Source organism: Micromonospora sp. NPDC023966 (assembly GCF_040639095.1).
Classification (GTDB): Bacteria; Actinomycetota; Actinomycetes; order Mycobacteriales; family Micromonosporaceae; genus Micromonospora.
In genome coordinates this window covers 1-55,485 of the sequence record NZ_JBEZZJ010000004.1, presented here as the reverse complement: position 1 = coordinate 55,485, position 55,485 = coordinate 1, and the positions used below count along the sequence as shown (strand labels likewise).

General features: G+C 73.0%; 52 protein-coding genes, 2 tRNA genes, 1 other RNA gene and 1 pseudogene (1 of these 56 only partly in view). 24 read left to right on the top strand and 32 right to left on the bottom strand.

The window, feature by feature from the left end; genetic code table 11:
* Nucleotides 1–839, bottom strand: the 5' portion of a protein-coding gene (locus tag AB0F68_RS08550; RefSeq protein WP_357333979.1) for an MFS transporter. The gene continues 328 nt to the left of window position 1, outside the view; the window shows 839 of its 1,167 coding nt (coding positions 1–839); it begins with the start codon at nt 837–839; its stop codon lies off the left edge, out of view.
* A 348-nt stretch (nt 840–1,187) separates the two neighbouring features.
* Here AB0F68_RS08550 and AB0F68_RS08545 point away from each other — a divergent pair.
* Nucleotides 1,188–1,661 (top strand): annotated as a pseudogene (locus AB0F68_RS08545) (ionic transporter y4hA); the annotation flags it as partial.
* A 16-nt stretch (nt 1,662–1,677) separates the two neighbouring features.
* Here the strand turns inward: AB0F68_RS08545 and AB0F68_RS08540 are convergent.
* Nucleotides 1,678–2,151 (bottom strand): hypothetical protein, encoded by a 474-nt coding sequence (locus tag AB0F68_RS08540; protein ID WP_357333977.1) that lies wholly within the window; start codon nt 2,149–2,151, stop codon nt 1,678–1,680.
* A 110-nt stretch (nt 2,152–2,261) separates the two neighbouring features.
* Between AB0F68_RS08540 and AB0F68_RS08535 the strand changes: the two genes are divergently transcribed.
* Nucleotides 2,262–3,542 carry an MFS transporter gene (locus AB0F68_RS08535; protein WP_357333975.1) on the top strand — a complete coding sequence of 427 codons (1,281 nt, stop codon included), beginning with the start codon at nt 2,262–2,264 and terminating at the stop codon, nt 3,540–3,542.
* Nucleotides 3,543–3,609: 67 nt separating this feature from the next.
* Here the strand turns inward: AB0F68_RS08535 and AB0F68_RS08530 are convergent, their stop codons facing one another.
* Nucleotides 3,610–5,352 (bottom strand): bifunctional metallophosphatase/5'-nucleotidase, encoded by a 1,743-nt coding sequence (locus AB0F68_RS08530; RefSeq protein WP_357333973.1) that lies wholly within the window; start codon nt 5,350–5,352, stop codon nt 3,610–3,612.
* 287 nt (nt 5,353–5,639) lie between these two features.
* Between AB0F68_RS08530 and AB0F68_RS08525 the strand changes: the two genes are divergently transcribed.
* Nucleotides 5,640–6,443 (top strand): alpha/beta hydrolase, encoded by an 804-nt coding sequence (locus AB0F68_RS08525; protein ID WP_357333971.1) that lies wholly within the window; start codon nt 5,640–5,642, stop codon nt 6,441–6,443.
* Between the two features lie 246 nt (nt 6,444–6,689).
* On the opposite strand, the gene AB0F68_RS08520 is transcribed toward AB0F68_RS08525, so the two are convergent.
* Complete coding sequence (locus AB0F68_RS08520) at nt 6,690–6,986, bottom strand: hypothetical protein (protein ID WP_357333969.1); 297 nt, start codon at nt 6,984–6,986, stop codon at nt 6,690–6,692.
* 3 nt (nt 6,987–6,989) lie between these two features.
* Nucleotides 6,990–7,769: a phosphodiesterase gene (locus AB0F68_RS08515; RefSeq protein ID WP_357333967.1), complete on the bottom strand. Its 780-nt coding sequence runs from the start codon at nt 7,767–7,769 to the stop codon at nt 6,990–6,992.
* A 178-nt stretch (nt 7,770–7,947) separates the two neighbouring features.
* Between AB0F68_RS08515 and AB0F68_RS08510 the strand changes: the two genes are divergently transcribed.
* Nucleotides 7,948–9,369: a diguanylate cyclase gene (locus AB0F68_RS08510; protein ID WP_357333965.1), complete on the top strand. Its 1,422-nt coding sequence runs from the start codon at nt 7,948–7,950 to the stop codon at nt 9,367–9,369.
* Nucleotides 9,370–9,480: 111 nt separating this feature from the next.
* Here the strand turns inward: AB0F68_RS08510 and AB0F68_RS08505 are convergent, their stop codons facing one another.
* Both AB0F68_RS08505 and AB0F68_RS08500 read right to left on the bottom strand, forming a co-directional pair.
* Nucleotides 9,481–10,539 carry an aspartate-semialdehyde dehydrogenase gene (locus AB0F68_RS08505; protein WP_357333962.1) on the bottom strand — a complete coding sequence of 353 codons (1,059 nt, stop codon included), beginning with the start codon at nt 10,537–10,539 and terminating at the stop codon, nt 9,481–9,483.
* A 5-nt stretch (nt 10,540–10,544) separates the two neighbouring features.
* A complete protein-coding gene (locus tag AB0F68_RS08500) occupies nt 10,545–11,810 on the bottom strand; it encodes an aspartate kinase (protein ID WP_357333960.1) in 1,266 nt (421 codons plus the stop codon).
* Nucleotides 11,811–12,049: 239 nt separating this feature from the next.
* Here AB0F68_RS08500 and AB0F68_RS08495 point away from each other — a divergent pair, with 239 nt between their 5' ends.
* Together AB0F68_RS08495 and AB0F68_RS08490 are read left to right on the top strand one after the other, a co-directional pair.
* A complete protein-coding gene (locus AB0F68_RS08495; protein ID WP_357333958.1) occupies nt 12,050–12,832 on the top strand; it encodes a hypothetical protein in 783 nt (260 codons plus the stop codon).
* 85 nt (nt 12,833–12,917) lie between these two features.
* The gene (locus AB0F68_RS08490) at nt 12,918–13,448 is read left to right on the top strand and encodes a nitroreductase family protein (RefSeq protein WP_357333956.1); all 531 of its coding nucleotides are present in this window, start codon (nt 12,918–12,920) and stop codon (nt 13,446–13,448) included.
* 19 nt (nt 13,449–13,467) lie between these two features.
* On the opposite strand, the gene AB0F68_RS08485 is transcribed toward AB0F68_RS08490, so the two are convergent.
* Entirely contained in the window at nt 13,468–14,454 is a 987-nt protein-coding gene (locus AB0F68_RS08485; protein ID WP_357333954.1) for an ArsR family transcriptional regulator, read from the bottom strand.
* Between the two features lie 78 nt (nt 14,455–14,532).
* Here AB0F68_RS08485 and AB0F68_RS08480 point away from each other — a divergent pair, with 78 nt between their 5' ends.
* Nucleotides 14,533–15,804: an MFS transporter gene (locus AB0F68_RS08480; RefSeq protein WP_357333952.1), complete on the top strand. Its 1,272-nt coding sequence runs from the start codon at nt 14,533–14,535 to the stop codon at nt 15,802–15,804.
* Between the two features lie 238 nt (nt 15,805–16,042).
* Complete coding sequence (leuA, locus tag AB0F68_RS08475) at nt 16,043–17,794, top strand: 2-isopropylmalate synthase (RefSeq protein WP_357333950.1); 1,752 nt, start codon at nt 16,043–16,045, stop codon at nt 17,792–17,794.
* A gap of 44 nt (nt 17,795–17,838) precedes the next feature.
* Here the strand turns inward: leuA and AB0F68_RS08470 are convergent, their stop codons facing one another.
* Together AB0F68_RS08470 and AB0F68_RS08465 are read right to left on the bottom strand one after the other, a co-directional pair.
* Nucleotides 17,839–18,051: a DUF1737 domain-containing protein gene (locus AB0F68_RS08470; protein WP_357333947.1), complete on the bottom strand. Its 213-nt coding sequence runs from the start codon at nt 18,049–18,051 to the stop codon at nt 17,839–17,841.
* Nucleotides 18,052–18,076: 25 nt separating this feature from the next.
* Nucleotides 18,077–19,558, bottom strand: coding sequence for an MFS transporter (locus AB0F68_RS08465; protein ID WP_357333945.1), 1,482 nt, complete (start codon nt 19,556–19,558; stop codon nt 18,077–18,079).
* A gap of 160 nt (nt 19,559–19,718) precedes the next feature.
* Here AB0F68_RS08465 and AB0F68_RS08460 point away from each other — a divergent pair, with 160 nt between their 5' ends.
* Nucleotides 19,719–20,324 carry an HNH endonuclease family protein gene (locus tag AB0F68_RS08460; protein ID WP_357334707.1) on the top strand — a complete coding sequence of 202 codons (606 nt, stop codon included), beginning with the start codon at nt 19,719–19,721 and terminating at the stop codon, nt 20,322–20,324.
* Entirely contained in the window at nt 20,306–20,785 is a 480-nt protein-coding gene (locus tag AB0F68_RS08455; RefSeq protein WP_357333943.1) for a hypothetical protein, read from the top strand. The genes AB0F68_RS08460 and AB0F68_RS08455 overlap by 19 nt, the downstream gene beginning before the upstream one ends.
* Nucleotides 20,786–20,844: 59 nt before the next feature.
* Here AB0F68_RS08455 and AB0F68_RS08450 read toward each other — a convergent pair whose 3' ends face one another.
* The 9 genes from AB0F68_RS08450 to ffs form a co-directional block, all read right to left on the bottom strand.
* Nucleotides 20,845–21,951 carry an oligopeptide/dipeptide ABC transporter ATP-binding protein gene (locus AB0F68_RS08450; protein ID WP_357333941.1) on the bottom strand — a complete coding sequence of 369 codons (1,107 nt, stop codon included), beginning with the start codon at nt 21,949–21,951 and terminating at the stop codon, nt 20,845–20,847.
* Nucleotides 21,948–22,934, bottom strand: a complete 987-nt coding sequence (locus tag AB0F68_RS08445; RefSeq protein ID WP_262282632.1) for an ABC transporter ATP-binding protein — start codon at nt 22,932–22,934, stop codon at nt 21,948–21,950. The genes AB0F68_RS08450 and AB0F68_RS08445 overlap by 4 nt, the downstream gene beginning before the upstream one ends.
* Before the next feature lie 43 nt (nt 22,935–22,977).
* Nucleotides 22,978–23,919, bottom strand: coding sequence for an ABC transporter permease (locus AB0F68_RS08440; RefSeq protein WP_357334704.1), 942 nt, complete (start codon nt 23,917–23,919; stop codon nt 22,978–22,980).
* Nucleotides 23,920–24,014: 95 nt separating this feature from the next.
* The gene (locus AB0F68_RS08435) at nt 24,015–25,022 is read right to left on the bottom strand and encodes an ABC transporter permease (protein WP_357333938.1); all 1,008 of its coding nucleotides are present in this window, start codon (nt 25,020–25,022) and stop codon (nt 24,015–24,017) included.
* A 102-nt stretch (nt 25,023–25,124) separates the two neighbouring features.
* Nucleotides 25,125–26,795 carry an ABC transporter substrate-binding protein gene (locus tag AB0F68_RS08430; RefSeq protein ID WP_357333936.1) on the bottom strand — a complete coding sequence of 557 codons (1,671 nt, stop codon included), beginning with the start codon at nt 26,793–26,795 and terminating at the stop codon, nt 25,125–25,127.
* A 332-nt stretch (nt 26,796–27,127) separates the two neighbouring features.
* A complete protein-coding gene (gene recR / locus AB0F68_RS08425) occupies nt 27,128–27,721 on the bottom strand; it encodes a recombination mediator RecR (protein ID WP_091316841.1) in 594 nt (197 codons plus the stop codon).
* An 8-nt stretch (nt 27,722–27,729) separates the two neighbouring features.
* Nucleotides 27,730–28,038 (bottom strand): YbaB/EbfC family nucleoid-associated protein, encoded by a 309-nt coding sequence (locus tag AB0F68_RS08420; protein ID WP_357333933.1) that lies wholly within the window; start codon nt 28,036–28,038, stop codon nt 27,730–27,732.
* A gap of 108 nt (nt 28,039–28,146) precedes the next feature.
* Nucleotides 28,147–30,981, bottom strand: a complete 2,835-nt coding sequence (locus AB0F68_RS08415) for a DNA polymerase III subunit gamma and tau (RefSeq protein WP_357333931.1) — start codon at nt 30,979–30,981, stop codon at nt 28,147–28,149.
* Nucleotides 30,982–31,088: 107 nt separating this feature from the next.
* Nucleotides 31,089–31,178, bottom strand: an RNA gene (gene ffs, locus AB0F68_RS08410) — signal recognition particle sRNA small type.
* A gap of 82 nt (nt 31,179–31,260) precedes the next feature.
* On the opposite strand from ffs, the gene AB0F68_RS08405 reads away from it, so the two are divergent.
* Nucleotides 31,261–31,345, top strand: a tRNA-Ser gene (locus AB0F68_RS08405).
* Nucleotides 31,346–31,477: 132 nt separating this feature from the next.
* Here AB0F68_RS08405 and AB0F68_RS08400 read toward each other — a convergent pair.
* Together AB0F68_RS08400 and AB0F68_RS08395 are read right to left on the bottom strand one after the other, a co-directional pair.
* Nucleotides 31,478–32,473, bottom strand: a complete 996-nt coding sequence (locus tag AB0F68_RS08400) for a hypothetical protein (RefSeq protein WP_357333929.1) — start codon at nt 32,471–32,473, stop codon at nt 31,478–31,480.
* 2 nt (nt 32,474–32,475) lie between these two features.
* Nucleotides 32,476–32,994: a SigE family RNA polymerase sigma factor gene (locus AB0F68_RS08395; protein WP_357333927.1), complete on the bottom strand. Its 519-nt coding sequence runs from the start codon at nt 32,992–32,994 to the stop codon at nt 32,476–32,478.
* Between the two features lie 204 nt (nt 32,995–33,198).
* On the opposite strand from AB0F68_RS08395, the gene AB0F68_RS08390 reads away from it, so the two are divergent.
* Complete coding sequence (locus AB0F68_RS08390; protein WP_357333924.1) at nt 33,199–33,942, top strand: 3-oxoacyl-ACP reductase family protein; 744 nt, start codon at nt 33,199–33,201, stop codon at nt 33,940–33,942.
* Here AB0F68_RS08390 and AB0F68_RS08385 read toward each other — a convergent pair.
* On the bottom strand, nt 33,914–35,290 hold the full coding sequence (locus tag AB0F68_RS08385) for an MFS transporter (protein ID WP_357333921.1): 1,377 nt from the start codon (nt 35,288–35,290) through the stop codon (nt 33,914–33,916). The genes AB0F68_RS08390 and AB0F68_RS08385 overlap by 29 nt on opposite strands.
* Before the next feature lie 96 nt (nt 35,291–35,386).
* On the opposite strand from AB0F68_RS08385, the gene AB0F68_RS08380 reads away from it, so the two are divergent.
* From AB0F68_RS08380 to AB0F68_RS08360, 5 genes are read left to right on the top strand one after another with little or no spacing between them, the layout of a single operon-like run.
* Nucleotides 35,387–35,908, top strand: coding sequence for a winged helix-turn-helix domain-containing protein (locus AB0F68_RS08380; protein ID WP_357333919.1), 522 nt, complete (start codon nt 35,387–35,389; stop codon nt 35,906–35,908).
* Between the two features lie 53 nt (nt 35,909–35,961).
* The gene (locus tag AB0F68_RS08375) at nt 35,962–36,576 is read left to right on the top strand and encodes a hypothetical protein (protein ID WP_357333917.1); all 615 of its coding nucleotides are present in this window, start codon (nt 35,962–35,964) and stop codon (nt 36,574–36,576) included.
* 32 nt (nt 36,577–36,608) lie between these two features.
* Nucleotides 36,609–37,103 (top strand): hypothetical protein, encoded by a 495-nt coding sequence (locus tag AB0F68_RS08370; RefSeq protein WP_357334700.1) that lies wholly within the window; start codon nt 36,609–36,611, stop codon nt 37,101–37,103.
* Nucleotides 37,104–37,150: 47 nt separating this feature from the next.
* A complete protein-coding gene (locus tag AB0F68_RS08365; protein WP_357333915.1) occupies nt 37,151–39,289 on the top strand; it encodes an NACHT domain-containing protein in 2,139 nt (712 codons plus the stop codon).
* Between the two features lie 30 nt (nt 39,290–39,319).
* Complete coding sequence (locus AB0F68_RS08360; RefSeq protein WP_357333913.1) at nt 39,320–39,922, top strand: HD domain-containing protein; 603 nt, start codon at nt 39,320–39,322, stop codon at nt 39,920–39,922.
* 72 nt (nt 39,923–39,994) lie between these two features.
* Here the strand turns inward: AB0F68_RS08360 and AB0F68_RS08355 are convergent.
* A tRNA-Ser gene (locus AB0F68_RS08355) sits at nt 39,995–40,081 on the bottom strand.
* 75 nt (nt 40,082–40,156) lie between these two features.
* On the opposite strand from AB0F68_RS08355, the gene deoD reads away from it, so the two are divergent.
* The 3 genes from deoD (at nt 40,157) to AB0F68_RS08340 (ending at nt 42,054) form a co-directional block, all read left to right on the top strand.
* Nucleotides 40,157–40,864 carry a purine-nucleoside phosphorylase gene (deoD, locus tag AB0F68_RS08350; protein ID WP_357333911.1) on the top strand — a complete coding sequence of 236 codons (708 nt, stop codon included), beginning with the start codon at nt 40,157–40,159 and terminating at the stop codon, nt 40,862–40,864.
* Nucleotides 40,865–40,975: 111 nt separating this feature from the next.
* Complete coding sequence (locus tag AB0F68_RS08345) at nt 40,976–41,614, top strand: TetR/AcrR family transcriptional regulator (RefSeq protein ID WP_357333908.1); 639 nt, start codon at nt 40,976–40,978, stop codon at nt 41,612–41,614.
* On the top strand, nt 41,611–42,054 hold the full coding sequence (locus AB0F68_RS08340) for a thioesterase family protein (protein WP_357333906.1): 444 nt from the start codon (nt 41,611–41,613) through the stop codon (nt 42,052–42,054). The genes AB0F68_RS08345 and AB0F68_RS08340 overlap by 4 nt, the downstream gene beginning before the upstream one ends.
* Nucleotides 42,055–42,067: 13 nt before the next feature.
* Here the strand turns inward: AB0F68_RS08340 and AB0F68_RS08335 are convergent, their stop codons facing one another.
* The 4 genes from AB0F68_RS08335 to AB0F68_RS08320 form a co-directional block, all read right to left on the bottom strand.
* Nucleotides 42,068–42,517 (bottom strand): nucleoside deaminase, encoded by a 450-nt coding sequence (locus AB0F68_RS08335; protein ID WP_357334698.1) that lies wholly within the window; start codon nt 42,515–42,517, stop codon nt 42,068–42,070.
* 178 nt (nt 42,518–42,695) lie between these two features.
* On the bottom strand, nt 42,696–43,223 hold the full coding sequence (locus AB0F68_RS08330) for a tRNA adenosine deaminase-associated protein (protein ID WP_357333904.1): 528 nt from the start codon (nt 43,221–43,223) through the stop codon (nt 42,696–42,698).
* A gap of 119 nt (nt 43,224–43,342) precedes the next feature.
* On the bottom strand, nt 43,343–43,513 hold the full coding sequence (locus tag AB0F68_RS08325; RefSeq protein ID WP_357333902.1) for a hypothetical protein: 171 nt from the start codon (nt 43,511–43,513) through the stop codon (nt 43,343–43,345).
* 72 nt (nt 43,514–43,585) lie between these two features.
* Nucleotides 43,586–43,882, bottom strand: a complete 297-nt coding sequence (locus tag AB0F68_RS08320) for a hypothetical protein (protein WP_357334696.1) — start codon at nt 43,880–43,882, stop codon at nt 43,586–43,588.
* Nucleotides 43,883–44,091: 209 nt separating this feature from the next.
* Here AB0F68_RS08320 and AB0F68_RS08315 point away from each other — a divergent pair, with 209 nt between their 5' ends.
* Nucleotides 44,092–44,850: a M23 family metallopeptidase gene (locus AB0F68_RS08315; RefSeq protein ID WP_357333900.1), complete on the top strand. Its 759-nt coding sequence runs from the start codon at nt 44,092–44,094 to the stop codon at nt 44,848–44,850.
* A gap of 70 nt (nt 44,851–44,920) precedes the next feature.
* Nucleotides 44,921–45,991 carry a PHP domain-containing protein gene (locus AB0F68_RS08310; RefSeq protein WP_357333898.1) on the top strand — a complete coding sequence of 357 codons (1,071 nt, stop codon included), beginning with the start codon at nt 44,921–44,923 and terminating at the stop codon, nt 45,989–45,991.
* A 4-nt stretch (nt 45,992–45,995) separates the two neighbouring features.
* On the opposite strand, the gene AB0F68_RS08305 is transcribed toward AB0F68_RS08310, so the two are convergent.
* On the bottom strand, nt 45,996–46,976 hold the full coding sequence (locus tag AB0F68_RS08305) for a DMT family transporter (protein WP_357333896.1): 981 nt from the start codon (nt 46,974–46,976) through the stop codon (nt 45,996–45,998).
* A gap of 148 nt (nt 46,977–47,124) precedes the next feature.
* Here AB0F68_RS08305 and AB0F68_RS08300 point away from each other — a divergent pair, with 148 nt between their 5' ends.
* Nucleotides 47,125–48,795, top strand: coding sequence for a DUF885 domain-containing protein (locus tag AB0F68_RS08300; protein WP_357333893.1), 1,671 nt, complete (start codon nt 47,125–47,127; stop codon nt 48,793–48,795).
* A 69-nt stretch (nt 48,796–48,864) separates the two neighbouring features.
* On the opposite strand, the gene AB0F68_RS08295 is transcribed toward AB0F68_RS08300, so the two are convergent.
* The 3 genes from AB0F68_RS08295 to nudC all read right to left on the bottom strand — a co-directional run bounded on the left by AB0F68_RS08295 (nt 48,865) and on the right by nudC (nt 52,476).
* Nucleotides 48,865–50,469 carry a DUF6114 domain-containing protein gene (locus AB0F68_RS08295; protein WP_357333891.1) on the bottom strand — a complete coding sequence of 535 codons (1,605 nt, stop codon included), beginning with the start codon at nt 50,467–50,469 and terminating at the stop codon, nt 48,865–48,867.
* Between the two features lie 80 nt (nt 50,470–50,549).
* Entirely contained in the window at nt 50,550–51,104 is a 555-nt protein-coding gene (locus tag AB0F68_RS08290; RefSeq protein WP_357334694.1) for a DUF6230 family protein, read from the bottom strand.
* Between the two features lie 448 nt (nt 51,105–51,552).
* Nucleotides 51,553–52,476: an NAD(+) diphosphatase gene (nudC, locus tag AB0F68_RS08285; RefSeq protein ID WP_357333889.1), complete on the bottom strand. Its 924-nt coding sequence runs from the start codon at nt 52,474–52,476 to the stop codon at nt 51,553–51,555.
* Between the two features lie 195 nt (nt 52,477–52,671).
* Between nudC and AB0F68_RS08280 the strand changes: the two genes are divergently transcribed.
* Complete coding sequence (locus tag AB0F68_RS08280; protein ID WP_357333887.1) at nt 52,672–54,489, top strand: VanW family protein; 1,818 nt, start codon at nt 52,672–52,674, stop codon at nt 54,487–54,489.
* A 73-nt stretch (nt 54,490–54,562) separates the two neighbouring features.
* Here the strand turns inward: AB0F68_RS08280 and AB0F68_RS08275 are convergent, their stop codons facing one another.
* Nucleotides 54,563–55,189, bottom strand: a complete 627-nt coding sequence (locus tag AB0F68_RS08275; RefSeq protein ID WP_357333885.1) for an NADPH-dependent F420 reductase — start codon at nt 55,187–55,189, stop codon at nt 54,563–54,565.
* Nucleotides 55,190–55,485 lie beyond the last annotated feature (296 nt).

Below are 55,485 nucleotides of genomic sequence, written 5' to 3'. Positions count from 1 at the left end.
GCCGCCGCGGCGATCGCGGCCATGCCGAGGAAGAACGCCACCCCGGAACGGCGCATGGCTTTCCCGGCGGTGACGCTGTCATCGACGCCTCGACTGGCCCTGACCTGGAGCAGTACCACCAGAGCGGTATTGACCAGTGCCGCTGCGCCAACCAGCCACCGGGGTGCGGTGGTGTATCCGATGATCCAGAGTGGCAGGGCGAAGAGCAGGACCTGGTGGTGAATCGACATGATGCCGTCGAGCACGGTGACGGCGACGTACCCCCGGTCCTTCAGCACCTCCCAGCGGTTGGCCCTCGGCGGCGCGGGCACGGGTGCCAGCGACGGCAGCATCGCGATGATCGCGGCACTGGCCACGAAGCTGAGCGCATTGGCCATCACCAGGGTCAGGTAGGCCGGGCGCGTGTCCAACTGCACGGCGAAGCCGGCTGCCACGGCGGCGCAACTCCCCGCGAGGTTGGCCACCGAGCGGAGGTATGCGCGGTATCTGGTGAGCTGGGCACCGCCGATTCCGCGGACCAACGGGCCACGCGCCGCTCCGCCAGCTGACCGGGCAAGTTCCCCGATGCACAGCGCCACCAGGACCAGCCAGAACGACTGGATCAGCACCAGGACCGCCATGGCCAGACCCTGAATGACGAGCATCCACAGGTAGATCTCTCGCGGGCCTCGCCGGTCAGCCAGATGCCCCATCGGCACGCCGGCGAAAAGGCCGACGCCGGCAGCGACGCCCAATCCCAGGCCGACCTGAGCCAACGGGAGCCCGACGACGCGGGTGAAGAAGAGCGCGGCGCTGACCATGAAGACGCCGCTGCCGATCATGTTGACGAACGTCGCCAACGCGAGAATCTGCTGAGGACGCGTCTCAGGAACCAGTCCGCGTCGGATCAACCTCGACCGTTCCCGCCCGTCGTCGTCGACCGCGTCCTGTCCGGAAGGCTGGCTGGTCCGTTGATTCTGTAGAGCCTGCAAAAGGTTGCGATCCTTCCCCTTGATGAGCTCGGCGAATCTAGCGAGACCGCCCCTGAGTTGTAATGCCCCTTTCGCCCGATACCGGTAATGATCATCAGATGCTAGATTTGTTTGCGTCGGCAGGAGGGCTGCGTGGCGCCGTAACGGCCCCCGGACGAAGATCAGCCGCAGCGTGCGGATGCGGCCGCGACCGCCGGTGGCCGGCCACGGACCGGGCACGCCGACCCGCCGTCCACGCGTACCGCCGTGGCCAGCCTGGCACTGCTCGTCGTCGCCCTGGTCGCGGTGGTCGGGGACGCGAAGTCCATCTCCCCGACGATCGAGGCGGGCGTCGAGGCGGCCAACCTGCCGCAGGCGTTCGTCGGCGTGATCATCGCGCTGCTGGTGCTGCTGCCGGAGACCCTCGCCGCCGCCCGGGCGGCCCGCCGGGACCGGGTGCAGATCAGCCTCAACCTGGCGCTCGGTTCGGCCATGGCCAGCATCGGCCTGACCATCCCGGCCATCGCGCTGGCCTCGATCTGGCTGGAGGGTCCGCTGCTGCTGGGCCTGGGCGGCACCCAGCTGGCGCTGCTCGCGCTCACCGCGGTGACCGGCGTGCTCACCGTCGTGCCGGGCCGGGCGACCGTGCTCCAGGGCGGGGTGCACCTGGTGCTGCTCGCCGCGTTCGTCTTCCTCGCCGCCAGCCCGTGACCGGCGCCGGAGGCGGTCAGTCCTGCAGTTCGGTGCGGGCGACCTCGGCGAAAGCCGCCGACAGGTAGTCGGCCAGGGGCCGCCCGGTCGCCGCGAGCAGGTCGGCCACGAGCAGCGGGGCGTGCCGGGCGATCGCGCCCGGATCCGGTGGCGCGTCGTCGTCGCCCGGGTCGTACACCCCGAGCGCGCTCGCCAACAGCACCAGCAGCACGTGCGGGTCGACGTCGGGCAGCCAGGTTGCGGTGGACCGGACGCAGCGCTCCAGCACCTGGCGGACGTCGTCGCCGGCCAGCCCGTCCGGGTGGCTCTCCTCCAGCAGCAACCGGACCACGCCGCCGAGCACCAGCCCGGCCCGGTCCGCGGCGGCGAGCCGCTCGACCGCGGGCTCGTACGCTCCCGCGTCCCGGCCCTGCGCGGCGCCGACGGCCTCCGTGGCGGCCTGCGCGATCTCGCGCGCCGGGGCGGGCAGGTGGCGCCAGGTGGTGGTCACCGCGCCAGCATGGCAGACGGGGTTAGCTTGCTCACCCGCCGGCTCTGCCGAGCGCGTAACCGGCGCTAATCCGGTCGCGGGTCGTCGTACCCACCGCCAAGAATGCAGCCATGCTGCGCCGCGCCCTACCCGCCCGTCCCGAAGCCCGCCGGATCATGATCGGCACCCTGCTGTCGGCCGTCGGGCGCGGCCTCACCCTGCCCTTCCTCTTCATCTATCTCACCGACGTACGCGGGTTGAGCGACGCCCGGGCCGGCCTGGTGATCGGCTGGTTCGGGGCGGTGACACTGGCGCTGTCGCCGCTGGGCGGCACGCTGATCGACAAGTTCGGCGCCCGTCGGGTGGTGCTGCCGTGCCTGATCGTCGAGGCGATCGGCACCGGCTCACTGGCACTGGTCGACTCGACCGCGTCGGCCTTCGGCGTGATGACGCTCATCGCGATCGGCAGCTCGGCGATCTGGGCCGGTCAGAACACGATCCTCGCCTCGCTCACCGACGACGGTGAGCGGCAGCGGGTGTTCGGGCTGAACTTCGCCCTGCTCAACCTGGGCATCGGCGTGGGCGGCCTGATCTCCGGCGCGGTGGTCGACGTGGCCCGCCCGGTCACCTTCCAGGCCATCTACGTGCTCGACGCGGTGAGCTACCTGATGCCGGGCCTCATCCTGCTCACCCTGCCGCACGTCGGGCACCGGCTGGCCGAGGCCCGAGCGGCGGACGCCGGACCGGGGGCCGGGGGCTACCTCGCCGTCCTGCGGGACCGGCCGTTCCGCCGGCTGGTCCTCTTCGGCCTGGTCCTGACCACCTGCGGCTACGCGCAGATCGAGGTGGGCTTCGCGGCGTACTCGGTGCGGGTGGTGGAGGTGTCGCCCCGGGTGGTGGCCTGGGCGCTGGCCGGCAACACCGTGATGATCGTGCTCTCCCAGCTGCTGGTGATCCGCCGGATGGAGGGGCGCAGCCGCACCGGCGCGCTCGCCGCGGTGGGCGCGGTCTTCGCGACCGCCTGGCTGGTCCTCGGCGCCGCCGGCGTGGTGGGCACGGGCAACGCGCTGCTCGCGGCGCTCGGCGTGGTGGCCTGCTCGGCGATCTTCGGGTTCGGCGAGACGATGCTGTCGCCGGTGATGCCGGCGCTCACCAACGCGCTCGCCACCGACGAACTGCGCGGCCGGTACAACGCCATGAGCTCGATGATCTTCGGGATCAGCGGGGTGATCGGCCCGGTCACCGCGGGCCCGCTGATCGGCGCGGCACACGGCCGGCTCTGGGTGGCGGTCGTGGTGGGCGGCTGCCTGACCGCCTCGGTGCTGGCCCTGTCGCTGCGCCGGCTGCTCACCGCCGCCCAGGACGGCCGTGCCGCCGCGCCGCTCCGGGAGCCGGAGCCCGCGCCCGCCTAGACCGTCGCCGGCACACGAACGGGCCCCGGAGCATCCGCTCCGGGGCCCGTCGTCGTACGGTCGGCCGTCAGGCGGCGGGGACCTCCGCGGTGGTCTGGATCCGGTTCAGCGCCGGCGGGGAGACCGGCGACTTCTCGGTCAGGTATGCGGTGAAGGCGTCCAGGTCGATCACGCCGGTGACCGCGTTGGTGCCACCGGTGAGGACGCTGAAGCCGTCACCACCGCCGGAGAGGAAGTTGTTCACCGTGACCCGGTAGGTCGCGGTGTCGCTGACCGCAGTGCCGTTGATGGTCAGGCTGCCCCGGACCACCCGGGTGCCGCTGCACGGCGCGGTGGCCGGCGCGGTGGTGCCGGCCGGGTCGACGACGTAGTGCACGGTCGAGGACACGTACAGCACCTTGCTGACCGTGAACTGCTGCTCCAGCAGGCAGTAGAGCTGCGCGCCGGTGAGGTCCAGGGTCACCAGGTTGTTGGTGAACGGCTGGACGGCGAACGCGTCGGCGTAGGTGACCGGGCCGGCGTCGAGGTCGGCGCGGACACCGCCGGGGTTCATGAACGCGGCGACGGCGTTCTGCTCGTTGTCGGTCGCGGCGAGCTGGGCGTCCGCGATCACGTTGCCCAGCGGCGACTCACCGAACATGTACGTCGGCTTGCCGTTGGCGTCGGTCCCGGTCTGGTACAGGTTCTCCGGCGTCTTGGTGAGCACGGCCGTGGTCTCGCCGACGACCTTGTCGGCCACCGGGCCGAGGGCCGTCTTGTACCGGTTGATCAGCTCGGTGCTGGCCGGGTCCTTCGGGACGTCCCGGGTGACCACGACGTTGTTCGCCGACGCGCTGACGATGTCGCCGCTGCTCCGGTCGACCTTCAGGTCGATGTCGGTGACCAGGCGGCCGAAGGAGCTGGCGCTGGTGACCAGCTTGCCGTTGATGTTGCAGTTGTACGCGGCGTGGGTGTGCCCGCTGACGATCACGTCGATGGACGGGTCCATCCGGTTGGCGATGTCGACGATCGGGCCGCTGAACCCGACGCAGTCGTTGATGCCGCCACCGTTCTGCACGCCACCCTCGTGCAGCAGCACGACGATGGCCTGCACGCCCTGGGCGCGCAGGATGCGGGCGTACTTGTTGGCGGTCTCCGCCTCGTCGGCGAAGGAGAGGCCGGCGACGCCCTGCTGGCTGACGATCTGCGGGGTGCCCTCGAGGGTCATCCCGATGAAGCCGATCTTGACGCCGTCGACCTTCTTGATGCCGTAGGGCGGCAGCAGCGGGTTGCCGGTGGCGGTCTTGAAGGCGTTCGCCGACAGGTACTGGAAGTTGGCGCCCTCGAACGGGGTGCCGTCGCCGCAGCCGTCCACCGGGTGGCAGCCGCCGTTCTGCATCCGGAGCAGTTCGGCCGCGCCCTCGTCGAACTCGTGGTTGCCGACGCTGGTGAACTCGAGCCCGGCGAGGTTCATCTCCTCGACGGTGGGCTCGTCGTGGAACGCGGCGGAGAGCAGCGGCGAGGCGCCGATCAGGTCACCCGCGGCGACCGTGATCGTGTGCTCCCGCTCCTCCTCGGTGGTGCCGCGCAGCATGTTGAGCTGGGTGGCCAGGTATTCCGCGCCACCGGCGGTCTTCCCGTCGATGGTGCCGCTGGAGCCGGTCGGCGGCTCGAGGTTGCCGTGGAAGTCGTTGATGGCGAGCAGCTTGACGTCGACCGGCTTCGGACGGGCCTCGGCCTGGTCAGGGTGTACGGCGACCGCGGTGAACGCGGTCGCGGCGAGTGCGGCCAGGCCGACGGCGGCCCGGCGGCGCATCCCGGGGACGGACATGGAACTCCTCGTGAGATACCGGCGCTTGGTGTCCGGGCGATGGTTCGCCCGGCGACCCTGATCCGTGCCGTGACAGGGGGTCGATCGCGGAAGGCGGCAGTCGGGGGACACCGCTTCACCGGGGGCAAGCTTCTCACCCGCCGGGCGAGAGGTCGACCGGAGCGGCTCAGCGGAATGGTGAATATGGACGGCGACCTGTACCGATCTGCCCGACGAGTCCGACATGACGGGCAGGTGAAATCCTTCACGCCGCCCCGTTGTCACCGGTGTGCAGTAGGAAAGTAGCCATGACGTCGAACGGCACCAACTGGACGGTGGACTCGGTTCGCTCCGCCGACGGCACCACGATCGCGTACGAGACGGCCGGCGAGGGTCCGCCGATCGTCCTGGTCGGCGGGGCCTTCAACGACCGGAGCACCACCCGCCCGCTGGCCGCCGCGCTCACCGCCGACTTCACGGTCTACGGCTACGACCGCCGGGGGCGCGGCGACAGCGGCGACACCGGGCCGTACACGGTGCAGCGCGAGATCGAGGACGTGGCCGCCCTGATCGACCGGGCCGGCGGCGGCGCCCGCCTCTACGGCCTCTCCTCCGGCGCGATCCTCGCCGCGTACGCCGCGGCCGAGGGGGTGCCGGTCAGCGGGCTGGCGCTCTTCGAGCCGCCGTTCCAGGCCGGCCCGCACGGCGGCCGCAAGCCCGGGCTGGCCGAGCGGTTGAGCGAGCTGGTCTCGTCCGGCCGGCGCGACGAGGCGGTCGCGCTCTTCCTGACCGACGCGGTCGGCGTGCCGGCCGAGGCGGTCACCGGGATGCGCGACGCCCCGGAGTGGGCCTGGATGGCGGGGCTGGCACACACCCTGGCCTACGACACCACGGTCACCGGCTACGGCGAACTGCCCGCGGACCGGCTCACGGCGATCACCGCCCCCACCGTGGTGCTGGACAGCACCGGCAGTCCGCCGTGGCTGCGCGACGCGGCCGCGGCGACCGCCGAGGTGATCCCCGGGGCCACCCACCTCAGCCTGGCGGGTGGCTTCCACGAGGTGCCGCCGGAGGTGCTGGCCCCCGCGTTGCGCGACGCCCTGCTCGGCTGAGCGGTCCGGCGCCCACGGCGCCGGCTCCCAGGGACCAGGGCGCCGGCGCCGTGCGCCGGGTGGACCAGCAGGAGGGTGCGGCTCCTGCTGCTCCACGAACGGCGGCCAAGCGGCACGCCGTCGCTGCCAATGTCACCGGGAAGCGTTTGCGTCGACAACCTCTGCGGGGGCAAATACGACCACCGGGCGGCGATCCCGACCGAACGGTGAGCGCGTTCTGCCGGTCCGCCCGGTAGCGCTCCCCTGTCAACGCTCCGCCGCCTCCACGACCAGTCGGCGAACCCGGGAGCGGGACCAGCGTCCGGCGACTCCGGGCCGGTCCGCCAGATAGCCGGTGGCCCGGGCGACGTCCCAGCCGTGCGCCTCGCGCAGGCCGCGGGCGAGCATGCCGAGGTAGACCGGGGCGGGCGACGCCCAGTCCACCTCGGACGCGCGGTGCGGGGCGGTGAAGGTGAGCATCGGCAGGCCGCTCCGCGGGTACCGGTCGAGCCGCGCCGCGTGCGGGTTCGAGCCGTACGCGACGTACCAGAGGAGCGGCTCCACGGTTTAGAACCAGCAGGTCTGCCCGGCGGCGTGGCTGACCTGGACGGTGTGCGTCACGCAGCCACCGTCGATGACCCGGTGCAGCAGGAACGCGGTCGGCTCGGCGACCCACCCGATCTCCGAGTCGTCCGTCATGGCCAGGCTGACCTGCATCCAGGTGCTCGGCGCGGTGGTCAGCACCGTGCCGGCGAAGGCGCTGGTCACGGGCCGGTGCAGGTGGCCGGCGGCGACCCGTACGACATGGGGGTGGCGCCCGATCACCTCGGCGAGAGCGTCGGCGTCGGTCAGCCCCATGGCGTCCATGGCCGGGACGCCGACCGCCACCGGCGGGTGGTGCAGGCACACCACGGCGGGCACCTCGGCGCGGCCGGCGAGCACCCCGTCGAGCCAGCCGAGCTGATCGTCGCCGAGCCGCCCGGCGTCGTCGCCGACCGCGAGGGAGTCGAGCACCACGAGCGTCCCGTCCTCGTGGTCGACGTGGTAGTAGGCCGAGAAGCCGCCGGCCAGGCAGGGGGTGCCGCCGAAGGTGTCGAGCAGCGACTCCCGGTCGTCGTGGTTGCCGGTGGCCAGGTGGACCGGCAGCGGGAAGCGCCCGATGATGTCGCGCAGGGCCAGGTATTCGTCGGGGCGGCCGTTGGCGACCAGGTCGCCGGTGATCACCACGCAGTCCGGGCGGGGGCGCAGGGCGAGCACCCGGCCGAGCGCCCGGTGCAGCCCCGACGCCTGCTCGGCGGCGAGCGGGCCGGTGGTCACGTGCGGGTCGCTGAGCTGGGCGATGAGCATCGGCGCCTCCTGACGAGCCCGGGGCCCTCACGCTATCGCCGCCGACCCCCGTCGCGCGGCCCCACTCCACCCACAGGCCCCGTCCACAGCCTGTGGATAGCACATGTGTACGAAGGTCGCCGGCTCCCGCGCTGGGTACCCTTGATCGCGCCCCCCGGCCCCTCCCAGCAGGAACGACGTGGATCACGAACGAGTCGTCCGAGACGTCACGGTCCGCCTTCCGATGGCGTCGACCGCGCTGGAGGCGTGCCAGTGGACCGTCTCGGCGCTCGCCCGGCACACCCCGGCGACGATCTCGATCCTGCTCCAGGTCCACGACCGGCTCCGGTGCGTCGCCGCCACCGGCGCCTGGCAGGTCTTCTCCACCGTCCCGCCGAAGACCGGCATCGTCGGCCGGGTCTACGACTCCGCCGAGGCCGCCACCGTCCCCGACGTGACCGCCGACCCCGACTACCTCCCGGTACGCCCCGACGTCACCGCCGAGGTCTGCGTGCCGGTGCGGGACCGGGCGGGCCGGGCACTCGGGGTGCTGGACCTCCAGTGGAGCGGCCCGGTCGAGCTGGAGCGGTGGCGGGAGACCGCACAGCGGCTGGGCGACCGGCTCGGCGCGCGGATCGGGGCGCTCGGCGGTCCGCCGGCCGAGAGCCGCAGCGAGAAGCTGCTCCGGCACGCCGCCGCGATGACCACCGCCCCCACCGAGTGGGATCTGATGACCGCCGCGATCACCGCGGCCCGGGACGTCTCGGCCCTCTCCGCCGCGGTGCTGATCCTCGCCGGCCGGCGCGACACCCGGCTGGGCGCGCCCACGGGCACCCCCGGTGCGCTGGAGGCCCGGATCCGGGCCGAGTTGGGCGACGCCGGCCCGGTGGCGCTCGGCCGCATGATCGCCCGGGCGCACCGGCACGGCTCGGCGTACACGCTGGGCGAGGCGGGGCATCCGCCGACCGAGGACTACCTGCCGCTGACCCGGGCCGGGGCGCGCACCCTGGTGGCGGTGCCGGTCGGCCCGCCGGACGGCGGCGGGGCGCTGCTGGTCGCCGACGAGCGGCTGCTGCGGCCCGACCCGACCACTGTCAACCTGATCGAGCTGCTGGCCGGGCAGGCGTGGACCTGCCTCGATCGGCTGCGTACGCTCGCCCGGCTGCGCGAGCAGGCCAGCTCGGACCCGCTCACCGGGCTGCGCCACACCGGGCCGTTCGGGCAGCGGATCGCGAGGGCCACGCCGGGGCGTACCGCCCTGCTGGCGATCGACGTGGACGGCTTCAAGGACGTCAACGACACGTACGGCCACCAGGCCGGCGACCGGCTGCTGGTGGGGCTCGCCCGGGCGCTGGAGGGGGCGCTGCGCCAGGGCGACGAGCTGTACCGGACCGGTGGCGACGAGTTCGTCGCGGTGATCGAGGTGAGCCGCCCGGAGGAGGCCGTCCGGATCGCCGAGCGGCTCACCGAGGCTGCCCGCCGCACCGGCCGGACGATCAGCGTGGGCGTCGCCCTCCCCCGCCCCGGCGAGACCCCCGAGCGGACCCTGCGCCGCGCCGACCAGGCCCTCTACGCGGTGAAGCGCCACGGCCGCGACGGCGTACACCTCTCCGCCGCCTGACCGACCCACTCCTCGCGCGATCTTGCAGTTTCGGCCCGCGCGTCGCCCTTTTGCACCCGGTTCGCCCGGGCACAAAGTGCAAGATCGGCGCGGCGTGGGGGCGGGCGGGGCTTAGCGGGTCAGTTCCCGGGCCAGGAGTTCGGCGACCTGGGCGGTGTTGAGGGCGGCGCCCTTGCGCAGGTTGTCGCCGGTGACGAAGAGGTCGAGGGCGCGCGGGTCGTCGACGGCGCGGCGGATCCGGCCCACCCAGGACGGGTCGGTGCCCACCGCGTCGATCGGCATCGGGAACTCGCCGGCAGCCGGGTCGTCGACCAGGATCACGCCGGGCGCGTTGCGCAGCACCTCGCGGGCGCCCTCGGCGTCGACCTCGGTGGCGAAGACCGCGTGCACCGCGACCGAGTGCCCGGTCACCACCGGCACCCGGACGCAGGTGGCGGAGACCTTGAGGTCGGGCAGCCCGAGGATCTTGCGCGACTCGTTGCGCATCTTGAGCTCCTCGGACGACCAGCCGCCGTCGGCGAGCGAGCCGGCCCAGGGCACCACGTTGAGCGCCAGCGGCGCGGGGAACGGGCCCAGCTCGTCGCCCACCGCCTGCCGGACGTCGCCCGGCCGGGAGCCGAGCACCCGGTCGCCGGCGATCTTGCCGAGCTGGGCGTGCAGCGCGTCCACACCGGCCTGCCCGGCCCCGGAGACCGCCTGGTAGGAGGCGAGGACCAGCTCGCGCAGGCCGTACTCGCGGTGCAGCGGGGCGATCGCCACGATCATCGCCAGGGTGGTGCAGTTGGCGTTGGCGATGACTCCCTTCGGCCGGTTGCGGACCTGTTCAGGGTTGATCTCGGGGACGACCAGCGGGACGTCCCGGTCCATCCGGAACGCGCCGGAGTTGTCCACCACGACCGCGCCGCGGCTGACCGCGACCGGTGCCCACTCGGCCGAGACCGCGTCCGGGACGTCGAACATCGCCACGTCCACGCCGTCGAACGCCTCGGGGGTGAGCGCCTGGACGGTCAGCGACTCGCCCCGGCACTGGATCTGCCGGCCGACCGAGCGCTCGGAGGCGAGCAACCGGATCTCGCCCCATACGTTGCGGCGGGAGGAGAGGATCTGGCACATCACCGTGCCGACGGCACCGGTCGCTCCGACCACGGCGAGGGTGGGCAGCGACGACATCCGCGCTACCGCCCTGTGCCGGCGTAGACGACGGCCTCGGTGTCACCGCCCAGGTCGAAGGCGTCGTGGATGGCCCGGACCGCCTTGTCGAGGTCGGTGTCCCGGCAGACCACCGAGACCCGGATCTCCGAGGTGGAGATCATCTCGATGTTCACCCCGGCCGCGCCGAGGGCGGCGAAGAAGCCGGCCGCGACACCGGGGTGCGAGCGCATGCCGGCGCCGATCAGGGAGATCTTGCCGACGTGGTCGTCGTAGAGCAGGCCCTTGAACTTGACCGGTTCCTGGATCTTGCTGAGCGCGGCCATCGCGGTCGGGCCGTCGGTCTTGGGCAGCGTGAACGAGATGTCGGTGCGGCCGGTGCCCTCGGTGGACACGTTCTGCACGATCATGTCGATGTTGATCTCGGCGCCGGCCACGGTGTCGAAGATCCGCGCGGCGGCACCCGGCTCGTCGGGCACCCCGACGATGGTGATCTTCGCCTCGCTGCGGTCGTGGGCGACCCCGGTGATCAGTGCCTGTTCCACAGGAAGGTCCTCCATCGATCCGGTGACCATCGTGCCGGTGTTGGTCGAGTATGACGAACGGACGTGGATCGGCAACCCCGCGCGCCGTGCGTACTCGACGCTGCGCAGGTGCAGCACCTTGGCGCCGCAGGCGGCCAGCTCCAGCATCTCCTCGTAGGTGATGTGCTTGATGTGCCGGGCGTTCGGCACGATCCGCGGGTCGGCGCTGAAGACGCCGTCCACGTCGGTGTAGATCTCGCAGACGTCCGCGTCGAGCGCGGCCGCGAGGGCCACGGCGGTGGTGTCCGACCCGCCCCGGCCCAGCGTGGTGACGTCCTTGGTGTCCTGCGAGACGCCCTGGAAGCCGGCCACGATGACCACCGCGCCCTCGTCCAGCGCGCCCTTGAGGCGGCCCGGGGTGACGTCGATGATCCGGGCCCGGCCGTGCACCGAGGTGGTGATCACGCCGGCCTGGGAGCCGGTGAACGAGCGGGCCTCGTAACCCAGGTTGTGGATGGCCATGGCGAGCAGCGCCATGGAGATCCGCTCCCCGGCGGTGAGCAGCATGTCCAGCTCGCGGCCGGGCGGCAGGGGGCTGACCTGGTTGGCCAGGTCGAGCAGCTCGTCGGTGGTGTCCCCCATGGCGGAGACCACCACGACCACGTCGTCGCCGGCCTTGCGGGCGGCCACGATGCGCTCGGCCACCCGCTTGATCCGCTCGGCGTTGGCGACGGAGGACCCGCCGTACTTCTGCACCACGAGTGCCACGACGGTGCACTCCCTCCCAGCGACGACCCTGAGCGTGCCGACGCCGCCGGTACTTCGGTCCGGCGGCGCGTGTCAGACCAACCCAGGGTATCGGGCGGCGCACGGCGCCGGGTCGGGTGATCCCACCATCCGGCCCGGGGTGGGGCGGGTCACCGGAGCCGGCCGGGGCGCGCGACACGCCGACCGGAACACCCGGACGGCGGGCTCCCCCGACCCCGCCGGCACCGCAGAATGTCCCGGTGCACGCACACCGACGCGCGGCCCGGCGGCTGACCGGCGCCCTGGCGCTCACCCTGCCGGCGCTCCTGGCCGCCTGCACCGCCAACCCGCCGAGCCCGGCCCCGACCAGCGCCGCCGACCCGGTCCCGGCCGAGGTGGACGCCGCCCGCGACGAGCTGGCCGCGCTGGCCGCCGCCGCGCAGGACCGGCACCTCACCGCCACCTACGCCTTCGAGCCGGCTGACGGAACGGCCCGGACGATCGCGGTGACCAGCGCGAACGACGGCACCTGGCGGGTGGACGTGCCCGGCTGGGGGCAGGGCGGCGCAGTCGACGTCTCGCTCGCCGCGACCGCGGACGGGCTCTTCCAGTGCGCCCTGCCCTCCGCCGGTTGGGCGCAGCCGGCGGGTTGCGTACGCCTCGGCGACGCGGACGACGCGGTGCCCCGGAAGCTGGACCCGCGGGTGCAGCACCCGTTCACCGACTGGTTGGAAGTGCTCACCGACCGGCGCGCCCCGCTCGCCGTCTCGCCGGCCGCCCCGCTGCCCGGGGTGAGCGGCGAGTGCTACTCGGTCGAGTCGACCTCGGCCTCGCTGAACGCCCCGCTCGACGTGGGCATCTACTGCTACCGGCCGGACGGCACCCCGGCGGCGGTCCGGGCCGGGTTCGGCACCCTGAAGCTGAGCGGCGAGCCGGGTGCGGCGCCGGCCACCGTGCCGCTGGCCGGGCCGGTCACCGAGGGCGAGCCGGTGAGCCGGGAGGCACCGTCGCCGACCGACAGCCCGAGCGCGGGAACGCCCTGACCCCTGTGTCCGTTACGGGTGCTCTTGGCCACATCTGTCGGGGGCTGCCACAAGGGCAAAACGCCCATCTGGGACCCTTACCCGCATGCCCGACCTCACCCCGCTGCTCGCCTTCCGCTGGAGCCCACGCGCCTTCGACCCGGCCGCGATGCTCACCGGCGACGAGGCCACCTCCCTGCTGGAGGCCGCCCGCTGGGCACCTTCGGCCGGCAACACCCAGCCGTGGCGGTTCGCGTTCGGGCACCGGGAGGACGACACGTGGAAGCGGATCCTCGTCAGCCTCCCGGCCGACGACCAGCGCTGGGCCCGCCACGCCTCCGCCCTGGTCGTCGTCGCCCACACCGGCGGCGACCCGGAACGGGCCGCGTACGACCTGGGGCAGGCCGTCGCCCACCTGAGCGTGCAGGCCACCGCGCTCGGCCTGCACGTGCACCAGCTCACCCGCTTCGACCGGGCCGGCCTCGCCACCGAACTGGACCTGCCGGTCGGGATCCGGCCCACGGTGGTGGTCGCGGTCGGCCGGCTCGGCGACCCGTTCGCACTTCCCGAGGACCTGCGGGACCGGGAGACGGGGCTGCGCCAGCGCCGGCCGCTCGCCGACCTGCTCCTCGCCTGATCGCCCGGCCCGGCCGGGGTCACCCGCCGCGGCTGGCCCGGAGCAGCACCGTCGCGGCGTCGGTGTTGCGGTAGCGGACGTGCCGGCCCTCCCGCGACCGGGAGACCAGGCCGGCGGCGTGCAGCGCGGCCAGGTGCTGCGACACGTTCCCGCCCGACATCCCCGTACGCCGGGCCAGGTCGGTGGTGGTGGCCGCCGTGTCGAGCAGGTGCAGCAGGGCGGCCCGCCCCGAGCCGACCACCCGGGCCAGCGCGTCGCCGGGCCGCGCCTCGGGCACCTCCCAGAGCGTCCCGACCGCCCGGACCGGGTACGCCCCGGCCGGCAGCGAGTCCTCCAGCAGGTTCCACAGCACCCGCCGGTCGGCGAAGACGCTGGGGTTCAGCGCCAGCCCCCGCCCGCGGAGGTCGAAGTCCCGCTCGAACGGGTCATCGCTGACCACCCGGTCCCCGAGCCAGCGCAGGCTCGGGTGGAGCTGCCCGAACAGCCGACCGGCACCGCCCTCGGCAAGCTGGACGGCACGGTACGCGACGTCGGCGTCGAGCAGCGCCCGCATCCGCGTCCAGTCCGGGGCGATCGCCTCGTCGTACCAGACCCGCACCGCGTCGACGAGCTGCGGCAGCAGGCCGCGGGGATCGGCGAGCAGCGCCTGCCCGAACGGGCTCAGCGGCCTTCGCGGGGTGGTCGCCAGCAGGTCCTGGACCACCACGTCCGGCGGCGTCGCCGCGATCTGCTCGAGCTGCTCGGTCATCTCCAGGTCCGGCCGGGCCGCCGGCGTGAGGAAGTCGGGGAGCCAGCGGCGGGGCCGGGTCAGCTCCACCAGCGGGCGGACCCGATGGGCCACCTCCGGACGGCGCAGCGTCAGCCGGGACCGGTCGATCCAGGGCAGGTGCACGGCGTAGCGGACCGGATCGGCCAGCGCCCACATGCTCATGACCGTCTCGTTCGCCGGCGAGACGGCGAACCGCACTCCCGCGACGTCGGCCAGGCTGAACCGCAACTCGGACACGCGCACCCCCGCAGGCAGGATTCGGCCCAGCCTAAAAGGCTCGACCGGACCATGGGGGGCACGGTTCACTCACCCGCCATGGGGGCCAGAGACACCATCCGCACGGCCGTCAGCCACGTCGTACCGCCGGCCGGGCTGACCCGCGCCCTGGCCGTGCAGGCCATGGTCTACGCCGTCGGCAACGGCCTGTTCCAGGCCGGCAGCGCCGTCTTCTTCACCCGGGCGCTGGGGCTCAGCGCCGCCCAGGTGGGCCTGGGCCTGTCCATCGCGGCGGGGGTGTCGCTGCTGGGCACGGTGCCGCTGGGCGGGCTCACCGACCGGTACGGACCGCAGCGGGTCTGGGTCGTCGGGCTGGTGCTGGAGGCGGCGCTCTTCGCGACCTACCCGTTCGTGGGCGGCTTCGCCGGCTTCCTTGCCGTGGTGGTGGCGCTGGCCGCCGTGCACGCCGCGACGGGCGTGGCCGTGCAGGTCTACTCGATCAACGCGCTCCCCCCGGCCGAACGGGTCACCGCGATGGCCTACCAGCGCTCGTTGCTGAACGTCGGGTTCGGGCTGGGTGCGGTGATCAGCGGCCTGGTGCTGGCGGTGGACACGATCGCGGCGTACCGGGGGATGGTCTGGTTCATCGCGGCGGTCTTCCTGGTGACGGCGCTCTTCGTGCGGCGGCTGCCCCGGCTGCCGCAGGCGGCCCGGGCGGCCGAGCCGATGAGCCGGCTCGCCGTGCTGCGGGACCGCCCGTTCCTGGCGGTGTCCCTGGTCTCCGGGCTGCTCACCGCGCACCAGACGCTCTACCTGACGGTGATGCCGCTCTGGATCCTCACCCACACCGACGCCCCGAAGACGGTGATCGCCGGGCTGGTGCTGTTCAACACGGTCCTGATCGTGCTGCTCCAGGTACGCGCCAGCCGGGGCGCCGACACCGCGCCGGGCGCGGCTCGGGCGTCCCGCCGGGGCGCCCTGCTGATCGCCCTGTTCTGCCTGGTCCTGCCGATCTCCGCGGTGACCCGGGGCACGCTCACCCTGGTGGTGCTGGTGGCCGCCGCGACGCTGCTGATCGTGGCCGAGCTGGTCGAGTCGGCGGGCACCTGGGGGCTCGCCGCCACCCTGCCGCCGGCCGCCCACCGCGGCGCGTACGTGGGCGCGTTCCGGCTCGGCACGCAGCTGCAGTACCTGATCGCCCCGGCGGGACTGACGGCGCTGGGGGTGACCACCGGCGGCTGGGGCTGGTTCCCGACGGCGGCGATCTTCGCGCTGGCCGGGCTGGCGCTCGTACCCCTGGTGGGCTGGGCCGAGCGGACGCCGCGGCTGGGTGCGACGGCCCCCGAGATGACGGTGACAACGGTCCCATAGTCCGGACCTGGCTTCCCACGGCCCACCTCGCCACGTAGGGTGACCTTGTCATGTGGCGGGCGTACCTTCTCCTTGGCTGCCGCGACGAGGCCTGACCGGCCGGCACCTCGTCGCGGAGTTGAACCGCGCCGTCCAGCACATCCGAACTTCCTCTCGGCACCGCCGCGCACCGTCGCCCGGCAACTCGCCGACACCTTCCGATCTGCTGACGCCACATGTTCCCAGGGAGCACTCCGAGATGGCTCAACCTGTCACCGACGCTGAGACCGATCCGATCGCCCGGCAGCGCCCCAGCCGGATGCCGTTCCAGCGCTACCTGCCCTACCACCAGCAGTTCCGGTTCGACCTGCCGGACCGCGCCTGGCCCACCCGCCGCGTCGAGGCCGCACCCCGCTGGTGTGCCGTGGACCTCCGCGACGGCAACCAGGCCCTGATCGACCCGATGTCCCCCGAGCGCAAGCGGCGGATGTTCCAGCTGCTGGTGCAGATGGGCTACAAGGAGATCGAGGTCGGCTTCCCGTCGGCCAGCCAGACCGACTACGACTTCGTCCGCCAGCTGATCGAGCAGGACCTGATCCCGGAGGACGTCACCATCCAGGTGCTGACCCAGTGCCGGGAGCACCTGATCGACCGGACCTTCGAGTCGCTGCGCGGCGCGCGCCGGGCCATCGTGCACTTCTACAACTCCACCTCGACGCTCCAGCGCCGGGTGGTCTTCGGCCTCGACCGGGACGGCATCACCGACATCGCCACCACCGGCGCCCGGCTCTGCCAGAAGTACGCGGAGATCCACACCCCCGACACCGACATCCACTACGAGTACTCGCCGGAGTCGTACACCGGCACCGAGCTGGAGTACGCGCTGGAGGTCTGCGCCAAGGTCATCGAGGTGGTCGACCCCACCCCCGACCGCAAGCTGATCGTCAACCTGCCGGCCACCGTCGAGATGGCCATGCCGAACGTCTACGCCGACTCGATCGAGTGGATGCACCGGCACCTGCCCCGCCGCGACAGCCTGGTGCTGAGCCTGCACCCGCACAACGACCGGGGCACCGGGGTGGCCGCCGCCGAGCTGGGCCTGCTGGCCGGCGCCGACCGGATCGAGGGCTGCCTGTTCGGCAACGGCGAGCGCACCGGCAACGTCGACCTGGTCACGCTGGGGCTGAACCTGTTCTCCCAGGGCATCGACCCGATGATCGACTTCTCGAACATCGACGAGGTCAAGCGCGCCGTCGAATACTGCAACCAGCTGCCGGTGCACGAGCGCCACCCGTACGCGGGGGATCTGGTCTACACCGCCTTCTCCGGCTCGCACCAGGACGCGATCAAGAAGGGCTTCGACGCGCTGCACGCCGACGCGGCGGCCGCCGGGGTGCCGGTCGACGAGTTCACCTGGGCCGTGCCCTATCTGCCGATCGACCCGAAGGACCTGGGCCGCACCTACGAGGCGGTCATCCGGGTCAACTCGCAGTCCGGCAAGGGCGGCGTCGCGTACATCATGAAGTCCGAGCACCAGCTCGACCTGCCGCGCCGCCTCCAGATCGAGTTCTCCGGCGTGGTCCAGCAGGTCACCGACCACGACGGCGGCGAGGTGGAGCCGGGCACCATGTGGGAGATCTTCGCCCGCAACTACCTGGTCGACCACCAGGTCGACCCGGCGGTCACCCTGGACGGCTACGCCATCGGCACCGCCGACGGCAAGGTCGAGATCGAGGCCCGGATCGGCCAGGACGGCGAGGCCCGCCCGCTCACCGCGGTCGGCAACGGCCCGATCGACGCGTACGTCAACGCGCTCCAGTCGCTGGGCGTGGCGGTACGGGTGCTCGACTACCACGAGCACGCGCTCTCCTCCGGCGGGGACGCGCAGGCCGCCGCGTACGTGGAGTGCGAGGTGGACGGCCGGACCGTCTGGGGCGTCGGGGTGGACGCCAACATCGTGACCGCCTCGATCAAGGCCGTCACCAGCGCGGTCAACCGCGCCCGGAGCTGACCGACGGCTGGTCGGGTCCCGCGCGCTGGGGCCCGGCCAGCCGGTCAGACCGGTACGACCGTGGGGTTGCCGTCGTCGAGGACGACCGCCTGCGCCACGATCACCCGCTGCCCGTCGAAGGTGGCCGCCGGCGAGCCGTGCAGCCGGTAGCCGTCGGCGAGCGCCTCGCTGACCCGGCGGCAGAAGTCGGCGTCGTCCGGCCCGGTGAGCAGCCGGTATCGCAGCCGGGCCGGCGTCGCACTCTCCTGATCACCCATGGCCTGACGCTAACAGCATTACCGGTCACCGCTTGTCCGGCGGCGTCGCGACGGGCAGCGAAGGGCAGGGCTGGGCGCCGGGCGCGGTCCGCGGCGGGCGGTGGATCAGCAGCCCGGCCAGCACCGCCCCGGCCAGCAGCAGGCCGGCGCACCAGAGCAGCGCCCCGCGGAACGCGTCGGCCAGCGCGGTCTTCTGCGCGTACCCGCTGCCGGAGAGGCCGACCAGCAGCGGCAGCGCGGCCACCGCGAGCAGGCCGCCGGCCCGGGCGGCGGCGTTGTTGAAGCCGCTCGCCACCCCGGCGAACCGGTCCGCCACGGCGGCCAGCACCGACGCGGTCAGCGGGGCGACCACCAGGGTGAGCCCCGCACCGAACAGGAGCACCCCGGGCAGCACGTCCACCCAGTACGACGCCCCGGGGCCGACCCGGCGCAGCAGCAGCAGGCCGGCCGCGGCGACCACCGGGCCGACGGCGAGCGGCAGCCGGGGGCCGATCCGGGCTGCAAGCGCGCCGGCCCGGGCCGAGCCGACCAGCAGCAGCAGCGTCATCGGCACGGTGGCCAGGCCGGTGGACAGCGCCGACCAGCCGACCACGTTCTGCAGGTAGACGGCGAGGAAGAAGGTGAACCCGCCGAGGGCCGCGTAGACCACCACGGTGAAGATGTTCAGCACCGAGAAGAGGCGACTGGTGAACAGCCCGGTGGGCAGCATGGCGGTGTCGCCCCGGCGCCGCTCGACCAGCACGAAGACCACCGCGCCGAGCACGCCGACCACCGCCGCGGCCAGCACCGCCGGGGAGCCGGCGCCGCGCGCCGGGGCGTCGATCAGGGCGTACGTGACGCCGCCGAGCGCCAGCGCGCCGAGCAGCGTGCCGGCCACGTCGAACCGCCGGCCGGCCCCGGTACGCGAGGTGGCCTCGTCCCGGCTCTCCGGCAGCCAGCGCAGCGCGGCGAGCACCACCCCGACCGCCAGCGGCAGGTTCACGAAGAAGATCCACCGCCAGGAGAGCGCGTCGATCAGCCAGCCGCCGAGGAGCGGGCCGATCGCGGTGGACACTCCGGAGAGCCCGGACCAGATGCCGATGGCCCTGGCCCGGTCGTCCGGGTGGAAGCTGGCTTGGAGCACGGAGAGCGAGCCGGGGGTGAGCAGCGCCCCGCCGGCGCCCTGGAGGAACCGGGCCGCGATCAGCCAGCCGGTTCCCTGGGCCAGCCCGCAGAGCACCGACGCCACGGCGAACCACACCACTCCGAGCAGGAAGATCCGCCGCCGCCCGAACCGGTCGCCGAGCGCGCCGCCGAGCAGCACGAAGGCGGCCAGCATCAGCAGGTAGCCGTTGACGGTCCACTGGAGACCGGCGACGGTGGCCCCCAGCTCGGCGCCGAGCCGGGGCAGCGCCACGTTGACCACGGTGCTGTCGATGAAGACCATGCCGGAGGCGAGGATCGCGGCGAGCAGCGTGCCGTGCCCGGCGGCGGAGCCGATACGCAGCGCGGGAGCGGGTGCCGTCATGGGTAACCACTCTGCCGCTCCCCCCATTCAGATGCCACGAATCACGGAAACCGTCGCCCGGGTACTGTGCGGACTCGCCCGGAGCCCGCAAGCTGGAGAGGTGTCGTCTGTGCGTACGAGATCAGGAGCCCGTGCCGGGCTGGCCGTCGCGCTCACCGCGGTGCTCACCCTCGGCGCGGCCGGTTGCGTGCCGGTCGACGAGCCGGACGTGCCGCCCAGCAGCGCCGGCAACGTCAACCAGCAGCTCGGTCAGCTGACCGTCGCCGCCGCCGGCTCGATGAAGGGCTACAGCCGGACCCACTTCCCGCACTGGCGGGACACCGGCAAGAACTGCGACGTGCGGGACAGCGTGCTGCAACGGGACGGGGAGGGCATCAAGCTCTCCGGCTGCAACGTGGTCGGCGGCCGCTGGGAGAGCCTGTACGACGGGCTGACGCTGACCGATCCGGCCGACGTGGACATCGACCACATGGTGCCGCTGGCCAACGCCTGGCGCTCCGGCGCCGACGAGTGGGACGACTCGAAGCGCGGCGACTTCGCCAACGACCTGACCCGGCCGCAGCTGATCGCGGTTTCCCTCCGTTCCAACCGGGCAAAGGGTGACCAGGACCCGTCCCAGTGGAAGCCGGCGAACCGGTCGTTCTGGTGCCAGTACGCCGCGGACTGGGTGGCGGTCAAGCACTACTGGCGGCTGACGGTGACCAGTGCCGAGAAGGCCGCCCTCACCGACATGTTGGAGGGCTGCACATGGGCGAACAAGCCGTGACCGGAGCCGGTGGCGCACCGGCGCCGGAGAGGACGCCGGACGCGACCGGCGGGGACGCCGCGGCGGCCGCCGGCGGCGCGACCGTGCCCGGCCCGACCTCGGCCGGAATGACGGCCGACGGCACGCCGGCCGCCCCCGCCGACGTCTCCGGGGCCGGGATGTCCGCCGACGCCACCCCGACCGCGCCCGCCGCGGCCCCGCCGGCGCCCGGAGCGCAGGAGCGGACCAGCGACATCACCGCCGGCCCGGGCGGGGTGATGACCGACGAGGCCGGCGTGGTGACCGGCGACCTGACGCTGCGCACCGAGTACGCCGACGGCCAGGTCACCCTGCGGGTGCAGTACAAGGACGCCGACGAGTGGTACGCGGTGACCGGTGGCCGGGTGCCGCTGGCCGACCCGGCCGCGCTGGACGCCGTGCACACGGTCGCGGTGGCCCTGCTCAACCGCCCCGAGGGCTGACCCGCCGGACGCGACGAGGCCCCTTCCCCGCTCGCGGAAAGGGGCCTCGCGTCGTCACGTCACGGGGTCGGGATCAGCTCCCCGGTGTCGCCCGGCGCCGCGCCGTCGTCCGGCCGGACCAGCTCCGGCTCCACCTCGTGCGGCCGGATCCGGCCGGCCGCGATGTCCTCCGCGTAGTGGCATGCCACCCGGTGCCCGCCCAGCACCTCGCGCAACGCCGGCCGTTCCTCGGCGCACCGGGTCGGCTGGGCCCACGGGCAGCGGGTGTGGAACCGGCAGCCGGGCGGCGGGTTCGTCGGCGAGGGCAGGTCGCCCGCAAGCAGGATCCGCTCCCGCCGGTCCTCCACCTGCGGGTCCGGCACCGGCACCGCCGACATGAGCGCCTTGGTGTACGGGTGCATCGGCTCCCGGTAGAGGTCGTCGCTGGACGCCTCCTCCACCAGGCCGCCGAGGTACATCACCCCGACCGTGTCGGCGATGTGCCGGACCACCGCCAGGTCGTGGGCGATGATCAGGTACGTCAGGCCGTGCTCGTTCTGCAGCTCCTCCAGCAGGTTGATCACCTGCGCCTGGATCGACACGTCCAGCGCGGAGACCGGCTCGTCGGCGACGATCAGGTCGGGGTCGAGCACCAGCGCCCGGGCGATGCCGATGCGCTGCCGCTGCCCGCCGGAGAACTCGTGCGGGTACTTGCGCAGCGCCGAGGCGGGCAGGCCGACCGCGGCGAGCGCCTCCCGGAGCCGCTTGGTGGTGGCCGCCTTGTCCTTGGCCAGGCCGTGCGCCTTGAGGCCCTCGACCAGCAGCGACTCCACCGACTGGCGGGGGTCGAGGCTGGACAGCGGGTCCTGGAAGATCATCTGGATCCGGCGACGCATCCGGCGCATCGACTCGCCCTTGAGCGCGCGGATGTCGGTGCCGTCGAAGACGATCTCGCCGTCGGTCGGCTCGACCAGCCGCAGCAGGCCCCGGCCGAGGGTGGACTTGCCGCACCCCGACTCGCCCACCAGCCCGTACGTCTCGCCCTTGTTGATGGAGAGCGAGACGCCGTCGACGGCGTAGACATGGCCGACGGTGCGGTCGAAGAGCACGCCGCTCTTGATCGGGAAGTGGACCTTGACGTCGCGCAGTTCGACCAGTGGTCCGGTCCGCTCGGTCGACTCGGTCACGGCACCGCCACCTCCTCGGAAACGGGGTTGTTGCAGCGCAGGTCGCCGCCGGTCGCGGTGGGTTCGAGCGGAGGCGTGCCCTCCAGGCAGGCGTCCACCACGTTGTCGCAGCGGGGGGCGAACGCGCACCCCTCGACCCACGGGATGTTGTCGGCCACCGAGCCGCGGATGGCGTGCAGCCGCTCGCCCCGGGGCGAGTCCAGCCGCGGCACCGAGCTCAACAGCCCGTGCGTGTACGGGTGCCGCGGCCGGGCGAAGAGCTCGTGCCGGGCGGCCCGCTCGACCACCTTGCCGCCGTAGAGCACGTTGACCGTGTCGCAGAGGCCGGCCACCACGCCCAGGTCGTGCGTGATCATGATCAGGGCGGTGCCGGTCTCGTCGACGAGCTGCTTGAGCAGGGTGAGGATCTGCGCCTGGATGGTCACGTCCAGCGCGGTGGTCGGCTCGTCCGCGATCAGCAGCCGCGGCTTGCAGGCCAGCGCGGTGGCGATCAGGGCGCGCTGCCGCATGCCGCCCGAGATCTGGTGCGGGTACTCCTTGAGCCGCCGCATCGGGTCGGGGATGCCGACCGCGTCGAGCAGCTCCCGGGCCTCCTTCATGGCCGCCTTGCGGTCCATCCCGCGATGCCGCTCCAGCACCTCGGCCACCTGCGTGCCGATCGGCACGACCGGGTTCAGCGAGGAGAGCGGGTCCTGGAAGATCATGCCGATGTCCCGGCCGCGCCGGTCCCGCATGTCGTCCGGGCGCAGCTTCAGCAGGTCGGCGCCGTCGAAGTTGACCTCGCCGGTGACCTTGTTGCCCCGCCGGGGCAGCAGGCCCATGATCGCCAGGCTGGTCACGCTCTTGCCGCAGCCGGACTCGCCGACCAGGCCCACGGTCTGCCCCGGCTCCACGCTGAAGCTGACCTTGTCGACCGCCGTGAACGGCCGCTCACCGCGTCGCTGGAACACCACGCTCAGATCGCGTACGTCGAGCAGGCTCATCGGGTCACTTCCTCACCGTGCTGGTCCGTTGTCCCCATCGCCGTCACCGCCGGCTCTTCGGGTCGATCGCCTCGCGCATGCCCTCACCCAGCAGGGTGAAGCCCAGCGCGACCACGATGATCGCGACGGCCGGGAAGTAGGCCAGTTCCGGCCGGACCTCGAAGTAGCGCTGCCCGTCCACACCGAGCATCAGGCCCCACTCGGCCCGGTTGATGTCCGGGTCACCGAGACCGAGGAAGGAGAGCGACGCCGCCTCCAGGATCGCGGTGGAGAGGGTCAGCGTGGCCTGCACGATCACGGCGGTCATCGCGTTGGGCAGCATGTGCCGCAGCACGATCGACCCCTGCTTGACGCCGAGCGCCCGGGCGGCCAGCACGTGGTCGCTCTCCCGTTGCGCGAGCATCGAGCCGCGCAGCAGCCGGGCGAAGATCGGCACGTTGACGATGGCCACCGCCATGATGACCGTCCACTGGCTGGACCGGCTGGCCATGGCCACCAGGCTGATCGCCAGCAGCAGGGCCGGCAGGGCCAGCATCACGTCGGTGAAGCGCATCAGGATGTTGTCGACCCAGCCGCCGAAGGCGCCGGCGATCGCGCCGACCAGCACGCCCAGGGCCAACCCGATGAGCGTGGCGAGCACACCGACGAACAGGGTCTGCCGGCTGCCGTGGATCATGCGGGACAGGAAGTCCCGGCCGAGCGGGTCGGAGCCGAGCGGGAACTCGCTGCTGGCGCCGGGGATGTTGTCGACGGTGAGGTTCTTCGTCAGCTCGTCGAAGCGCTGCGCCGGGTCGTGCGGCGCGAGCAGCGGCGCGAAGATCGCGACCAGGACGAAGAGCGCCACGATGGACGCGCCGACGATCGCCGTCGGGTTGCGCCGCAGCCGGCGGAACGCGTCCCGGACCAGGCTCACGCCGCCCTTTTCGGCGGTCGACTGGGCCAGCTGCTCCAGCCGGGCGCGCTTGCGCTCGCCGAGCCGGTCGATGCCGCGCGGCAGGGTGCCCTCGCGCTTCTCCTCGACGACGGCGGGGTCCACGCTCTCGCGCGGAGTGCCCACGGTGGGCCGGGTGATCGGGTCACTCATCGCACACGCACCCTCGGATCGATGAAGGCGTAGGAGAGGTCGACCAGGAGGTTGACCAGCACGAAGACCAGCGCGGCCAGCAGGATCAGCGCCTGGAGCACCGGGTAGTCGCGGCCGCCGCTGATCGAGTTGTAGATCAGCGTGCCGAGGCCGCCCCAGTTGTACACCCGCTCGGTGAGCACCGCGCCGGAGAGCAACGCGCCGGTCTGCAGGCCGATGGTGGTGACCACCGGCAGCAGGGCGTTCCGCAGGATGTGCCGGCCCCGGATGGTCTTGTGCCGCAGGCCCTTCGCCTCGGCGGTGCGGACGTAGTCCTCATTGAGCACGTCGAGCACGCTGGCCCGGGTGATCCGGACGATCACCGCGAGCGGGATGGTGGCCAGGGTGAGCGCCGGCAGGATCAGGTGCCACAGCGCGTCGCTGGCGGCGTCGAACTCCCGCGTGAGCAGCCCGTCGAGGACGAAGAAGCCGGTCACGTCGGTGTTGTCCACCCCGGTGCTGATCCGGCCCGAGGGCGGGAACCAGTGCACGTTCTGGGTGAAGACGTCCTTGAGCAGATAGCCCAGGAAGAAGATCGGGATCGAGATGCCGAGCAGCGTTCCGGCGATGCTCAGGTTGTCGAGCAGCCGGCCGCGGTGCCGGGCGGCGATGTAGCCGAGCGGCACGCCGAGCCCGATGGCGATGATCATGGCGGCCGCGGCCAGCTCGATGGTGGCCGGGAAGGCGCGGCCGATCACCTCGGTGACCGGGTCACCGCTCCGGATCGAGTTGCCGAAGTCGCCGGTCAGCAGCCGCTGCATGAACTTGGCGTACTGCACCAGGATCGGCTGGTCGTAGCCGAGGGCCTTCACCAGCAGGGCGCGCCGCTCCGGCGTGGCCCGCTCACCGAGCAGCGCCTCGATCGGGCCGCCGGGGAGGTTCCGCAGCCAGACGAAGACCAGCGCGGACAGCCCTATCAGGGTCACCACCAGCTGCAGCAGGCGGCGAACTATGACTCGCAACATCTCTCACACACCAGATTCTCGGTAACAGCGGGTCGGCCCGGGCCGGGAGAGAGAGCCCGGCCCGGGCCGATTCCGCGTACGGCGTCAGCGGTCAGTGGCGCTTCAGCCGACGCTGACGGTGTTGAACCGCTCGTCGGTCAGGGGGCTGGCGACCAGACCCTTGACGTCCTTGGTGACCACGATGGCCGGCGGGGCGTGCCAGACCGGCACGGCCGGCAGCCACTTGGCGGCGATGTCGCGGTTGACCTGCTCCCACGCGGCCTTCTTGCCGGCGTCGTCGACCGTGCCGTCGGCCTTGGTGATGGCGTCGAACATCTCGGTCATCGCCTGGTCGCCGAACTCGACCTTGGCCCGGCCGAAGAAGGTGCCGACGAAGTTGCCCGGGTCGTTGTAGTCACCGGTCCACCCGAGGATGTGCAGGTCGTGCTTGCCGAACTGCTGCACATCGTCCTTGTAGCCACCGTTCCACGGGCGGGCCACACCGTTGACCTTGATGCCGACGGCCTGGAGGTCGTTGGCCAGGACGGTGAAGATCTCCTGCGGGTTCGGCATGTACGGCCGGGAGACGTCGGTCGGGTAGTAGAAGTTGAGCGTCAGGTTCTCGGCGCCCGCCTCCTTGAGCAGCTGCTTGGCCTTGTCGACGTTGTACTCGTACTTCTGCACGTCCGGGGCGTAGCCGAGCACGGTGTCCGGCATGAACTCGTCGGCGACCTTGGTGCCACCCGGGCCCTTGGTCTGGACGAGCTGCTGGCGGTTGAGGGCGTAGGCGATCGCCTGGCGCACCCGCAGGTCCTTCAGCTTCGGGTTCTTCTGGTTGAAGCCGAGGTAGAGGATGTTGAACGCCGGGCGGTCGAGGACCTGGAAGCCCTCGCCCGAGAGCGCCTTGCGGTCGGCCGGGGCCGGGAAGTCGATGCCCTGGACGGTGCCCGCCCGCAGCTCCTGCTTCCGGGTGTTCTCGTCCTCGATGATCTTGATGACGAGCTTGTCGACCTTGGCCTTCTCGCCCCAGTAGTCGGGGTTCCGGTTCAGGGTGATCTCACCCTTGGCCTTGTCCCAGCCACCGAAGGTGAACGGGCCGGTGCCCACCGGGTGCTCGTTGGCGAACGCGCTGTACTCGAACGAGTCGCCGTTCTGCTTCACCGTGTCGGCGTCGTACTTCTTGAGCGCCTCGGGGCTGGCGATCGAGAGCGCGGTCAGCGCGAAGGCGCCCGGGAAGGCACCCTTGTACCGGTTCATCGTGACGACGGCGGTGCCGTCGTCCTTGGCCTCGCACTTGTTGTAGACCGGCTCGCCGACACCCTCGGCCTCGTTCTTGGCGAAGCCGCCGAAGACGTCCGAGTAGTAGATCATCTGGGACTGCGCGGCGGCGCCCTTCATGTTGAACCAGCGGTCGAAGTTGAAGCAGACCGCGGCGGCGTTGAAGGGGGTGCCGTCGTGGAACTTCACGTTCTTGCGCAGGTGGAAGGTCCAGACCTTGCCCTCGGGGTCGTGCTCCCAGCTCTCCGCCAGGGCGCCCTGCAGATCGGCCGTACCCGGCTTGTTCTGCACGAGGGTGTCGTACATCTGGCGGATCGGACGGAACGACTCGCCGTCGTCGTTGAAGATCGGGTCGAAGTTCTTGGGGTTACCGGCGCCCGCGAAGACGAAGGTGCCGCCGGTCTTGGCCCCACCGCTGTCCTCGTCGCGCTCGCTCTTGGCGCAGCCGGACGCTCCGACCGCCAGAGCGGCAGCGGCCGCGAGGGCCACGGCCGCTTTAAGCCTGCTCGCCTGCATCTCTCACCTCTGTCATGCGCATGTTCCACGCCGAGTTGTGACTCAGTCCGTGTGCGGGAGGCTATGACACGACACACAGAATGCGGAACGCCCGCGAGGCAATCGCTATCAAGCCGACACCAAGTGGCGGGTCTGACAGCTTCCGATCTCCCGACAAACAGCACTGTCACAGCCCGGAGCAGATAGTGAGATCGGACGGATCGCCGCAAAACCGGCCAGCCGCCGGCCGGGTGGCGCGCACGTGGCGAATCGCACCCGTCCCACATTCCGGACTGGCGGACGACTCCGGCCGGCCCCGCGCCCGGGACCGGCCGGCCTGGTCGTCGCTCCGGTCAGATCGCCCGGCGGCCCTCGAACGCGCGGCCCAGGGTGATCTCGTCGGCGTACTCCAGGTCGCCGCCGACCGGCAGGCCGCTGGCCAGGCGGGTCACCGCGATCCCCATCGGCTTCACCATCAACGCCAGATAGGTCGCGGTCGCCTCCCCCTCGGTGTTCGGGTCGGTGGCGAGGATCAGCTCGCGGACCGCGCCCCCGCCCAGCCGGGTCATCAGCTCCCGGATCCGCAGGTTGTCCGGGCCGATGCCCTCCAGCGGGTTGATGGCGCCGCCGAGCACGTGGTAGCGGCCGCGGAACTCGCCGGTCCGCTCGATCGCCACGACGTCCTTCGGCTCCTCGACCACGCAGAGCACCTCGTCCGTACGCCGCGGGTCACGGCAGATCCGGCACTGCTCCGACTCGGCCACGTTGTAGCAGGTGGTGCAGAACCGCACCAGCTCCTTGACCTTGCGCAGCGCACCGGCCAGCCGGTTGACGTCGGCGGGATCCGCCGAGAGGACGTGGAAGGCGATCCGCTGGGCGCTCTTCGGGCCCACGCCCGGCAGCCGGCCCAGCTCGTCGATCAGGTCCTGGATGGCACCCTCGTACATCTGCCGGCTCAGAACCCGGGCAGGCCGAGGCCGCCCATCCCACCCGCGACCGGGCCCATCTTCTTCTCGGTCAGCTCCCGGGCCGCCTCGGCGGCGTTGCGCACGGCGGCGACGACCAGGTCCTCCAGCGTCTCCACGTCCTCCGGGTCGACCGCCTTCGGGTCGATCTTGATCGCCTTCACCTCACCGGTGCCGGCGACGGTGGCGGTGACCAGGCCACCACCGGCGGTGCCGGTCAGCTCGGCCTCGGCCAGCTCGGCCTGGGCCTTGGCGATCTGCTGCTGCATCTTCTGCGCCTGCTTCAGCATCTGCTGCATGTTCGGCTGTCCACCTGGGCGCACGGATGGCTCCTTCTCGCACTCGTCTGATCGGCCGCGCCCAGCCTAGTCGGGCGGCGGCACTGCTCCTCGTCGGTCGACGCGCGCTCAGCGCGCGTCGACCTCGTCGATCTTCTCGGCCCCGAACGCCTCGCGGAGCAACTGCACCGCCTGCTCCTCGCCGGACTGCCGGGCGGTCTGCTCGTCGATGACATCGTCCAGCGGTTCATCGCCCGGGTCGAAGCCCTCGTAGACGGGCGCCGCCGGGGCCGCGCCCGCCGAGCGGCCGCCGGCCGGCCCGTCGTAGTCCGGGTCGTAGGGCGGCTCCCCGGCCCAGTCGGCGTCCGCGGTCTTCCGGGTCGCCTGGGCCGCCCGTGGGCCCTTGCTCGGCCCGCCACCGGCGGCAGCGGCCGCCGCAGCCGCCCGCGCCGCCGCGATCGCGCTGTTCTTCGGCGTGCCACCGCCCGCCGGCGTCGCGCCCGATGGCCCGGCCGGCTTCGGTACGGCCGGCGCCGTGGCCACCGACACCGAGGCGGTCGGCACGGTAGGGCTAGATGTGCCGGCCGTGGTCACGGCTGCCGCCCCGCCCGGGCGGGCGGCCTCGGGCCAGCCGTCCCCGCCGTCGGGGGCAGCCGTCGGAGCGTCACCGGTAGACGGGGGCTCCCCGGCGCCACCCGGTCGGGCCGGTTCCGGCCAGTCCTCCTCGTCGTCCCCGCCGGTGGCCGCCTCGGGAGCGGCCGGGCCGGCCGGTCGCCGCACGGGGCCACCGGATGACGCCGACGCCTGGGCGGACGGGCCGGCAGGGTTCCCCTGCCGGCCGCTGGCCGGTTGCGCCGCGCCAACGGCGTGGTTCCCCGGGGCGTCGGACGCACCGGACGCCGGGCGCGCCGGGGCGGGACCTGACGGGCCGGACGCGGGGCCCGTCGGCGCGGCGTCGAGCGAGGCGGGCGCGGGACGGGTTGGCGCGGCGTCGGACGAAGCGGGCGCCGGGCGGGCCGGCGCGCTGTCCGATGAGGCCGCCGGGCGTGCCGGGGCGGCGTCGGACGCCGGGCGGGCCGCGCCGGAGGGGCGGGACGGGCCGCCCAGCGAGGCCGCGCCCCGTTCACCGGCCACCTCGCACCGGATCTGCCAGCGGCCGCCGAACTCCTCGTAGAGCGCGTCGGCCAGGACCGAGGTGTGGTTGGCCATCATCTGGGCGAGCACCGGCGACTTGACGGTCAGTACGAGGGTGTCACCCTCCACGTCGCGCACCACCGCGTCGCGCATCAAGGCCGCAGCCGGCTTCCTGATCCGGTTGACCTTGGTGACGATGTCCGACCAGACCCGCCGCACCGCGACCGCGTCCAACGCGCCGGGCGTGGTGGAGCCGGGGCGCGGCGGCTCGGGCGTGGCCGGATCGGGCAGCACCGCGGAGGGCGGCACCGGCCGCCGGGCGGGCGCGTCGGACGCCGCGGAGTCGGCGCCGGGCGTCGGGCCGGCCGGAGCCGGACCCGGCTGGGCGGCGACCCCGCTCGTGGCGGGGCGGGCGGCCGGGCCGGGCTGGGCGGAGCCGGTCGCGGACCCGTCCGCCGGACGGGCCGGGGTCGACCGGGCACCGGCCGCCGCGGCGGCGGCGCGGGCGGCGGCCGCCCCGGTCGGGACACCGGCAGCCGCCGGCGTGCCGGCGGTCTCCGGGTCGGGCGCGGCGGCAGCCGCGGTCGGGGCGGGAGGCGCCGGGCGTACCTCCGGGGCGGGGGCGACCGGCGCGGGGCCGGCGGCGGCCGGCGGCGGCTCGGTGCCGCCCAGGGTGAGCCGGCGTTCCATCCGCTCCAGGCGCTGGAGCAGACCGCCGGTGGAGTCGTCCGCGCCGGGCAGCAGCATCCGGGCGCAGATCAGCTCCAGCAGCAGCCGGGGCGCGGTGGTGCCGCGCATCTCGACCAGGCCGTTGTGCACGATGTCGGCGCAGCGGGACAGGGTGGCCGGACCGAGCTGCTGGGCCTGGGCCGTCATCCGCTCGATCTGGTCGGCCGGGCCGTCGATCAGGCCCTTGGCGGCGGCGTCCGGCACCTGCTGGAGGACGATCAGGTCGCGCAGCCGCTCCAGCAGGTCGGAGGCGAACCGGCGCAGGTCGTGCCCGGCCTCGGCGACCCGGTCGACGGTCGCGTACGCGGCGGCGCCGTCCCCGGCGGCCAGTGCGTCGCACATCTCGTCGATCAGCGCCGAGTCGGTCACGCCGAGCAGCGCGGCGGCCCGGGCGTAGCTGACCCCCTCCGGGCCGGCGCCCGCGATGAGCTGGTCGAGCACCGAGAGGCTGTCCCGCATGCTGCCCCCGCCGGCGCGCACCACCAGCGGGAAGACCGCCTTCTCGACCTTGACCCCCTCCGCCTCGCAGAGCTGCTCCAGGTAGGGCCGGAGCACCTTCGGCGGGAACAGCCGGAACGGGTAGTGGTGGGTCCGCGACTTGATCGTGCCGAGGACCTTCTCCGGCTCGGTCGTGGCGAAGATGAACTTGACGTACTCCGGGGGCTCCTCGACCAGCTTGAGCAGGGCGTTGAAGCCGGCCGACGAGACCATGTGCGCCTCGTCGATGATATAGATCTTGAAGCGGCTCCGGGCCGGCGCGAAGAACGCCTTCTCGCGCAGCTCGCGGGCGTCGTCGACGCCGCCGTGGCTGGCCGCGTCGATCTCGATGACGTCGATCGACCCGGTGCCGTCGGTGGCCAGCGAGCGACACGAGTCACACTGCCCGCACGGCTCGGGCGTGGGCCCCTGCTCGCAGTTGAGCGAGCGGGCCAGGATCCGGGCGCTGGAGGTCTTGCCGCAGCCCCGAGGGCCCGAGAAGAGGTAGGCGTGGTTGAGCCGGCCGCTGCGCAGCGCCTGTGACAGCGGCTCGGTGACCTGCTCCTGGCCGATCATCTCGGCGAAGGTACGCGGCCGGTACTTGCGGTAAAGCGCCAGCGTCACGCGTACCGCCTCCTCTCGACCGAGCCATTCTGCGCCGGTCGGGCGTGGGTGACCACCCACCACCCCGCGACCTGACCCGCAGGAAGGTTACCGGCACCCGGAGACAGAAAGGCCTCCCGTGCACCCGGCAGAGCTCGCTTATCCTTGCTGCCTTCCGGCCCTGGGGAGGTTCACGAGATACCGCCGCACGGGAGGTGACGCCAAGCCTACCCGACCCGGGGTGGATCTTCAGGGGGTGGTGGGGTGGCTGGCCCGTCGGAGACCTGTATTCTGGCTCGCGGAGGATTCGCCTAGAGGCCTAGGGCGCACGCTTGGAAAGCGTGTTGGGTTAACACCCTCACGAGTTCGAATCTCGTATCCTCCGCTTGCTGAGTACGAAAAACGACAGGGCCGGCCCCACGGGGACCGGCCCTGAGTCGTCGCTACCGTCGCTCTCGTCTCAGTTGCCGACGCCAGGGCCGGTGGACGGGCCGGCCCTGGCGTCAGTGGGTACGGGTCAGAACTTGCCCTCGGCCACGTCCGCGAGGGTCACGCGGGCGACCGTGTAGTTGACGGTCACGCCCACGCTGTCGGAGACGTACTTGATCAGCAGGCCGGTGTCGGCGTCGATGGTCAGGCTGTCAGTGCCGCCGCCCGTGATCAGCGCGCCGGCGGCGAGGGTGATCACCGGCTGGCCGTAGAGGGTGCCCTGCGTGACCTTGACCTCGGGCATCTGCCCCAACAGCCGCACCACCCCCGCGCGGACCGTCGGGCTGCCGGCGCCCGCCTTCAGCGCGTCCAGCGAGTTCTCCCAGACCCAGTTGTCGGTCAGATTACCCACGGTGGATGCGTCCTGATGGGTGGCCTTGAGCTTCGCGGCGATCGTCGCGTCGATCGAGGGCTTGACGCCGGGCGCCTCCAGGGCAGGCGCGGTCTTCGGGTCCTTGACGTACGCGAGCGCCATCATCTTGCGGGCCTCGTTGAGGTCGCCCTTGGCCGCGTACTCCGCCGCCGCGACCGCCTTCTTCCGCCCGGCCTCGTCCTCGCCGCCCGTCGGGTGCTTCCCCTTCACCTGCGCCGAGAGGGCACCGCGGGTCTTGCCGAAGTAGAGGTCGCCGTTGTCGGCGAACAGGTCCCAGACATCGACCTTGAGGCCGTTCGTGTAAACCTGGTCGCGCAGCACGAGCGTCGCGTCGCCCTCCGGCTGCGGGGCGGTGATCAGATAGCCGACCAGCTTCACCAGCGGGGCGTTCTCGGCGGTCACGCTGCTGGTCGCCGGGTTCGGGGCGGCCAGGTTGGAGGCGGGGGCCTGGGTGCCGGCGCCGGCGGTGACCACGGCGACCGCCGCGATGGCGGCGGCGAAGCCGGTGCCGGCGGTGGCGCGCCACGCCAGGCGGCGGTGCCGCAGCTTCCGTCCGCGGCTCTCGATGTGGTCGAGGTCGGGTGCGTACGGCCGGTCTCCGGCGATGCCCTGCAGTGCCGCGCTCAGACGTGCCTCGGTGTCCTGCGACATGGTCAGATGTCTCCTCGGTTCAGTACGGACTTGAGCTTGATCAACGCCCGGCTCGTCTGGCTCTTGACGGTGCCCTCGCTGCACCCGAGGACCGCGGCGGTCTCCCGCTCGCTGAGCCCCTCGAGAAACCGCAGGACGACGGTCGCCCGCTGCCGCGCGGACAGCGACTGCAGCGCCTGGAGCAACTCGTCGCGGTTCACCACCTCGTCGGACATGTCCACGGCGGTGATGTCGGCCAGGTCGACGTCGGGATGCACGGTGACGTTCCGGTTCCGGCGCCAGCTGCGTCGCGACTCGTTGATCAGGATGCGTCGCACGTACGCGGACGGACTGTCGGCCCGCTGGACCTTGCGCCAATGGCTGTACGCCCTCGCCAGGGTCTCTTGGACAAGGTCGTCGGCCAGGTACCAGTCCCCGCACAGCAGGTACGCCGTGCGGTGCAACGATGCGGCGATCCCCTGGACGAAAACCCGAAAATCGTGCTCCTCGCCGCTCGCCGTCCCGGCCGGTGGGTGCTTCATTACGGTCGTCACATGGGGGAAGACACCCGTACGGGCGCGGACGTTGTCAAGGAATCGGGATCTTTCTCGGGCTCGGCACGTCTGGCGTTCCCAGCGAACCACGCCCGGCCCCCGAGAGCCGGTTCCCCCGGTTTTCCCGGGGTCAGCCAACGCGGCGTCTGATCGCCGCCAGACTCTCCGCCCGCCGCCGAGCAGGCTGGTGGCATGAACGGAGTTCTGGATGGAAAAGTGGCATTGGTAACGGGCGGCAGCCGGGGTATCGGGGCGGCCGTGGCTCTGCGGCTGGCCCGGGAGGGCGCCGACGTGGCGCTGACCTACGAGCGGCGCGCCAACCGGGCGGCCGAGCTGGTGGAGCAGATCAAGGCGGTGGGGCGGCGCGCCCTGGCCGTGCCGGCGGACAGCGGCGACCCGGCGGCGGTGCGCGCGGCGGTCGACCGGGTCGCCGGGGAGTTCGGCCGGCTGGACGTGCTGGTCAACAACGCCGGGGTGTTCCTCGTGGGCCCGGTGACGGAGCTGGGCGAGGACGAGGTCGAGCGCACGATCGCGGTCAACGTCCGGGCGCCGTTCGTGTTCGCCCAGGCGGCGGTCCGGCACATGACCGACGGCGGCCGGATCGTGAACATCGGCAGCAACGTGGCCGAGCGGGCCGTCTTTCCGGGTCTCGCCCTCTACTCCATGAGCAAGACGGCCCTGATCGGCCTGACCCGGGGGCTCGGCCGGGAGTTGGGCGGCCAGGGGATCACGGTGAACCTGGTCAACCCGGGGCCGACCGACACCGACGCGAACCCGGCGGACGGGCCGAACGCCGACGCGATCCGGGGCTTCACCGCCCTGGGCCGCTACGCCGCGCCGGCCGAGATCGCCGCCGTCGTGGCCTTCCTGGCCGGCCCGGACGGCGGCTACGTGACCGGCGCGACGATCAACGCGGACGGCGGCTTCGCCGGCTGACCGACGCCGTGGCAGGGGGCCGGCTCCACGCGGGTCGGCCCCTTCCGGGTACGCCGTCAGCCCCGCTCCGCCGTCCCGGGGGCCGGGCGGCGGTCTGTGGGGTGGCCGTTGCCGGCGCCGGTGCGGTCTCCGCCGGGTGGTCGGTCGGCGGCGCGGCCGGTGCACCGGGGCGTCGACCGCCGCGCAGCGCCCAGCCGGCGAGCAGCACCGCGCCCGCCGCGCCGACCAGCTGGATCACCCGGTAATCGACCAGGACCAGCAGGCTCGCGCCGGCGAGCACGGCCAGCGTGCCGGGGCCGAAGGTCAGCGTGTTCACGGTCGCGGAGACCCGCCCGACCAGCGCGTTCGGCGTCTCCCGCTGCACCGCCGTCCAGACCGTGATCAGCACCAGCGGAGCCCCGATCCCGACGGCCAGGGTGCCCGCGACCACCGGGACGAGGCCGGGCGCGGCCCGCAGCGCCAGACCGGCGGCCAGGAGCGCGATGGCCGCCGCGGTCACCCGCCGGTCGCCGAGCCGGCGCAGCAGGGTCCCCGCGGCCAGGCCACCGACCAGCGACCCGACGCCCTGCATGGTGCCGAGCACGCCGTTGAACTCCGGCGGCCGGTGCAGACCCTCGTCCACCACGGCGTACGCGAGGGCGCCGTTGATCCCGATCAGCAGCATGGCGGCCCCGGTGCAGACGACCAGGTGCCGTAGCGGGGTGTGCCGGCGGAGGTGCCCGAGTCCTTCGGCGAGCTGGCGGGTCCAGGGCTCGGGCGGGGCCGGGGGCGCCTCGCGTACCCGGATCAGGGCGAGCAGCAGGGCGGCGAGGGCGAACGTGGCGGCGTCGAGCAGCACCACCGGGTGCCCGCCGTACGCGGCGAAGAGACCGGCGCCGGCCAACGGGGCGACCAGCTTCATGCCCTCGTTGACCGTCATCCGCAGCCCGTTGAAGTCGCCGAGCAGCTCGCCGGGGACCACGGCCGGCACCAGCGCCGCCTCGGCCGAGTCGATCAACACGAAGCTGACCCCGTACGCGACCATCACGGCGAAGATCAGCCAGACCCGGGCGGCGGAGTCGACCAGCAGCAGCACCGGCAGCAGGGCGGCCATGGCCAGGTGCAGGGCGATCAGCAGCGGGCGGCGGCGGAACCGGTCGGCCAGCACCCCGATCAGCGGGGCGACCAGGGTGGGCCCCCAGGTGCCGAGGGTGACCAGCCCGGCCACGCTGCTCGACCCGGTGAGGTCCTTCACCCAGATCCCGGCCACCAGCAGCATGGCCGCCGTGCCGAAGCCGGAGACCAGCACGCTGGTCAGGTAGCGGCCGGCGTCGCGGTTGCCCAGCACCCTGGTCGTACCCCAGCTCATGGCACCTCCCCCGTGCGGTGCGATTCTGTCCACACCCGACCCCCAAGTCAATGCTTGGGGGTGAATGCGACGAGCGGGTGGGGTTCAATGGCGGCCGTGAGCACCACCGACCCACGCCTGCGCGCGCTGGCCCACCCGCTGCGGCTGCGCATGCTCTCGCTGCTGTGGAGCGCGCCGCTCTCCGCCGCCGCGCTCGCCCGGGAACTGGCCATCTCGCACGCCCTCGCCAGCCAGCACCTGCGCCGGCTGGACGCCGCCGGCCTGGTCGAGCTGGCCGACGTCCGGGCCCGGCGCGGCGGCCGGGAGCGCCGCTACCGGGCGGTACGCGGACCCTGGCTCACCGAGCAGCAGGAGGGGCAGCCGCTGCTCGCCGAGTCCCTCGCCCGCAACCTCCTCGACCGGGTGGCCGACCGCGCCCCGGGGACGGCCGGCGTCACCACCGACGCGGAGCTGTGGGTCTCCCCCGACGACTGGGCGGCGGCGCGCCGGCGGCTGCACGCGATCATGACCGAGCTGCACGACGCCGCCCAGCCGCCGCACGCGCCCGGTACGGTCCGGGTGGGCGCCACCCTCATGGCCTTCGAGATGACCGACCGGCCGCCGGCCGCCGAGGGCTGACCAACCGTCGTACACATGTTCCATCCACAGCCTGTGGACGCCGAGAGGATCGGATGAGTTACCAGCTCAGCGCGGTGGTCGCCGACGTCGAGCTGCTCCGCGAGCAGACCGCCGACCGGGATCACGCGGTGCTCGCCGCGCTGCGCCAGGACTTCGCGCTGCTGCCGGTCACCCCGCAGCTCGTCGAGGAGTTGACCGGCCGGCTGCCGGACTTCGCCACCGGCGAGCCCTCGGCGGACCAGCCGTTCCAGCTCGTCCTCTCCCCCACGCTCACGCGACTCCTGGCTCGCTGGTCCCGGCGGGGACCGGTGGCGTACCTGGAGGCGGAGTTCGCCGGCGGCCTCGGCCACCAGGCCGCGGCGGTCTGGCTGGGCGGCGAGCCGAGCTGGGGGCCCTGCTTCGACGACCGGCTGGACCGGCCGCGCGCCGAGTGGCCGATCAACGCGGCGCTCGCCCGGCTGGGCGCCGAGCCGGGGCCGTGGATCGACCCGTTCGCCGAACTGGGCCTGCACCTGGAGCGGGACACGGCCGGCTGGCTGGCGCACGGGCGGCGCGGGCTCTCCGCGGACTACTGGGACGAGCTGGCCGAGGAGTGGGAACTACGGCAATCCGACCAGCACCAGCAACCTCGTCGCCCCGGTCCCGTTGGGGACTGGGGGATTGCATGAAACTGCGACAATTCGGATTCATCGCCGCGCTGATGACGGCCGCTTCGATCGCCGGCAGCGGCGTCCGTCCACAGGGGCCGGACGTGCCGGCCCGGCCGGTCGGCGCCGCCGAGGTGGTCAGCCTCCACGGGCTGGGCAACGCTGAGTTCGGCGCCACCGAGGAGGACCTGACCCGGCGTGGCGTGCTGCGCACCGACGAGGACGCGTGCGGGCCCACGTTGGCCGGCCACGGCTCGGTCAGCCCGGTCTTCGTCGACGACCGGCTCGTCCTGCTCTGGCTCGACGACCCGATGAGCACACCCGAGGGGATCACCGTCGGCACGCCGGTCGACGTGGTGCACACCGCGTACCCGTCGGTGGTCGACCTCGACGCTCCACAGGGGATGCACCGCTTCGACGCGCTGCTCGCCCGCAGCGGCGACCGGGCGTACCTCTTCCTGCACGACGGCGTCACGGTCCGGAAGATCATCGCTGGGTACGCGGACTGGGCCCGCCGCCTCTTCGACGAGGGTTACGGCCCCTGCTGATCCGCCCGTGGGTTGTGCGCCCGCCCGTCGGACGGTAGAGACGACGCATGCGTCGGGTGGTCATGGTCGGCCTGTCGGTGATCGTCGTGGCCCTGCTGGGTGTGGCCACGAACGTCGCCACCGGGGCGCTGCCCGAGCGCTGGTCCCCGTACCTCTGGCTGGCCTGGCCGCTGGTGCTGCTGCTGGTGTCGGTCCTCGTGGTCATCGAGGTGCACCGCGGCCGGGAGCCGCGGGGGACCGGGAGCGCCGGCGCGCCGCGGGCCCGGAAGGTGCTGCTGGACCGGGTCCGCCGCTACTGGGTGACCAGCGTGCTGGACCGGTCCCTCCACGAGGAGGCCCGCATCGAGCTGGGCATCGCCGCCACCGCCGACGACCGCCGGCACCCGTGGAGCCTGCGGGCCAGCCACCGGGACGGCTTCACCGGCTCGCTCGACGACCAGACCTCGATGTCGGCCCTGTTCGACCAGCTCGACCAGGCGGTGGTCATCGTCGGCGCGCCCGGGGCCGGCAAGACGACCACCCTGCTGGAACTCGCCCGGGACCTGCTGGACCGCGCCGGCCAAGACCCGGACGCCCCGATCCCGGCGGTGTTCAACCTCTCCTCCTGGGCGACCCTCCGCCGGCCCCTCGACCAGTGGCTCGTCGAACAGCTCACCGAGCGGTACGGCATCCCGGCGGAACAGGGGGCCGCCTGGGTCGCGGCGGGGCAGATCCTGCCGCTGCTGGACGGCCTCGACGAGGTGGCCGAGCAGCACCGCGACGCCTGCGCCGAGGCGATCGCCGCGTTCCACGGCCGGCAGCCGCTCACCCCGATCGCCGTCTGCTGCCGGCAGGCGGAGTACGCAGGGCTCCGGTCGGAACTGCCCCTCTACGGCACCGTCGCCATCCAGCCGCTGGACCGGTCGCAGATCGAGCGGTACGTCGACCGGCCGGGGCTGGGCGGGCTGCGGGACGCGCTCGACGCCGACCCCGAGCTGTGGCAGCTCGCCGACTCGCCGCTGATGCTCAGCATCATGGCGCTGGCGTACGCCGAGCCGGCCGTTTCCGGGCCCGGCACGACGCGGGACGGCTCCGGCCGCGAGCGCCTCTTCACCCGGTACGTCGACACCATGCTGCGCCGCCGGCCGCACCCCCGGTACCGGCCCGAGCGGACCGCCGGCCACCTCGCCACCCTCGCCCGGGCGCTCAGCCTGCGTGACCAGACCGTCTTCGTGCTCGACATGATCGACGAGTCCTGGTCGGACCGGCGTCCGGCCGTGTGGTGGACCTCCACGGCGCTCGCCCGCCTGTTCGGCTGCGCCGCGCTCGCCGCGCTGCTCGGCTCGGCGGGCTGGGCGCTGGGGTCGGTGGCCGGCCAGGTGGTCGCCGGTGGTCTGCTGGGGCTGGCCGTGCTGATGCACACGGTCAACTACGACGACCTGTTCGAGCTGACCCGGGCCATCCGCGACCGCCGCGACCGGCCGCCGGAGAGCTGGGTGGCCGCCTGGACCACGAGCGTCGCCGAGCTGGAACGGCTCATCCTGGTCTCGGCGCTCGTCGCCGGCACGGCCGTCGGCGGGCTCACCGGCTGGTTCACCCCCGGCGGCCCGAGCTGGGCCGCCGGCCTCGGCTACGGCGCCGGGTTCTTCCTCGCCACGGTGGTCTCCCTGATCGCCCTCGACAGCGCCCAGGTGCAGCTTCACTTCCGGCCGCCGCCGCCCCGCACCGACCGGCGGGAGCTGCCCAGCCCGCTGCTGCGGCAACGGCTGACCGTCATGGCCGGCGACCTCGTGGCGCTGGGCCTGGTCGTCGCCGCGCTCGGCTTCGTGCCGGTCGCGCTGGCCCGGGGTGCGGCCGAGGCGCTCCGCTTCGCGGTGCTGCTCGGCGGCGGCGCCACCCTCCTGCTGCTCACCGTGGTGGCGTTCTCCCCGATGGTCGAGCAGGCGCTGGTCCGGCGGCGGCTCGCCCGGGCGGACCTGGTGCCGTACCCGCTGCTGCCGTTCCTCGACCACGCGGTGCAGTGCCTCTTCCTGCGGCAGGTCGGCGACGGCTACATCTTCGTGCACCGGGAACTGCTCGACCACTTCGCCGAGCGCGCGGAGGCCGACATGCCGCTGCTGCGGTTCCGGGCCGCCGGGCAGGCCCGACGGCGGGAGGTGCGACAGGGAGCCCGGGATCTGCCGGGCGCCCGCAACGGTTGGACCTGATGTCAGAGGCGCCGGAACTACGATCCACCCATGCCTGAATCTTCCGAATTGCCGGATCTCCCCCGTACGCCTGCGGCGACGACGGCGCTCTCCGTGGCCACCCGTTACTTCTCGCCTGCGCTGCTCAACCACTCCATCCGGTCCTACGTGTGGGGGGTGATGTACGCCCGCGCACACGGAATCGCCTTCGACGACGAGCTGTACTACGTCTCGGCTCTCCTGCACGACACCGGGCTCACCGAGCCGTTCGACAGTCATGCGCTCCCGTTCGAGGAGGCCGGCGGGCACCTCGCGTGGGTGTTCGCAGTCGCCGCCGGCTGGCCCGAGGCCCGCGCGGCCCGCGTGGAACACATCGTCGTCATCCACATGCGCGCCGACGTGTCCGCCGCCGAGGACGCCGAGTCCCACCTGCTGCAGGTCGCAACGGCCTGGGACGTGGCAGGACGACGCCCTGAGGAATTCTCCGACGCGGTCAGGAACAGCGTGCTCGACCGGTACCCCCGACTGAACTTCGCCACCGAGTTCCTGGCCTCGTTCGAGGACCAGGCGGAACGCAAGCCGTCCAGTGCGGCAGCACAGGCAATCGAATCGGGCGGACGCCTCGTGATCCCCGCGCATCCGCTCGACGCCTAGTCGTGCCGGCTCCGAACGACGGACGCCCGGCCGATCCTCACGGATCGACCGGGCGTTCGCGCATCTCACGAGCGGTGGCGGCGGGATTTGAACCCGCGGAGGGCGTAAACCCTCACACGCTTTCGAGGCGTGCTCCTTAGGCCACTCGGACACGCCACCGCCGAGTAGGGTACAGGACCCCGGGTCCGGACGCCGAACCGGTATCCCCGGGCCCGGCCTGGCAGGATCTTTGCCATGAGTACGCACATCGGCGCTGAGCCGGGAGAGATCGCCGAGCGGGTCCTGATGCCGGGCGACCCGCTGCGGGCCAAGTGGATCGCGGAGACCTACCTCGAGGACGCCCGCTGCTACACGACGGTTCGCGGCATGCTGGGCTTCACCGGCCGCTGGAACGGCGTCGAGGTCTCCGTCCAGGGCTCCGGCATGGGCATGCCGTCCGCCTCCATCTACGCGCACGAGCTGATCAACGAGTACGGCGTGAAGACGCTGATCCGGGTCGGCTCCTGCGGTGCCCTGACCGAGGACCTCCAGCTGCGCGACGTGGTCGCGGCGATCGGCTCGTCGACCGACTCGAACATGAACCGGATGCGGTTCGACGGGCTGATCGACTACGCCCCGGTGGCCGACTTCGGGCTGCTGCGCACCTCGGTCGAGGTGGCCGAGCGGCGCGGCATCACCATGCGGGTCGGCCCGATTCTGGCCGCGGACGCCTTCTACACCGACCGACCGGACCTCTACGACTCCCTCGCCGACTACGGGGTGCTCGCGGTGGAGATGGAGTCGGCCGCGCTCTACACGATCGCGGCCCGGTTCAAGGCCCGCGCGCTGACCATCCTGACGGTCAGCGACCACATCAAGACCGGCGAGAAGACCACGTCGCAGGAGCGCGAGCAGACCTTCGGCCAGATGGTCGAGATCGCCCTCGACACCGTCATCGCCTGACCCGACCCGACCCTCGAGCACCCCGCCACCGACCGGTGGCGGGGCGCTCGCGTTACCGGTGTCACCGAAAAGAATACGACCGGTCGTTCTTATTTCCGTTACGCTGCCGGCATGACCTCCGACGGCCGCATCGCCCGCGGCGACCGCACCCGCACTGCGGTGCTCGACACCGCCGTGGCGCTGGCCACCGAGGTCGGCCTGGACGGGCTCTCCCTCGCCCAGCTCGCCGACCGGCTCGGGGTCAGCAAGTCGGGCCTATTCGCGCACTGGCGCTCCAAGGAGGCGCTGCAACTCGCCACCGTCGATCGGGCCGTGGCGCAGTGGGAGGAGCGGATCGTCGCTCCGGCCCTGCGCGCCCCCCGGGGCGTCCGCCGGCTGCGCGCGCTGCACGAGGCCCGGATCGAGTTCTACGCCGCCCGGGTCCTCCCCGGCGGCTGTTTCTTCGCCAACACCGAGTTCGAGTACAACGCCCGCCCCGGCCCGGTCCGCGACCGGCTCTCCGAGGCGTTCGGCCGGTGGACCGCGTTCCTCGAACGCCTCGTCCAGGAGGCCGTCGACCTCGGCGAACTTCCCACCGACCTGGACGGGCCGCTGCTGGCGTACGAGATCGACGCGCTGGGGATCAGCGCGGTGATGCGGTCCCGGATGCTCGACCCGGACGCCACCTACCGGCACGCCCGCCAGGGCCTGCTGAACCGGCTGCGGGCGCTCTGCCCGGATCCGACCCTGCTAGCGGAAGGCCAGTCATGAGCCACGAGTTCGGTCACGTCGAGCACGTCCCGGTGCACTTCGACGACCTCGACGCCATGGGCATCCTGCACAACGCCCGCTACGCGGTGCTGCTGGAGCGCGCCCTGACGCCGTACTGGGCCGAGCGTGGCGTCGCCTTCCGCGGCGACCTGCGCGGCGCCCCCGACGTGTTCCACGCGGTCCGCGAGTTCACCATCACCTACCGGGCCCCGGTCACCGGCGTCGGCCCGGTGGCGGTGCACTTCTGGCTGGAGCACTTCGGCACCAGCAGCGCCCGCTACGCCTTCGAGTTCCGCTCGGTGGACGGCGCCACCGTCTACGCCGAGGGCACCCGGTCGATCGTCCGGCTGGATCCGGCCACCCTGCGCCCCACCGCCTGGACCGAGGCCGCGCGCGCCGTCGCCGCCACCCTGCTGCGTCCCGCCCCGCAACCCGCCTGAGCGGGCCGGTGGGTCAGCGGAAGAAGGCGCGCAGCAGCGCGACGCTCTCCGCCTCGCACACCCCGCCGTACACCTCGGGGCGGTGGGTGATGCGGCGGTCGCGCAGCACGTCCCAGAGCGAGCCGACGGCGCCGGTCTTCGGCTCCCACGCGCCGAAGACCACCATCGAGATCCGGGCCAGCGAGATCGCCCCGGCGCACATGGTGCACGGCTCCAGGGTCACCACCAGGGTGCAGCCCTCCAGCCGCCAGCGGCCGAGCCGCTCGGCGGCCCGGCGCAGCGCCAGCACCTCGGCGTGCGCGGTCGGGTCGCCGGTCAGCTCCCGCTCGTTGCGGCCGATCGCCAGCTCGGCGCCGTCCGGGCCGTAGACGACCGCGCCGACCGGGACGTCCTCGATCGCGTCGGCCCCGTCGGCCGGCACGCTGTCCGGGCCGGTCACCGCGACCTCCAGGGCCCGGCGCATCCACAGCTCGTGCCGCTGCCGGCGGCCCACGCCGTCGAGGTCGGCGAACCCCTCGTCCGCGCCCGGACCGACCCGGGCCGGCCGGCCCGGGGTGGGCTGCCCCGGGCGTACGGTCTCCAGCGCCGGATCGGTGGCGTCGGCCGGCTCCGCCCCGCCGGTCCACGCCGATCCGGGCGGCTCAGACCTCACGCAGCTCCTCGACCTCGTCGGCGCAGCCGAGCACCTGGCAGATCTCGGCGGTGACGTCGGCCGGCATCATCCCCTCGTGGCCGCAGAGGGCGAGCAGCTTCGGCGCCGGGATGCCCAGGTCGGCGAGGATGTCCGCGTCGCCCACCGGGTCGGCCTCCGGGTCGACGGCCGGCTGCTCGGTCTCCTCGTCGCCGGCGGCGGCCGGCCGCGGCTCGTCGGCGTCCTCCAGCCCGGTGACCGAGGTCTTCAGGTCGCCGACCAGCAGAGCGCCCAGCCGCGACTCCTCCGCGTACGCCGAGTCGGAGCCGAAGACCCGCAGGTCCTCCCCCTCGTCCAGGCGCAGGATCACCAAATACGTGTCGTCGGCCTCGACGAAGAGCAGGGAGAGGTCGGCGTCCGGCTCGACGTCGCGCAGCCGGTCGGCCACCTCCTCGATGTCGGTGACCCCCCGCAGGTTCACCTCTTCGGCGGTCCAGGCGCCCTCGACGCGCGCCACGGCAGCAGCGAAGTACGACACGGTCCCCCCAAGTTGGCCTCGGCAGCACGCCGACTCGTCACGCGTTGCACGTTAACCGGTCGGGTCGGCAGGCGACCGGTCAACGCCCCGAAGGGCCGGCCGTTCCTGGAGAAAGTCGGTCAGCCGGCGATGCGCCGGCGGGTGGCGATCAGCTCGCGCAGGCGCTCGGTGCGGGCCCGCTGCGGCCGTTTGCGCTGGCGCACCGTGCGGGCACCGGCCAACTCGGCGAGGAGCTGCAGGCGGCGGCGGCTCCGCTCGGGGTCGAGCCGCGGCGGGGTGGTCCAGGCCATACCGCGAGCGTGGACCGTCACCGCGCGTACGTCAAGGTGGCCTTCACTGCGCAGCGAAACCGGCACGCAGCGTCACCAGAGCGGCCAGTTGCCGGTCTGCCCCCAGCGCACCGCGACGATCGCCGCGGCGATGCTCCAGCCACCCGCGGTGACGATCGCCACCCCGGTGGCCACCGCCCGGTCGCCGTGACGGACCAGCACCGCGGCGGCCAGCCAGGCCAGCCCGCCGGCGAACAGCGTCCACCAGGCGTAGCCGGACACATCCCGGCCGAGCAGGCCGAACAGCAGCAGCCAGGCGAAGGCGGTCACCGCGCCGACCGCCACCCCGGCGCCGGTCACCGGGTACGGCTCGCGGTAGCTCGGCCGCATCGGCGTCCCGGACGGAAAGAGCCCCGACGGGGTACGCGGCAGCGGGCGCACCGGACCGGCACCGGGCTCCCCGGGTACGCCGTGCCACCCGTTCGTCACCGCTGCCCCCTTCACGGACCGTAGACGTACCGAGGTCACGCAGAGCGACCGTTCGAGACGGACCTGTCTCAGCGTTCGTCCCTACGGTAGTGGTCTGTCAGGATGACCGGATGCGCTCGCCATCGATCGGACGCCGCGCGCGTCCGGCGTACCCGGTCCTGCTGCTCGTGGCGGCGCTGGCCGCCGGGTGCGCCCCGGCCGACCGCCCCACGGCGGCGCCGGGCAACTCGTGGCAGAGCCCGAGCGCGCCGGCCACCGGGGCGCAGCCGGTCGAGCCGACCGCCCCGGTGTCGGCCCCGCCGCCCACGCCCACGCCGGCACCGAGCCGCGCCGATCTGCGGCACGTCTTCCCGGTCCGCGCCGGCAACGTCGACTACCACCCGACCCACTCCGGCTACCCGGGGACGGACATCTTCGCCGACTGCGGCGAGCCGGTGGTGGCGGTCACCGACGGGGTGATCCTGGAGGTGAGCCGGGTGGACCGGTTCAGCCGGCGGGGACCGCTCGGGCCGTACAACGGCGGGCTGTCCGTCTCGCTGCTCGGCGACGACGGGGTCCGCTACTACGGGTCGCACCTGAGCGCGATCGCCGGCGGCGTCGACGCGGGCGTCCGCGTCCGGGCCGGTCAGCAGCTCGGCAAGGTGGGCCGGACCGGCAACGCCAACAACGTCTGCCACCTGCACTTCGGGCTCTCCCCGAAGTGCACCGGCCACGACGACTGGTGGATCCGGCGGGGCGTGGTCTGGCCGGCGAAGTACCTCGACTCGTGGCGCGGGCGGGGCAACCGCGGGCCGGCCGCCGAGGTGACCGCCTGGCAACGCCGGCACGGCTGCCCGAAGGCGCCGAGCGGGTCCGCCGCGGCCGGCTGACCGGCGTCCACTCCCGACACCTCCGCACCGCACCGCGCGGCGGGAGGCGCGGGCGCGTAGGTTGCAGGGCATGACTGCGCGGGATCCCATCGCCGACCTGCGGCGGATCGCGTTCCTGCTGGAGCGGGCGAACGAGGCCACCTACCGGGTCCGGGCGTTCCGGTCGGCGGCCAAGGCGCTCGGCGCCCTGCCGGCCGGCGAGGTGGCCGAGCGGGCCCGCAGCGGCAAGCTCACCGAGCTGTCCGGGGTCGGTGACGTCACCGCCCGCTGCGTGGTCGAGTCACTGGCCGGCGAGGAGCCGGTCTACCTGCGCCGCCTGGTCGCCACCGAGGGCACCGATCTGGGCGAGGCCGCGGCGAAGCTGCGGGACGCACTACGCGGCGACTGCCACACCCACTCGGACTGGTCCGACGGCGGCTCTCCGATCGAGGAGATGGCGCTGGCTGCGGTCGAGCTGGGGCACGAGTACGTGGTGCTCACCGACCACTCGCCGCGGCTGACGGTGGCCCGAGGGCTCACCGCGGACCGGCTGCGCAAGCAGCTCGACCATGTGGCCGCGGTGAACGAGGCGCTGCCGAAGGGCTTCCGCATCCTCACCGGCATCGAGGTGGACATCCTCGCCGACGGGTCGCTGGACCAGGACGAGGAGCTGCTGGCCCGGCTCGACGTGGTGGTCGGCTCGGTGCACAGCGGCCTCAACGATGACCGGGCGAAGATGACCCGCCGGATGCTTGCCGCGATCGCCAACCCGCACCTCGACATCCTGGGCCACTGCACCGGCCGGATGGTCTCCTCCCGGCCGGCCGGAGTGACCGGCCCGGGCGACCGGGGGCACCGGGCGCGTACCCGCAAGGAGAGCGACTTCGACGCGGACGCGGTCTTCGCGGCCTGCGCGGAGCACGACGTGGCCGTCGAGATCAACTCCCGGCCGGAGCGTCAGGACCCGCCGAAGCGGCTGATCCGCCGCGCCCTGGAGGCCGGCTGCAAGTTCGCCATCAACACCGACGCGCACGCCCCCGGTCAGCTCGACTGGCAGCGCTTCGGCTGCGAACGCGCCGCCCTCTGCGGCGTACCGGCGAACCGGGTGGTCAACACCTGGAAGGCCGACCGCCTGGTGAAGTGGACCGCCGGCCGCCGCTGAGGGGTCAGCCCTGGGCCGCCGGCTCGGCGGCCCGCGCGGCGGGGGCGACGGCCGGCACGGGACCCGGCCGGCGCCGGCCGAGCATCCCCTGCGCGACGGCCACGCCGAGCAGCACGACCAGGGCGCCCACCGGCTGGTGCCAGTTCATCCGCTCGTCGAGCACCACCGCGCCGACCAGCACCGCGAACACGGGAATCAGGTAGGTGACGGTGGAAGCCGTGCTCGCCCCGGCGACCCGGATGTTGCGCAGGTTGATCACGAAGGCCAGCCCGGTGCCGAGCGCGCCGAGCGCCAGCACGGAGGCCACCACCTTCGCGGAGAGCCCGGTGGGCACCGGCGGGGCGCCCGCCACCAGCGGCGCGACCACCGCGAGCTGCGCGGTCGCCACCAGCAGCTGCGCCGCCGACAGCGACAGCCCGGAGTACGAACTGCCGGCGATGAACTTCTTCTGGTAGGGGATGGCCACCCCGTAGCAGGCCGCGGCCCCGAGGCACATGAGCTGGCCGGTGAAGTGCGACCCGCCCACGCCCTCCCAGACGCCGAGGACCACCAGCACGCCGGCGAAGCCCAGCCCCAGCCCGACCGCGCGCCGCACGGTCAGCCGCTCGGTGCGGAACACCAGCACCGCCAGCGGCAGCACGATCAGCGGCGTGGTGGCGTTCCAGATGCCGGCGAGCATCGACTCCACCCGCTGCTCGCCGAAGCCGAAGAGGGTGAACGGCAGCGCGACGCCGAAGGCGGCCACCACCAGCAGGTGCGCCCAGACCCGGGGCTCGCGGGGCAGCCGGTCGCGCAGCAGGGCCAGCACCACCAGCAGCGTCACCGCGCCGGTGGCCACCCGGTAGAGGGTGAGGTGCAGCGGGTGCAGCTCGGCCACTCCCACCTTGATGAAGAGGAAGCTGGAACCCCAGATCACGCCGAGCGCGAGGAACCCGGGCAGCCAGCTCCGGGCCGGGGCCCGGTCAGGAGTGATATCGGCTGTCACCCCTGACACTCTGCCGCAGGGGTACGACGAAGTCCCGCGAAATTCGGACGCCGTGTCGACCGCCACAGCAACCGCTGTGTGGGCGGGTGCAGACGACCACGGCAAAGACGGTCGACAACGGGGTGCCACGGTCACGTAGGGTCGCAACGTGGGACGAATCGATGACCTCGCCAACCGCTACGTGGCCGACTGGGCTCCGCTGAGCCCGACCGGCGCCACCTACGTCGGCATCGCCGGCTACGACGACCAGCTCGACGACCTCACCCCCGAGGGCTACGCGGCCCGCGCCGACCTGACCCGGCGCACCCTGGCCGACCTCGACGTGACCGAGCCGGACTCGGAGGCGGAGCGGACCGCCAAGGAGGCGATGCAGGAGCGCCTCGGTCTGGACCTCGCCCGCTACGAGGCCGGCGAGACCAGCAGCGAGGTCAACGTGATCGCCAGCGGGCTGCACGAGCTGCGCATGGTCTTCGACCTCATGCCGACCGAGGGCGACGACGCCAAGGCGAACGTGGCGGCCCGGCTCAACCGCTTCGCGGGGGCGCTGGAGGGCTACAAGCGCACGCTGCGCGAGGCGGCGGCGGCCGGCCGGGTCAGCTCGCAGGTGCAGCTGGTCGAGGTCGCCAAGCAGTGCGACATCTGGGTCGACCCGAACGGCGACAACTTCTTCCACGGCCTGGCCGAGCGGCTCGGCGCCGAGGGCGCGATCGGCGCGGAGCTGCGCAAGGGTGCGGCCGCGGCGACGGCGGCCACCGCCGAGTTCGGGCAGTTCCTCCGCACCGAGCTGGCCCCGCAGGGCCGGCAGAAGCAGGCCGCCGGCCGGGAACGTTACGAGCTGGCCTCGCAGTACTTCCTCGGCGCCCGGGTCGATCTCGACGAGACGTACGCCTGGGGTTTCGCGGAGCTGGCTCGCCTGGAGGGTGAGATGCGGGCGGTGGCCGCCCGGATCGTCGGCCCCGGCGCGAGCATCGACGAGGCCGTGGCCGCGCTCGACGCGGACCCGGCCAGGACCATCCAGGGCAAGGAGGCGTTCCGGGACTGGATGCAGGCGCTCGCCGACAAGGCGATCAGCGAGCTGCACGGCACCCACTTCGACATCCCGGAGCAGGTCCGCCGGATCGAGTGCTGCCTCGCCCCGACCAGTGACGGCGCGATCTATTACACCGGCCCGAGCGAGGACTTCTCCCGGCCGGGCCGGATGTGGTGGGCGGTGCCGCAGGGCATCACCGACTTCTCCACCTGGCGCGAGGTGACCACGGTCTACCACGAGGGCGTGCCGGGTCACCACCTCCAGGTCGCTCAGACCGCCGTCCGGGCCGACCTGCTCAACCGCTGGCAGCGCCTGCTCTGCTGGGTCTCCGGGCACGGTGAGGGCTGGGCGCTCTACTCCGAGCGGCTGATGGAGGAGCTGGGCTACCTGGAGGACCCGGGCGACAAGCTCGGCATGCTCGACGGGCAGGCGTTCCGGGCCGCCCGGGTGATCGTCGACATCGGCATGCACCTGGAGCTGGAGATCCCGGCGGACAACCCGTTCGGCTTCCACCCGGGCGAGCGCTGGACGCCGGAGCTGGGCTGGGAGTTCATGCGGGCGCACTGCCGGGTGCCGGACGAGAACCTGCGCTTCGAGCTGAACCGCTACCTGGGCTGGCCGGGGCAGGCCCCCTCGTACAAGGTGGGCGAGCGGATCTGGCTCCAGGCCCGCGAGGAGGCGAAGGCCCGCAAGGGCGCCGACTTCGACCTCAAGGAGTTCCACCGCCAGGCCCTCGACCTGGGCTCGCTGGGGCTCGACCCGCTGCGGCGGGCGCTGGCCCGGATCTGAGCGGAACGACGACGGCCGGGAGTCGGAGGGAATCCTCCGGCTCCCGGCCGTTTCGCTTGGCCGTCGGGGTCAGGCCAGGTCGAGCTTGAGCACCGGCCGGGCGGTGAGCGTCTTGGAGTTCTCGTAGGCCAGCTCCATCACCGGGTCGGTGAAGGTGATCGGGACCGGCGAGGTGATCGGGAGGCCGTCGGGGAACGGCAGGTCCGGGGTGAGCGTGATCTTGATGCCGAGCAGGTGCCCGACGAAGCGGGTGGCGTAGAAGGCGACGTCGCCCTCGACCGTCAGCCGGTCGGTGACGTACCGCTGCTTCTTGCCGGCCGGGCCGCTGGCCAGGAGCGTGAAGTCCTCCGTCACCGCCTTGTCCATGGTGAACTTCAGGCACTTGAGCATGCCGTCATGGGTGGGCAGCTCGACGATCCCCTCGAACCGCAGCCCGGTCATGGTCACCTTGGAGCCGGTGAGCTTGGACGGCGGGTCCGCGACGATCGGCTGGTCCGGGTCGGCGGCCAGCTTCGGCAGCGGCTTGCCCGCCTCGACCGGCTTCGGCTTGGTCGGCGCCGGGCTGTCGCAGTCGGCGTCCGGCTTCGGCGGGTCGGCCGGCTTGGTCGTGGCGCTGCCGCTCGGCGTCGGCTCGGTGGTGGTCGTGGCGCTCCCGGTCGGGGTGGCCCCGGTGGTGGTCTCGGTCGCCGCCGGCTCGGCGGCCGCAGCCGGGGCGGACGAGGTGCTCGGGCTGGGCGAGGGCTCGGCGTCGTCGCCCCCGGTGAACAGGTCGGTGATGCCGTCGACGATGTCGGTGAGCAGGTTGCCGTCCGAGTCCTTCTGCTCCTCGGCCGGCGCGGTGCTCGGGCTGGGCGACGCGGACGCCGAGGCCGAGGTCGAGGCGGACGCGCTCGGGCGCGGGGCCGGGGCCGTGGCGGTCGGGCAGGCGGCCGGCGCGGCCATCGCCGGCTCCTGGCCGCGGAGCGCGAGCAGGCCGGCCGCGGACACGGTGGCGACCACGAACAGGATCGCGTACGCCCTGGGGTCCCGGTGCCCGCCGCCGCGCGGCGTGTCCGGCCCGACGGCGGGCAGCACCTGGGTGCTGTCGGCGGAGCCGGCCGGGTCCACCGGAGCGGCCTCGCGCAGCGGGTTACGCGGCTCGGGCAGGGTGTCGGTGAGGACGCCGGTGGTCTCGTCCTCGCGCTGCCGGGGCAGCAGATCGTCGACCAGGGCCGGCTCCGGCTCCCCGGCCGCGTCGTCCTCCTCCGCCGGCTCCACGGGGTCGGCCGGCTCCGCGGCCGGCTGCTTCCGCGGCACCCAGGCGAAGCCGAGGGCGCTGCCGACCATGCCGAGCAGCAGGCCGATGAAGAAGCCGCCGAGGTTCACCCCGATCATCGAGTAGAGCGCGGTGACCGCGGCGACCACCGAATAGAACATCCGCTGCTGCGGGCTGAACCAGAGCAGCATGCCGCAGGCGAAGAGGATGACCGGGATCAGCCAGGACAGGAAGCCGGTGGGCCCCATCTGGAAGGTGAGGCCGTTGAGGCTCATCTGCGTCGTGCCGAAGATCTCCAGGCCGGCCAGCGCGGTGAAGAGCCCGCCCCAGAACGGCCGCGTCCGCCGCCACCGGCGGAAGTCGCGCCACGCCTGGCCGGCCCGACCGGGCCCGGCCTGCTGCGTATCGGCGGTTGTCACGTACTCCTCCTGGCAGTGCTGACGGCGTGAGACAAGGACGAGGCCCGCGGAGGGCGCCCTCCGCGGGCCTCGACATCAGATCAGAAGCATTCCTTGGCGTCCTTGCCCACGTTGACCTTCAGCTTCAGGCCGTTCAGGGTGAAGACGCCCGCGCTGGTGGAGCGGGCGACCTGCTCCAGGTCGGTGATGGTCACCGTGTCCGCGCTCTGCCCGAAGCCGCCGGGCTGGCCCTTCGTCGGGTTGAGCTCGTTGGCGTCGCGACCGATCTGGATGTTCTCGAACCTGGCGTCGCCCTCGAGGGAGTCCATGTCGATCAGCAGGTTGGTGGCGGTGGCCGGCTTGCCCCCGCCACCGGCGTTGATGGTCAGCACGATCGGCACACCCGGGATGCTGGCGTTGACCGACTGGCAGAGGTCGTAGAGCTTGGCGTCGGCGATCTCGGAGACGGCCACCGGGTGCTGGTTGTGGCTGCTCTTCTCCTCGACCATGCCGCCGTACTGCTTGAAGCCGGTGCCCTCCAGCTTCGAGGCGCCGACCTTGAAGGTGGTGCCCGAGACGGCGAACGAGGCCGCGATGGCGCCGTTGGCCATGCCCAGCACGATGCCGCCGGCCACGACGGTGGCGGGCACCATCATGGCGGCGAAGCGACGCCAGCGGGTGCCGCCGCTCACCTGACGGTTGTCCGATTCACTCACGAGGTCCTCCTCGACAGGGGTGCGTCACCGGCGCGGGACGCGACGCGGGACGGGGAAAGCTGCGGGGCGACGCGGGGCCGTTGTGCCGACGGACCGCGCGGTACGCGGATTGCATGCTCCCGCGAAGCGACAGACCTCACAAGTCCCTTGCTACTGGTGGGTAACACAACCGTGGTATCAAGATCGCCCTCGGTTACCAACGGTTAACATCCCGACAGCAACGGGCTCAGGGCAAAACGGCCCTATTACGACAGGAAGGCAGAGACGCTTCACCTGTGGTAGCGATCACCGACCTTCGTCACAGTTCGGTAACGGACAGCTGACAAGCCGCTGAGGGTGATGGTCCCTTCACCCGTCCGGCCGACCCGGCTGACCGTCCGGCGGCTGGTCAGCTCCGGCCGTCCAACCAGGACCACAGCAGGCGGTGGTCGATCGAGTCGATCCGGCCCAGCGGGCGTCCCGCCGCCACCCGCGCCCGCAGCTCCGCCCGGGTGAACCAGCGCGCCTCCACCAACTCCTCGCCGTCCACCCGCACCTCGGTCGAGGCCGCCGTCGCGCGGAAACCGACCATGAGCCCGGCCGGGAACGGCCAGGCCTGCGAGCCCTGGTACGCCACGTCGACCACGGTCACCCCGGCCTCCTCGGCCAGCTCCCGGCGGACCGCGTCCTCCAGGCTCTCGCCGACCTCCACGAAGCCCGCCAGGGTCGACCAGGAGTCCTCCGCCGCGCCACGGTGCCGGGCCAGCAGGCACCGCTCTGGCTCGCCGGGCGCCTCGACCAGCACGATGACCGCCGGCTCGATCCGGGGGAAGAGCAGCCGCCCGCAGGCGGCGCCGGTGCAGGACCGGGTGTGGCCGCCGTCGCCGGCCACCGTCACGGCCCCGCAGCCGCCGCAGAACCGCTGGCCCCGGTGCCAGTGCAGCAACCCCCTGGCGTACGCCTGGACGGCCGCCTCAGCCGGCCCCAGCCCGCCCACCAGGGCCCGCACGTCCACCGCCTCGGCCGCGCCGGCCAAGTCGCGCGCCTCGGCCTCGCCCAGGCCGGAGAGGTCCACGGCGAACACCGCCCGGCCGGCGTCCAGCCCGAGGAACACGGTCTCGTCGGCGGCGGCGCGCAGCCCGGCCGCCCCGGACGCGGAGCGGCGCACCGGCGCCCGGTCGACCGAGACCAGGCAGCGGTCCCGCCACAGCGGCAGCAGCACGGTCTCCGGGTCGGTCAGCCGCGCCTCGATCCACGCCGGGTCGGCGCGCAGCGCCCCCGCCCGGTCCAGCCAGCCACCGCCGTATGCCAGGGTCCGCTCGTCCGTCCGCACCCGGCCACCGTCCCACGATCCGGACCGGCGTGGGCACCCCGCCACGAGGTGATGACGGCGACACCTGCGAGCGGCGGACGGCGCGACCCGGCCGGCCGCCGGAGCTGTGACTCCCGGCCGGCCCGGGCGTTGGTTAACGTAGGTGTCTCCCGTGGGGGAAGCGGTCCCCACGTGGTACTTCCGATCGAGGTTGCTGTGACGCTGTACGGCGAAAAGGTGCCTTCCGCCGACGACCGGCCGACCGTGAAGGTGACGGCGGTGAGCTGGCCGGACGTCGAGCCGGATCCGGCCGCCGCACCCACACCGGGCGGTCCCGGGAAGCCGGGGCGGTTCCGCCGCGGGCGCATGCTGCTCGCCGGCGGGATCGTCGCCGCCGTGCTGGCCGCCGGCACCGGCGTGGGCGCCTACGCGTACGCCGGTGACGTGCCCCGGGGCACCACCGTGCTCGGCGCCGAGTTGGGCGGGCGGAGCCGGGCCGAGGCGGCCCGGGCGCTCCACGCCGAACTGGCGCGCCGCGCGGCGGCGCTGAACGCCCCGGTCACCGTCACCGTGGGAGAGAAGACGGCCGAACTCAAGCCGGCCGACGTCGGGCTCGCGATCGACGTGGACGCCACCGTGGCGGCGGCGGCCGCCGCCGACGCGCACCCGGTGAGCCGCCTCGTGGGCTCCCGCACGGTCGAGCCGGTGGTGACCGTCGACACCGCCCGGCTGGAGGCCGCGCTGCGCCAGGCCATGGGCGCGCAGGGCCGCGAGATGACCATGCCGGCCATCATCTTCACCGGCACCACCCCGAAGCCGGTCTACCCGAAGCCGGCGCTGACCGTCGACGCGGCCGGCGCGGCCCACGCCGTAAAGGCCGGCTGGCTGGCCGGCGCGCCGGTCGCCGTGCCGCTGGTCGAGAAGTGGCCGGCGAGCAGCCGCGAGGAGGTCGACCGGCTCCTCGCCGAGCTGGCCCGGCCGGCCGTCGCGGCGCCCGTCACGCTGACCACCGAGGGCGGCTCGGTCACCATCCCGCCCGCCGCCATCGCCCGGGGGCTGCGCTTCTCGGCCGACGACGCCGGCAAGCTGACCGCCCGCGTCGACGTGAAGCGGCTGCGGGCCGCGCTGGGCGACCGGCTGGCGAAGCTCGAGGTCGCGCCGAAGGACGCCGGGCTGACCATCAGCGGCGGCAAGCCGAAGGTGGTGCCGGCCCGGGCCGGCCGGCAGGTCGACGCCGCGGCGCTCGGCCGGGACCTGCTCGCGGTCCTGCCGAAGGCGGACGGCCGCACGGTGACCGCGGCGCTGAAGCCGGCCGAGCCCGAACTGACCGAGGCCAAGCTCGCCGAGCTGGGCATCAAGGAGCGGGTCTCCACCTTCACCACCCGGTTCCCCGGCGGTCTCTCCTCGCCGCGCAGCCAGAACATCGTCCAGGCTGCCAAGGACGTGGACGGCGCCATCGTGCAGCCGGGGGAGACGTTCTCGCTCAACGGCCACACCGGCGAGCGCGGCTACGACCGGGGCTACAAGGACGCGCCGACCATCGTGAACGGCAAGCTGGTGCCGGGGGTGGGCGGCGGCGTCTCGCAGTTCACCACGACGCTCTTCAACGCCAGCTACTATGCCGGGCTGGAGGACGTCGAGCACAAGCCGCACTCGTTCTACTTCAGCCGCTACCCGGCGGTCATCGAGTCGACCATCTACTGGCCCCAGCTCGACTTCAAGTTCCGCAACAACACCCCGTACGGCGTCCTCATCGACACGTCCTACACGTCCAGCACGATCACCGTCTCGATGTGGAGCACCAAGATCTACGACAGCGTCAAGACCGAGTACGGCCCGCGCCGGAACATCACCCAGCCGAAGACGGTCTACCTGGATCCCGGCCCGGACTGCATCTCCGCCGCGGGCAGCGTCGGCTTCGCCCAGGACGCCTACCGGGTCATCAAGAAGGACGGCAAGGTGGTGAAGCGGGAGAAGTTCAGCTGGCGCTACGACCCGGAGCCCCGCTTCATCTGCGCCGAGCCGCCCGCCTGACGACCGCTGAACGCACGCACGGAAAAGCCCCGCCGGCCACGTCGCCGGCGGGGCTTTCCGCTGTCGTACGCCCTCAGGGCCGCGCCTCGGCCAGCCCGCGCCGTACGCCGTCCGCGCCGCGGTCGGTGCCGTAGACGGGGGTGCCCGGCTGCTGGCGCCAGCTCTCGTCGAGCGTGCCGGCGTCCACCGGGTCGAAGCCCAGCTCGTCCACCAGTTCCATGACCACCCGCTTGGCGTCGGCGTCGTCCGCGGCCACCGGGAGTGCGATCCTGTCCCGCGTGCCCGCCGGCTTCCCGCCGTCCATCAGGTACGCGGCCTGGATGTTGTTGAAGACCTTCACCACGCGGGCGCCCTTGAGATGGTCCGCCGTCCAGCGGCTGGAGCTGAGGCTGCGGTCCAGCAGCTCGGGGATGTCGCCGTCCCGCTCGGGGTAGTAGTTGTCCGCGTCGACGACCAGCTTGCCGTCGAAGAGCGCCGCCGGCAGCTCCGGCACGGCCCTGAGCGGGATGGCGACGACGACCAGCTCCGCGCCCTGGACGGCCTCCTCCAGGGTGGCCGCTCTGGCGCCGGTCTCCGCGGCAAGGTCGGCCAGGCTCTGCGGCCCGCGTGAGTTGGCCACCGCGACGTCGTGGCCCAGCGTGCGCAGCCGACGGGTGAGGGTGCCTCCGATGTGCCCCGACCCGATGATTCCGATCTTCATGACCACTCCTGCCTCCGCCAGCGCCTGGCGGTCAGTTCCGGCCGAACCATCAGCAGGTACCCGGACCGGTCCGCCCCGATCGTCGGACGACGCGTACAACACGTCACGTTTTCCACCCGCCTGACGGGGCAGGCGGGCGGTCCCGCACCGACGGTACGAGACGGGGCCGGGTGCCCGGGGCGATTCACCGAAGCGGGCCACAAACGCAGTCAGGGCCACCCCGAAGGGTGGCCCTGACTGGAAAGGTTGTCCGGCGGTGTCCTACTCTCCCACACCCTCCCGAGTGCAGTACCATC

What these genes read in the sequence shown, in the direction of transcription:
- AB0F68_RS08535 (WP_357333975.1), top strand. Translation starts at nt 2,262, where the DNA reads ATGCTGCGCCGCGCCCTACCCGCCCGTCCCGAAGCCCGCCGGATCATG.
- AB0F68_RS08530 (WP_357333973.1), bottom strand. Translation starts at nt 5,352, where the DNA reads ATGTCCGTCCCCGGGATGCGCCGCCGGGCCGCCGTCGGCCTGGCCGCA.
- AB0F68_RS08525 (WP_357333971.1), top strand. Translation starts at nt 5,640, where the DNA reads ATGACGTCGAACGGCACCAACTGGACGGTGGACTCGGTTCGCTCCGCC.
- AB0F68_RS08515 (WP_357333967.1), bottom strand. Translation starts at nt 7,769, where the DNA reads ATGCTCATCGCCCAGCTCAGCGACCCGCACGTGACCACCGGCCCGCTC.
- AB0F68_RS08505 (WP_357333962.1), bottom strand. Translation starts at nt 10,539, where the DNA reads ATGTCGTCGCTGCCCACCCTCGCCGTGGTCGGAGCGACCGGTGCCGTC.
- AB0F68_RS08490 (WP_357333956.1), top strand. Translation starts at nt 12,918, where the DNA reads ATGCCCGACCTCACCCCGCTGCTCGCCTTCCGCTGGAGCCCACGCGCC.
- AB0F68_RS08480 (WP_357333952.1), top strand. Translation starts at nt 14,533, where the DNA reads ATGGGGGCCAGAGACACCATCCGCACGGCCGTCAGCCACGTCGTACCG.
- leuA (WP_357333950.1), top strand. Translation starts at nt 16,043, where the DNA reads ATGGCTCAACCTGTCACCGACGCTGAGACCGATCCGATCGCCCGGCAG.
- AB0F68_RS08470 (WP_357333947.1), bottom strand. Translation starts at nt 18,051, where the DNA reads ATGGGTGATCAGGAGAGTGCGACGCCGGCCCGGCTGCGATACCGGCTG.
- AB0F68_RS08465 (WP_357333945.1), bottom strand. Translation starts at nt 19,558, where the DNA reads ATGACGGCACCCGCTCCCGCGCTGCGTATCGGCTCCGCCGCCGGGCAC.
- AB0F68_RS08455 (WP_357333943.1), top strand. Translation starts at nt 20,306, where the DNA reads ATGGGCGAACAAGCCGTGACCGGAGCCGGTGGCGCACCGGCGCCGGAG.
- AB0F68_RS08445 (WP_262282632.1), bottom strand. Translation starts at nt 22,934, where the DNA reads ATGAGCCTGCTCGACGTACGCGATCTGAGCGTGGTGTTCCAGCGACGC.
- AB0F68_RS08435 (WP_357333938.1), bottom strand. Translation starts at nt 25,022, where the DNA reads ATGTTGCGAGTCATAGTTCGCCGCCTGCTGCAGCTGGTGGTGACCCTG.
- AB0F68_RS08430 (WP_357333936.1), bottom strand. Translation starts at nt 26,795, where the DNA reads ATGCAGGCGAGCAGGCTTAAAGCGGCCGTGGCCCTCGCGGCCGCTGCC.
- recR (WP_091316841.1), bottom strand. Translation starts at nt 27,721, where the DNA reads ATGTACGAGGGTGCCATCCAGGACCTGATCGACGAGCTGGGCCGGCTG.
- AB0F68_RS08420 (WP_357333933.1), bottom strand. Translation starts at nt 28,038, where the DNA reads ATGCAGCAGATGCTGAAGCAGGCGCAGAAGATGCAGCAGCAGATCGCC.
- AB0F68_RS08400 (WP_357333929.1), bottom strand. Translation starts at nt 32,473, where the DNA reads ATGTCGCAGGACACCGAGGCACGTCTGAGCGCGGCACTGCAGGGCATC.
- AB0F68_RS08395 (WP_357333927.1), bottom strand. Translation starts at nt 32,994, where the DNA reads ATGAAGCACCCACCGGCCGGGACGGCGAGCGGCGAGGAGCACGATTTT.
- AB0F68_RS08390 (WP_357333924.1), top strand. Translation starts at nt 33,199, where the DNA reads ATGAACGGAGTTCTGGATGGAAAAGTGGCATTGGTAACGGGCGGCAGC.
- AB0F68_RS08385 (WP_357333921.1), bottom strand. Translation starts at nt 35,290, where the DNA reads ATGAGCTGGGGTACGACCAGGGTGCTGGGCAACCGCGACGCCGGCCGC.
- AB0F68_RS08375 (WP_357333917.1), top strand. Translation starts at nt 35,962, where the DNA reads ATGAGTTACCAGCTCAGCGCGGTGGTCGCCGACGTCGAGCTGCTCCGC.
- AB0F68_RS08370 (WP_357334700.1), top strand. Translation starts at nt 36,609, where the DNA reads ATGACGGCCGCTTCGATCGCCGGCAGCGGCGTCCGTCCACAGGGGCCG.
- AB0F68_RS08365 (WP_357333915.1), top strand. Translation starts at nt 37,151, where the DNA reads ATGCGTCGGGTGGTCATGGTCGGCCTGTCGGTGATCGTCGTGGCCCTG.
- AB0F68_RS08360 (WP_357333913.1), top strand. Translation starts at nt 39,320, where the DNA reads ATGCCTGAATCTTCCGAATTGCCGGATCTCCCCCGTACGCCTGCGGCG.
- deoD (WP_357333911.1), top strand. Translation starts at nt 40,157, where the DNA reads ATGAGTACGCACATCGGCGCTGAGCCGGGAGAGATCGCCGAGCGGGTC.
- AB0F68_RS08345 (WP_357333908.1), top strand. Translation starts at nt 40,976, where the DNA reads ATGACCTCCGACGGCCGCATCGCCCGCGGCGACCGCACCCGCACTGCG.
- AB0F68_RS08340 (WP_357333906.1), top strand. Translation starts at nt 41,611, where the DNA reads ATGAGCCACGAGTTCGGTCACGTCGAGCACGTCCCGGTGCACTTCGAC.
- AB0F68_RS08335 (WP_357334698.1), bottom strand. Translation starts at nt 42,517, where the DNA reads ATGCGCCGGGCCCTGGAGGTCGCGGTGACCGGCCCGGACAGCGTGCCG.
- AB0F68_RS08325 (WP_357333902.1), bottom strand. Translation starts at nt 43,513, where the DNA reads ATGGCCTGGACCACCCCGCCGCGGCTCGACCCCGAGCGGAGCCGCCGC.
- AB0F68_RS08320 (WP_357334696.1), bottom strand. Translation starts at nt 43,882, where the DNA reads ATGCGGCCGAGCTACCGCGAGCCGTACCCGGTGACCGGCGCCGGGGTG.
- AB0F68_RS08315 (WP_357333900.1), top strand. Translation starts at nt 44,092, where the DNA reads ATGCGCTCGCCATCGATCGGACGCCGCGCGCGTCCGGCGTACCCGGTC.
- AB0F68_RS08310 (WP_357333898.1), top strand. Translation starts at nt 44,921, where the DNA reads ATGACTGCGCGGGATCCCATCGCCGACCTGCGGCGGATCGCGTTCCTG.
- AB0F68_RS08290 (WP_357334694.1), bottom strand. Translation starts at nt 51,104, where the DNA reads ATGATGGTGCCCGCCACCGTCGTGGCCGGCGGCATCGTGCTGGGCATG.
- AB0F68_RS08275 (WP_357333885.1), bottom strand. Translation starts at nt 55,189, where the DNA reads ATGAAGATCGGAATCATCGGGTCGGGGCACATCGGAGGCACCCTCACC.